This is a genomic window from Pseudarthrobacter xylosi, assembly GCF_055412765.1.
Window position 1 is genome coordinate 114,860 of the sequence record NZ_JBVAYT010000006.1, and the last position, 57,671, is coordinate 172,530.

Consider the following 57,671-nt stretch of genomic DNA (forward strand, 5'->3'; position numbering starts at 1 on the left):
AGAACAACGCGGGGTCACTTAGCGCCCATCCCGATGCGGTTAATGGGCGCTAAGTGACCCCGCGTTGTGGTGGTCGGGTGCGACTGTGGTGCTTACGCGAGCCGGGTCAGCCAGCCGTGGGTATCCGGTACGGTTCCGGTCTGGATGCCCAGAAGCTGTGCACGGATGGCCATGGTGGTCTCCCCCGCTTTCGCGTCCTCGGAGCCGATGAATTCGGTAGTGTCCTTCAGGACTCCGATCGGGGTGATCACGGCTGCTGTGCCGCAGGCGAAGACCTCCGTGATCTCGCCGGAGGTAACGCCGTCGCGCCATTCATCAAGGGTGATCTTGCGCTCAGTCACTTCACGGCCCATGTCCTTGGCCACCTGCATGACGGACATGCGGGTCACGCCTTCCAGGATGGTCCCGCTCAGCGCTGGAGTGACCAGCGAGCCGTCCTTCATCACGAAGAAAACGTTCATGCCGCCGAGCTCTTCTACGGCGTTGTCGTTGAACTGGTCCAGGAAGAGGACCTGCTTGCAGCCGTTGGCTTCAGCCTCCTGCTGGGCGATGAGGGAGGCGGCGTAGTTGCCGCCGCACTTGGCGGCACCGGTGCCGCCGCGGCCTGCGCGGGCGTACTCGCGGGAGATCCAGATGGACACGGGCTTGAGCTCGCCGCCGAAGTAGTTGCCGGCGGGCGATGCGATCACCCGGAAGGACACCTCACGCGCTGCGCGGACACCCAGGAACGCCTCCGTGGCGATCATGAACGGGCGCAGGTACAGGGCCTCGCCGTCACCGGCGGGAACCCATTCCTTGTCCGCTTGCACCAGTTCCCGGATCGCGCCCAGGAAGTATTCCTCGGGCAGTTCCGGAAGTGCAAGGCGTCGCGCCGACTTGTTCAGGCGGGCCGCGTTGGCTTCCGGACGGAAGGTCCAAATGGAGCCGTCAGCGTGGCGGTATGCCTTGAGGCCTTCGAAGATCTCCTGGCCGTAGTGCAGCACTGCGGCGGACGGGTCCAGGGAAATGGGTCCGTAGGCCTCAACGCGCGCGTTATGCCAGCCGCCTTCGCCTTGCTCGTCGACGCTGTAGTCAACGACCGCGGTGTGGTCGGTGAAGTAGTTGCCAAATCCCGGGTTCGCCAGGATGGCTGCACGCTCCTCAGCTGACTTCGGGGTTGCCGAGAGCTGATGGTTAAATTCGACGCCATGGGCGGTCTGAGTCATGGTTCCTCCACGATCGGCTGCCTTCAGAATGCGGTTCAGCACTGAACCGCAGGGCAGCATTTGGTGATTCGAAACTAGCTTACGCCGGTTAACCGAGTCTCAAGAGCGCACGGTCTAAAGCGCTGCTGCGATGGCGTCCCCGACGGCGCTGGTACTGCGGGCGCCGCCGTCGCGGGTTTCGACGTCGGCGATCACCGCAGCTTCGATCCTGCGGGCCGCGGCGTTGTAACCGAGGTGGTCCAGCAGGAGCACTGCGGACAGGATGGCCGCAGTGGGATCGGCCTTCTGCTGGCCGGCGATATCCGGGGCCGAGCCGTGGACCGGTTCAAACATGGACGGGGCGGTGCGGTCCATGTTGATGTTTCCGGACGCCGCCAGCCCGATGCCGCCGGTAATGGCTGCAGCGAGGTCAGTGAGGATGTCGCCGAAGAGGTTGTCGGTGACAATGACATCGAAGCGGGAGGGGTCCGTGACCATAAAGATGGTGGCCGCATCAACGTGCAGGTAGTCGTGGGTGACCTCGGGGAATTCCGGGGCCACCGCCTCGACGGTGCGCTTCCACAGGTGGCCGGCGTAGACCAGGACGTTGTGCTTGTGCACCAGGGTGACATGCTTGCGTTCGCGGGCGCTGGCGCGGCGGAAGGCGTCGCGGACTACGCGCTCCACGCCGTAGGCCGTGTTCAGTGAGACCTCGGTGGCCACCTCGTGCGGTGTGCCGCTGCGAAGGGAGCCGCCGTTGCCCACGTACGGGCCCTCGGTCCCCTCGCGGACGACGATGAAATCGATAACGCCGGGGTTCGCCAGCGGGCTGCCCACCGTTCCGTACAGCCGCGACGGCCGCAGGTTCACGTAGTGGTCCAGGCTGAAGCGGAGCTTGAGCAGCATCTCCCGCTCGATGATGCCGGACGGAATCCGGGTGTCGCCGGGGGCTGCACCCACCGCACCGAAGAGGATCGCGTCCCTCGTGCGCAGGTCGGCGAGGACTTCATCCGGAAGGGTCTCGCCGGTGGCCAGCCAGTGCTCGGCGCCTAGCTTGTAGTGGGTCTGCTCGAGGACAACGCCTTGGGCGGCGACAGCCTTTTCGAGGACTTTCAGTGCCTCGGCAATGACCTCTGGGCCAATGCCGTCACCGGGAATGACAGCGAGATTGATCGTGGATGCGCTCATGCTCCAAGAATATTAAGATCATCCGCATGCCGGACAATCAGTCTCATTTGTTGAGACGAAGGGCTGGGTCCTCCGGCGAGGCCACCACCACTACGTTGGTGCCCCAGAAATCACCCGCGTAACAGGAAATGAGGACCAGCCTGTTCGGTGCCACTTGCCAGATGGGGCTGTCCTTGAGGCCGGACTTGACGTACGTGGTTACCGCATCCACCAGGTAGGCCACTTCGCCCGTGGCTGTGGCCACTGTCAGCCTGTCACCTGGCGCCGCCTTGGCGCTCAGGTGGTTGAAGGGCGCGTCCCTGTCCGTCCAGCTGTGGCCGGCGATATAGGTGGTGTTGACCGAGCCGGCCCCGGGCACACCGTAGGGCGTGAGCCAGTAGCCGTCCATGGTGGGCGGCGGCACGATGGTCTGGGTGGCCTGGTCCTCGCCGGTGGGCTCGAGCGGATGGATCACCACATCGATGTCTGCAGCCGGGTACACCAGTCTCTCGGGCGGCGACGCTGCCGGACCGACCGGGACCGGGGCGCTCGTGGCCACCGAGGGTGTGGGTGTAGGTGTGGATGATGCTTGAGTCGGGGCCGTCTGCTGCACAGCAATCCCGGTTTCCGCTGGCGATGGCGTCGGCCCGGCCAGGAACGGAAGAAATGCGAACGCCAGGTAGGCCAGAGCGCCAGAGAGCACCACAAAAACGATACTCTTGGCGGTGAAGAGCCTTCCTTCGATGTCCATGGTGACCCCGCATTTCATTCGGATTTACCTGGTTTGCCGGCAGGCGCCGTGCCCTTGCGGCCACGGCGGCTGCCGGTGATTCAAACAGCGCCCCTGCGGGCGCCAGTAGCCGGCGTCATTCCTTCCGGGGACCGGCCACGGTACCGTTTGCTGCCAGGGACTTGCGGGCAACCACTCCCGCTGCAGCGAGCAACATTACGACGATGCCGGCGGCCCAGGGGGCGATGCCAACATCAGCGGAACCTGCCACTGCAGTCTGGACATTGAAGCCAGGGTTGTTGGCAACAACGGCACCTGCACCCGTCGGCGTTCCGACTACTGCCCCTCTGGGAGTTTCGACCGGCGTCTCCGGAGTGACTACCGGGGGAACAACCGGGGTGACTACCGGCGGTTCTTCTGGGGTGACTACCGGCGGTACCTCCCCGGAGCAGGTGCAGGGCTCGCAACCGTTGTTGTAGATCTCTTGCCCTGCCTCGCCCCAGTTCTGGCCGCCCGGCAAACTGTCACTTGGAGGAATGATGTCTTCGCCGTTCTGGTGCCCCGCGTGGGCCTCCACCGCATGCACGTCAACCGTGATGGACACGTAGGGGTTGGTTGCCGAGCCAGTGGCGTGGCAGATGGTGATCTTGTGATCGCCATGGCCGTTGCCGTCCGGCTCGTTTGGTGCCGCGCAGCCGGCATTCCAGATATCTAGCTTGTCAACGTTCTGGCCCTCGGGAAGTACTTTCCCGTCGTTAGCCGGAATGATGTCCTCATCGTACTGGTGTCCCACGTGGCCGTTGAGCCCGTTGAGGTTGATGGTCACCGACACGTAGGGGTTGGTTGCCGAGCCTGTGGCGTGGCAGATGGTGATCTTTTTCTCATCCTCGGAAGGCGACGCGGTGGCCGGCGCTGTGGCACCCAATAGCGCAAGACCCGCGACACCAAAAGCGGCAAGGATCCGTTTCATTTCCGTCTCCATCCATTGTCTGATCCAAACAGATCCGACAAACGGGAGAACGGCGCCATCCCCGATACGGAGGACAAAAGGCAAACACACAGCATCGGGGGTTGACGGTTCTCCCAGATGCGAATCATCAGTTTTGCTAACCGGACAAGGCTAGACAGGCGGCTAGTAACAAGTCGCCAGTACTCACTACCCGCCTTCCGGGCCAGGTCCTACTGCCGGCCCCGGAACCGTACTCAGTACCCGCCTGTCACGGCAGGCCCTGCTTACGGGCCCCGGAAGCGCTACTCAGACCGCGTACAAACAAGTAGCCAACCCAGAGTGGCCTAGGCTTCGGCCGGCTCCTCGTACTTGGGGAAGACGGGAGCCGGAGCGGGCAACGGAGTACCCGCGGCAATCGGCGTGGTGAGCGCGGCGAACTGGCGGGATCCGCCGTCGGGCTGTCCCAGGGTGTCCAACAGTGCGGCGGTGGCGGCGGGCATCACGGGCTGGGCCAGGATGGCGACGATGCGCAGCACTTCCAGCGTCACGTACAGGACAGTGTTCATGCGTTCGACGTCGGTCTTCCGCAGCACCCAGGGGGCCTGTTCGGCGAAGTAGGCGTTGGTGTCCCCCAGGACGCCCCAGATTGCCTCCAGCGCGCGGCTGAATTCCTGCTTTTCGAAGGCCGCGCGGGCCGTTTCGAGGAGGCCGTTGGCCTGCTGCAGGATCGCGGTGTCTTCAGCCGTGAAGGAACCCGGAACCGGGACCCGGCCCTCGCAGTTCTTGGCCACCATGGACAGCGAACGCTGCGCCAGGTTGCCGAAGTTGTTGGCCAGGTCCGAGTTCATGCGGCCCACGATGGCCTCATGGTTGTAGCTGCCGTCGGCACCGAACGGGACCTCGCGGAGGAAAAAGAAGCGTACCTGGTCCAGGCCGTACTGCGCCACGAAGTCCGCCGGCGCCACCACGTTGCCGAGGGACTTGGACATCTTCACGCCGTTGTTGTGCAGGAAGCCGTGGATCATCACGCGCTTGGGCAGTTCAATGCCTGCGCTCATCAGGAACGCCGGCCAGTAGATGGCGTGGAACCGTGAGATGTCCTTGCCGATCACGTGTACGTCGGCGGGCCAGAACTTCTTGAACGATTCCGACTCGACGTCCGGGTAGCCGACGCCGGTCAGGTAGTTGGTGAGCGCGTCAACCCAGACATACATCACGTGCTTGTCGTTGCCGGGGACGGGGACGCCCCAGTCGAAGGTGGTGCGGCTGATCGACAGGTCTTCGAGGCCGCGCTTGACGAAGCTGATGACCTCGTTGAAGCGGGACTGCGGTGCACCGAATTCCGGCTGGGCCTCGTACAGCGCCAGCAGGCGGTCCTGGTAGGAGGACAGCCGGAAGAAGTAGCTCTCCTCAGCCGTCCACGTCACCTCGGTGTCCGTCTCCTTCGAGTACCGCGCGCCGTCGTCCTTGACCACGGTGTCGTCCTCGACGTAGAAGGCCTCGTCCCGGACCGAGTACCAGCCCTCGTACTTGGAGAGGTAGATATCGCCGTTGGCTTCCATCTTCTTCCAGATAGCCTGCGACGCAGCGTAGTGGTCAGCGTCCGTGGTCCGGATGAAGCGGTCGTAGGTGATCCCCAGCGCGGCGTGCGCAGACTTGTAGACTTCCGCGTTGCGGTCCACCAGCTCCTTGGGCGTGAGGCCTTCCTTCTCGGCCGCCTGCGCAATCTTCATGCCGTGCTCATCCGTGCCCGTCAGGAACATCACGTCAAAACCGTCAAGCCGCTTGAAGCGCGCCATGGCGTCGGTGGCGATGTACTCATAGGCATGCCCGATGTGCGGAACACCGTTCGGGTAGGTGATGGCCGTGGTGATGTAGAACGGGGTTTTGGCTGTTGCGCTCACGTGCGGACGTTACCTTTGGTGCGAAGGGGTAGGGCTAGATCAGTTCAGTCAGCGTATCGCTCAGGCGGACCAGCTCGTGGTCGTGTGAAGCGACCAGTACTGCGATTCCGTCCGAGGTGGTGTCCTTAAGGATGCTGATGATGCGGTTGGCGGAGGCCCGGTCCAGGCTTGCCGTGGGCTCATCGACCACCAGCACACGCGTGCCCAGGATCAGGGCGCGGGCAATCGCCACACGCTGGCGTTCACCACCGGACAGCTGGGCCGGGCGGTGCCGCATGCGCCGGCCCAGGCCTACCAGGTCCAGGAGGTCCTTGGCCATGTCGCGGCGCTGGTCCACCTCGCCGTCGGGCACGGCCGGCAGGAGGACGTTTTCGAGGGCGCTCATCCCGTCGATCAGGGCACCGCCCTGGTCCACGTAGCCGATCAGGGCCCGACGGCGGTCGGCGATTTCGTCGTCGCCCATGCTTTCGAGGGAATCGCCTTCCCAGAAGACGCGGCCCGACGTCGGCAGGGTCAGGCCCGCGCCGACGGTCAGGATGCTGGTCTTGCCCGATCCGCTTCGGCCGGCCACGCAGTGCATCTCGCCGGCGTGCAGCGTGAGGTCGAAACCCTCCACAACGCTGACTGCTTCGGCACCGCCCTTGCCGCCGCCGTAGCGGATGGTGATGCCGCTCAGTTCCAGCGGGGTCCCGTGGTCCGCGGCCTTGACGATGGTGTTGGCTCGGGTCTGCAGGTGCGGCTCAGCCAGGCCGGACCTCCGGCTCCGGTGAACATTCGTCTCGTTTGTCATTGGACCACTTTCGTTGCAATCGGTATCCAGCAAAGTACAGCCACCAGGCCGGCGACTCCGGCCCACAGCGCGGCATACGGGGCAAGAAGCAGCCCGATGCCCAGCGCGCCCAGGACGCCCAGCGGCAGTGCCACCGTGCCCACCAGCGCGTTTTCGAAGAGACGGACCTGGCGCAGCATGTCCGGGTTCCAGCCCATGGCCTCAAGGATGCCCAGGTACTGGCGTTTGGCGTTCAGCTCAAACCTGCCGGTAACCAACGTCAGGGTGAGGCCCACTGCGACGCCGGCGAGGGCCAGGAGCATGCTGGGCAGCGCCACGCTTGCTGCGGCCAGCCCGCTGAGCGCACTCGCGCCCGCTGCACGGGGGATGTCTATAAGCAAGGCAACCAGCCCGCCCACTGCGGCTCCGAAAACGCCCACCGCGACGGCCAAGGACAGGGTATTGAACTTGTTTGTGCTGAGCTGCCGGTTGGCAAACGTCAGTGGAGAGTCCACCGGGATCAGCCGCTCGTCGTGCTGCGGTTCCTGGTCCACCTCATCGCGGTGACGCAGCTGTTGCGCGGCGAAGAAGGCTGCTGCCGCATACAGGACCAGGACGGAGGCCGAGACGATGGCTGTGGTCACGCTCCAGCTCACCAGGCTCAGGACGATCCCGGCTACCGCGAGCAGCGCAGCGCCGACACCGAATTCCTCGAGCACCCAGTTCCTGATGCGCACCTGGGTCCAGCCCATGGCGCGGAGGGTTCCTGCTTCACGTTTGCGTTTCCGGATGTAGCTGACGGTGGAAGCGCCGGTCAGCAGCGCGGCTCCGCAGAGGGTGAGGAAGAGCAGCGTGATGTTTGTCCCGGTCAGCGAACCGGAGACGGCGTCGGCAGCGTTCTTCCGGACCCAGGACTGCTGGACGGTGCCCAGCGCTGACTCCTTGCCGGCGTCGTCCTTTGAGTATCCGGGGACAAAAATGCTGGCGTCTTCACGGGCCGAGCCGGCCACGACAGTAGCCTCAAGACCCATCTCGCGGATCTCGCTGGCAAGCTTTTCGACGTCCGGCTGGGCTTCCTTCCAGCTGCCGGGGGCCTTGGCTCGGACACGCACCGCATCGATCACGGAGGCGTTGTCCTTGTAGCCGCGGGCTGCGGCCAGGCCGTAGAAGTCGGTGATGGCGCCGGCGGACTGGCTTGCCAGTCCGGTGGCACTGAGTGAAGGCTTGAGTCCGGTGTCGGTGACCGTCTTACCGTCGGCGTCCTTGGTGAGGGTAAACGGGGTGGGGTCGTAGCCACCCAGCGGGAGGCGGTTGACGTCGCCGGCAGCCTTCTCCACGGCGGCGGGGTCAAAGGTCCCGTAAACCATGGCCAGCGGAGCCGCGAGCTTCTCCCCCGTGGCCAGGTCTTCCCGGTAGGAACGTTCATCCACGGGCTCGCGCTGCGTCTGGTCCACCGGGGCGCCGTTGGCACCCTTCTCCGGCAGCCGGTTCACGGTGACCCAGTCGCTGGGGACGGCGGTCTTCTGGACTGCGCCATTGGCCGCGGCTTCGCCGTCGGTGTATTTCGGCGCGGCAGCGAAGTCAGTGCTCCAGGTGGCCGGGGTGTAGAGCCCCTGGTTGAAGTTGCCGCCACCGCCGAGGAGGCCCGAGTGGTCGGTGGAGCCAGGCCAGGACAAAGCGAACGGGTCCTTGGACACAAACGGCAGGTAGTCCTTGCCGAGGGAACGCGTGGCGGTGCCGAGGTCCTTGACCACCTTGCCCGCGGCGTCGATCTCCTCGATCTTGACGTTGTACTTGAGGTCGAGCGAGGTGCCGGAACGGACAATCAGGGGAATGGCCTGCGAGTCCGCGGTCAGCTGTCCGCTGCGCTTGGCCTGCTGGTACTGCGTCATCAGCGGTGCCCAATATTTGAGCTTGACTCCGAGGAAGTCGGGGCCCTCGTTGAGCTCTTCCGTGCTGATGCCGTTGGTGAAGAGGCTTTCGAAGTGCCGGCCAATCGCACCCGCGTTCCGCGCGTCAGCGGGCGGAGCCTTCTCCAGCGGGGCCAGGAAGTCGCCGGCCGAGCCAAGGAGTGCGCGCTCGGAAACGGGGTCCACGGCGACCACGGACTCGGTCACTTCGGGAGACAGCGGCAGCGACACTGAAAGGTTGAACAGGTTGTGTTCGGAGCCACCGGAAGGAGCGGGGAACTTGATGCCCGTCTCGCCCGCGGGAGGTGCGATCCGGATGCTTGTGCCCCCGGCCGTCTGCTCTTCGATCAGGCGGGCCTTGCCCAGGCTGCCCTCGGCGGTGGACTTGAACAGGGTCTGCTCAGAGACGCCGTCGGAGCTGACTGCGCTGGCGGTCAGGCGGTAATTCTTGGCTTTGTCGCCAAGCACGGACTCGGCGGCGGGCCACTTGCTGGGCTCTGTGGCGCCGGCGGCCTGGTCTGTGGTGGCCGTGCCAGCCAGTCCGGAGTTGTAGCCAAGGTAGTCCATGGCGTCCAGCCGCGGAGCCTCCAGGTTCTGTGTCACGCGGGACACCAGGCTGATGGGGGCCGCCACGGACGTTCCGGAAAGCTTCCGGATGTTCTCGAGCTGGTCAAAGCTGATGCCGCCGCCGCCGTTGGCGATCTCCGGCTGCATCAGCGCCCCGGAGCCCGCCTTGGCCTGGACGAGGACGTCGTAGAGACCCCGCGAGTTCTCATCCACCGTTCGGTTTAGCGCGGCCTGAGACTGGCCTTGGACGAGGACCGACAAGCACATGGCTGCGATCAAGATGGCCGCGGTCAGCAGCAGCACTTTGCTTCTGATGAATCGCTGGACGGCGTTCATTGGGCTCCCTGAAACCTGGATTGCGTGCGCACACCGAGATCCGCAGGCGGCGGATATGAAGGATTTCCTGCCTGGTGTGCAAAAAGTATTGGCCGGTCTGCCAGCCTGGTCCCGAAACGGGACCCAGCCATTGTATGCAGACCGGCCAATCATACGTGGCCGACGTTAAGCTTCGGTCACGCGTAGTTGATGGCGGTGCGGTTCTTAGTCCTCGAGGTCCACTTCGCGGACCATCTCCGCGCCGATGCCTGCCTTGATGGCGTCAAGCACCTGCTGCGGAACGGAGCTGTCGATGGTGAGCAATGCCAGTACCTGGCCGCCTTCGGCCTGCCGTGCCACCTGCATGCCGGCAATGTTGATGTTGTTCATGCCCAGGATGTGTCCGATGGTTCCGATCACACCGGGCCGGTCTGCGTAGGCCACCACCACGAGGTGCTCGCTGATGGGGATCTCCACGTCGTAGCCGTTGACGCCGACGAGCTTCTCCACCTGCTTCGGGCCCGTGAGCGTACCTGCCACGGAGATCTGGCTGCCGTCGCTCAAAGCACCCCGGATAGTCAGGACGTTGCGGTAGTCCTCTGCTTCGGCCGTCGTGATGAGGCGGACGTTGATGCCGCGCTGTTCGGCGATGACGGGGGCGTTGACGTAGGAAACCTGTTCGGTCACCACATCGGCGAAGATGCCCTTGAGCGCGGCAAGTTCCAGGACCTTGACGTCAAGGGCCGCGATCTCGCCGGCCACCTCGACGTCAATCTGGGTCAGCGAGGCGTGGGTCAGGGCAGTGAAGATCCGGCCCAGCTTTTCGATCAGCGGGATGCCCGGGCGGACGTCGGGGGCGATCACGCCGCCGGCCACGTTTACGGCATCCGGTACGAGCTCGCCGGCCAGCGCCAAACGCACGGACTTGGCAACGGAGACGCCTGCCTTCTCCTGGGCTTCGTCGGTGGATGCGCCCAGGTGCGGGGTGACCACCACGTTGTCCAGGGCGAAGAACGGCAGGTCTGTGCTGGGCTCCTTGACGAACACGTCAACGGCCGCGCCGGCGATCTGGCGGTCCTGCAGGGCTGCGTAGAGTGCCTCTTCGTCCACGAGGCCGCCACGGGCCACGTTGACCACGTAGGCGGTGGACTTCATCTTGGTGAACGCGTCAGCGCCAAGCATGCCGACGGTTTCCGGCGTCTTGGGCATGTGGATGGTGACGAAGTCCGACTGGCTCAGGAGCTCATCCAAAGTGACGAGCCTGACGCCGAGCTGCGCGGCACGGGCCGAGGTGATGTACGGATCGTAGGCGAGGATTTCGGTGTCGAAGCCCTGGAGGCGGGCAGCAACGAGGGCGCCGATGCGGCCAAGGCCGATGATGCCGACCTTCTTCTCGAAGAGTTCAATGCCGGTGTACTTGGAGCGCTTCCATTCACCGTTTTTCAGCGCGGAGCTGGCCTGCGGGATGTGGCGTGCCAGGCTCAGGATGTGGCCAACCGTCAGTTCGGCTGCCGAAATGATGTTCGACGTCGGGGCGTTGACCACCATCACGCCGGCCTGTGTGGCGGCTTTGATGTCAACGTTGTCCAGGCCAACACCGGCGCGGGCAATGATCTTGAGATTCTTCGCGGCGGCAATGGCTTCTGCATCCACCTGCGTGGCGGAGCGGACCAGGATGGCGTCCACGTCTGCGATGGCGGCGAGCAGCTGGGTCCGGTCGGCGCCATCGGTGTGGCGGATCTCGAAGTCCGGGCCGAGGGCCTCGATGGTGGCGGGCGAAAGTTCTTCGGCGAGCAGTACTACGGGTTTTGACACGGCTGATCCTCTGCGTTGCAGTCCTGGGGATGGGAACAAGTCTAGGCTGACAGAAAGGCCGGGCTCACATTGTTAAGTGTGAGCCCGGCCTCACTGTTGCACGGTGAATGGCGCCGGAAGGGCAGACTTAGCGGGCTGCGGAGCCGTCTACGTAGTCCTCGTCCGTCTGCTGCCAGGCGAACAGGGAACGCAGCTCGCGGCCAACGGCCTCGATCGGGTGCTGCTCAGCCTTGGCACGCAGTGCCATGAACTCGGCACCGCCGTTGTCCTGGTCGTCAATGAAGCGCTTGGCGAAGGCACCACTCTGGATGTCGCCGAGGACAGCCTGCATGTTTTCCTTCACCGCGGGGGTGATGACGCGCGGGCCGGAGACGTAGTCGCCGTACTCTGCGGTGTCGGAAACGCTCCAGCGCTGCTTGGCGATGCCGCCTTCCCACATGAGGTCAACGATGAGCTTGAGCTCGTGGAGCACCTCGAAGTAGGCGATCTCCGGCTGGTAGCCGGCCTCGGTCAGGGTCTCGAAGCCGTACTGGACCAGCTGGGACACGCCGCCGCACAGCACAGCCTGCTCGCCGAAGAGGTCGGTTTCGGTCTCTTCGGTGAAGGTGGTCTTGATGACACCGGCGCGGGTGCCGCCGATGGCTTTTGCGTAGGACTTGGCCAGGTCCCAGGCTGCGCCGGAGGCGTCCTGCTCCACGGCGATGATGTCCGGGATGCCACGGCCGGCTTCGAATTCGCGGCGCACGGTGTGGCCAGGGGCCTTCGGAGCGATCAGGATGACGTCAACGCCCTCAGGCGCTTCGATGTAGCCGAAGCGGATGTTGAAGCCATGGGCGAAGGCCAGTGCCTTGCCGGGGGTCAGCTTGTCCTTGATGGACTCGTTGTAGATCGAGCGCTGGTGCTGGTCCGGTGCCAGGATCATGATGACGTCGGCCCATTCGGCGGCGTCGGAAACGGTCAGGGCCTTGAAGCCGGCTTCTTCGGCCTTGGCGATCGACTTCGAGCCCTCCTTGAGGGCAATGACAACCTCGACGCCGGAGTCGCGCAGGTTCAGCGCGTGGGCGTGGCCCTGGGAGCCATAGCCAACAATGGCAACCTTGCGACCCTGGATGATCGACAGGTCGGCGTCGTCGTCGTAGAACATTTCAGTCACTTGAGTAACTCCTCTTGAGTGTTTTCACTGGGTAAATAGTCTGGGGTGTTGCGGTACTGCACGGGCAATGCGCCGCAGGTGGGGACGGGCCCCGCCTTACTAAGCGCTGCGCAAAGCCCTGTCACTCATGGAGCGGGATCCCCGTCCAACGGCCAGGGTGCCGGACTGCACAATTTCGCGGATGCCGAAGGGCTCGAGCACTGAGAGCAGCGCAGTGAGCTTTTCGGGGTGGCCTGTTGCTTCAATGACCACGGAGTCTGTGGAGACGTCAACCACTGAAGCACGGAACAGGTCTGCAGCCTGGGTCACCTGCAGACGAGTTGCGGCATCCGCACGTACCTTGACCAGGATGTGGTCTCGCTGTACGGAAGATTCGGAGGTCAGCTCAACAATCTTGATCACGTTGACCAGCTTGTTGAGCTGCTTGGTGACCTGTTCAATGAGGTCACCGTCGGCGTCGACGACGACGGTCATCCGGGACATGCCCGGAACTTCCGTCGGGCCGACGGCCAGGGAGTTGATGTTAAAGGCGCGTCGGGCGAACAGGCTCGCGACGCGGGTCAGTACACCGGGCTTGTCTTCAACCAGAACGGACAATGTGTGGCGGGTCATGTTCAGTCCTCCTCTTCCCATTCCGGGGTCATGTTGCGGGCAACCTGGATCTGGTCGTTGCTCACGCCGGCGGGCACCATTGGCCACACCATGGAGTCGGGGCTCACCACGAAGTCGATGACTACGGGGCGGTCATTAATTTCGAGGGCTTTCTGGATGGTGGCATCAATGTCCTCGTCCCGCTCGCAGCGGAAGGAAGCGCAGCCGTAGGCCTCCCCCAGCTTGACGAAGTCCGGGATCCGGACAGTCTGGTGGCCGGTGTTAAGGTCCGTGTTGGAGTAGCGGCCCTCGTAGAACAGGGTCTGCCACTGACGGACCATGCCCAGCGAGGAGTTGTTGATGATGGCAACCTTGATGGGGATCTTATTAATGGCGCAGGTGGCCAGTTCCTGGTTGGTCATCTGGAAGCAACCGTCACCGTCGATGGCCCAGACCACACGGTCCGGCTCCCCCACCTTGGCGCCCATGGCAGCCGGTACGGCATAGCCCATGGTGCCGGCGCCGCCGGAGTTCAGCCAGGCGTGCGGGCGCTCGTACTTGATGAACTGCGCCGCCCACATCTGGTGCTGGCCAACGCCGGCGACGTAGATGCCTTCGGGGCCGGTCAGCGCGCCGATGCGTTCGATGACCCGCTGCGGAGCACTGAGCCCGTCCTCCGGCTCGGTCCAGCCCAGCGGGTACGTTTCCTTAAGGTTATTAAGGAACGCCCACCAGGTGGTGAGGTCCGGCGTGCCGACGGATTCGAACTGTGAGCGGACCGCCTCGATGAGTTCGGGGATGATCTCCCTGACGGATCCCACGATTGGCACGTCAGCCGTGCGGTTCTTGGAGATTTCGGCGGGATCAATATCCGCGTGGATCACCTTGGCGTTCGGCGCGAAGGACTTCAGGATGCCCGTCACCCGGTCATCGAAGCGGGCTCCGAGGGTGATGAGCAGATCGGACTGCTGCAACGCGGTGACGGCGGAAACGGTGCCGTGCATGCCCGGCATGCCCACGTGCTGCGGGTGGGAATCTGGGAACACACCGCGCGCCATCAAGGTGGTGACAACGGGCGCGCCGGTCAGCTCAGCCAGTTCACGGAGTTCCGCGGAGGCGTGCGCCTTGACCACACCGCCGCCCACGTAGAGCACCGGCTTGGTCGCCGCAGCGATCAGCTTGGCTGCTTCGCGGACCTGCTTATTGTGGCCGCGCGTCACCGGGCGGTAACCGGGGAGGTCGATCTTCGGCGGCCAGGAAAAGGTCATCTGACCCTGCTGGGCGTCCTTGGCGACGTCCACGAGGACCGGGCCGGGACGTCCGGACGAAGCCAGGTGGAAGGCCTCCGCCATAACGTGCGGGATGTCGTTGGGGTCAGTCACCAGGAACGAATGCTTGGTGATCGGCATGGTGATGCCAACAATGTCGGCTTCCTGGAACGCGTCGGTGCCGATCACACCGCTGGATACCTGGCCGGTAATGGCTACTATCGGCACGGAATCCATGTGGGCATCCATGATGGCGGTAACGAGGTTGGTGGCACCGGGGCCGGAGGTGGCGATACAAACGCCCACCCGGCCGGTAACCATGGCGTAGCCTTGCGCGGCGTGGCCGGCTCCCTGTTCGTGACGGACCAGTACGTGATTCATGCTGGAGGCCATCAAGGGGTCATAGGTAGGCAGGATCGCGCCACCAGGCAAACCAAAAATATCGTCGACGCCGAGTTCTTCGAGCGAGCGGACAATAGCTTGCGAGCCGGTCATCACCGTTGGGGGTACAACGTTGTTCGGCCCAAGGACAGGAGAGACAGCGGCAAGATCAGCGACGACGGCGGCCTGATCGGCCGTTCGGTCGGCGCGTTCCGGAGCTTTGGGGGCTCCAGCGGACTTAGTAGCCATCAGCGAGGGGCTGATCGGCGATCCTTTGCTCATCGGACTCTTCCTTGTGGATCATCTGTGTACTTGGAAAATGCGGAAATAAAAAAACCCCTCAGCCTGGTGGCTTTTCGAGGGGTTGCGCGTGACGGTTCGTTACCAGTCGGGCTAGTCAGCCACGCGCTTGGTAAGGACGACGGATACACCCAAAGCGGTGCCGACAGTAACGAATGCGATCATGCGTTCAGTTTTCCCTCTGCGTGAGATGCCTGTCAACGAGGACTGTGCGCATCTCACCATGTGGACCCCATTGTCCACTGGTTGGCCACGTTCCCCCAACTGGGTCGCAGTAAGTGTCGTTATGAACGCTTATAACGACACTTACTGCTACCTAGTTGGGGTATTGGCCGGTGACCCGACTACCCGAGGCGGAAGGTATCACCCGCAGTATGCACCCGTGCTCGCGCTGTGCACCAGCTTGGCGTACTTGGCGAGCACACCCTTGGTGAACTTGGCCGGGAGGGGCGCCCAGCCAATCTTGCGGGATTCGAGCTCCGCCTCGTCGACCAGCAGGTCGAAGCTGCGGGCGGCGATGTCCACGCGGATCCGGTCCCCGTCCTGGACGAAGGCGATGGGGCCGCCGTCGACGGCTTCCGGTGCCACGTGGCCGATGCACAGGCCGGTGGTTCCACCGGAGAACCGGCCGTCGGTGAGGAGCAGGACGTCCTTGCCGAGGCCGGCGCCCTTGATGGCGCCGGTGATGGCGAGCATTTCGCGCATGCCGGGGCCGCCCTTGGGGCCTTCGTAACGAATGACCACAACGTCGCCGGCCTTGATCAGGCCCTGGTCCAGCGCGGCCAGGGCGCCCTGCTCACGCTCGAACACACGGGCGGTGCCTTCGAAGACGTCGGCGTCGAAGCCGGCGCTCTTCACCACGGCACCTTCAGGCGCCATGGTGCCGTGCAGGATGGTGATGCCGCCGGTCTTGTGGATCGGGTTGTCCATGGCACGGAGGATCTTGCCGTCCAGGTCCGGCGGGTTGATCGCGGCGAGGTTCTCGGCCACGGTCTTGCCGGTGACGGTGAGGCAGTCGCCGTGCAGCAGGCCGGCGTCGAGCAGTGCGCGCATGATGACCGGCACACCGCCGATCTTGTCAACGTCCGTCATGACGTAGCGGCCGAACGGCTTGAGGTCACCCAGGTGCGGAATTTTGTCGCCGATGCGGTTGAAGTCCTCCAGGTTCAGCTCGACCTCTGCTTCGCGGGCGATGGCCAGCAGGTGCAGAACGGCGTTGGTGGAGCCACCGAAGGCCATGGTGACGGCGATGGCGTTTTCGAACGCCTTCTTGGTCATGATGTCCCGGGCGGTGATGCCAAGGCGGAGCAGGTTCACCACTGCTTCGCCGGACTTGCGGGCAAATTCATCACGACGGCGGTCTGCCGAGGGCGGGGCAGCGGAGCCGGGAAGGGACATGCCGAGTGCTTCGCCGATGCAGGCCATGGTGTTGGCGGTATACATACCACCGCAGGCGCCTTCGCCGGGGCAGATGGCCTTTTCGATGCGGGTCAGGTCTTCGAGGCTCATCTTGCCGGCGGCGCAGGCACCGACGGCTTCGAACGCGTCAATCAGGGTGACTTCTTTTTCGGAGCCGTCCTCGAGCTTGACCCAGCCCGGCATGATGGAGCCCGCATACAGGAAGACGCTGGCGAGGTCCAGGCGGGCGGCAGCCATCAGCATGCCCGGCAGGGACTTGTCACAACCGGCGAGCAGGACGGAACCGTCGATGCGCTCGGCCTGCATCACTGTTTCCACGGAGTCGGCAATGACTTCACGGGAAACGAGCGAGAAGTGCATGCCTTCGTGGCCCATGGAGATACCGTCCGAGACGGAGATGGTGCCGAACTGCATGGGGAAACCGCCGCCTGCGTGAACGCCTTCCTTGGCGCCCTGCGCCAGCCGGTTCAGGGAGAGGTTGCAGGGAGTGATTTCATTCCATGAACTGGCAACGCCGATCTGGGGCTTCGCGAAGTCGTCGTCGCCCATGCCGACTGCGCGGAACATACCGCGTGCGGGGGCGGCATGAATCCCGTCGGTGACGACCCGGCTTCGGGGCTTGATGTCGATCTTGTTCTCGGTTGCTGTTTGGGTGTCCTCACTCATGGGTCAAAGTCTATGACTCCGATCGGGACGCCAACGACTCGAACGGCCCCTTTGGCCCATTTTCAGGATTATTTCGATCAAATAGTGGACGCTCGTCTCAAATTCTGAGACGGCCCCTGGTGGGCCTGCCGGAACCTAGACAGCCCTGTTCGCGCCGACGTACCGTCAGGGAACGGCAACCATGCCATTCGGACTGAAGGGCCCTGCTATGGATTTTGTCTTCTGGATTATCTTGATTGTGCTGATCGTGGGCGTTGTGTGGTGGCTGCTGAACCGCAGCAACTCCTCCGGCACCGGCGACTCCACGCCCGTTAGGACGGACGGGGGCCTCTCCGGCGGAAGTGCGGCTGCCTCGGCGGAAGCCGCTGGCACAACGGGCATTCCCAGCGCTGCGGGCTTCGGCACTGCTGAGCCGGCACCACCGACGACGGCCGACGACGCGCCCGAGCGGTCCAGCACGGCAGAACACCAGGATGCCGGCGCCGGGCCCCAAACCGGCCTTGAAGACGTCCACGTTGAAAAGGACACCAGCGTTGGGCAGGACACCGGCGTTCAACCCATCGCTGCCGGTTCCCCAGATGCTCCTGGTACCGCATATACCCCCACAACTGACCAATCGGAACGCCGGCCCGGCGAGGAACTGTCATCCCCTGAAGAGCCGGCCGGCTCTGCGGAGTTTTCCTCCCCTGAGAGACAGGCCCTTCCTGGAGAGCCGGCACGCACTGAGGACGTATCAACGCAGGAACCTGAAATCCAAGACCCCGGCAACCTGGAGGGCGGCAACCAGGAGGGCGTGAGCCGGCAGGCAGACGAAGCTGAGTGGGAAACCCAGTGGTCAGAGGCAAGTGCGTCAACCCAGCCCGCGGCCAGCCACAGGCCACCAGACGAAGCAGCCACCGCTATTGCAGAAACCCCGCTCTCCGAAGCGCCACCGGCCCAGGGCACCGGACCTGTGCATCACCCGGAGTACACGGAGCCCCACTCACCCACGCTGCCCGGCGCCGAAACGGCCGCTGCCGAAGCCGTTGAAGCCGAATCCGCGATCATCATGGAGCCCTCAACGGCGGCGGATTCCGACGCCGCGCCGGAACCGACAGGGCATCTGGCCGCGGACCAGCCCTACGGTGCCGGTTCGTCGTCGCCCGGCCCGGACGGCAGCGGACCGGCGGATTTCGACGTCAAGGCCGACGCCGGAACCATGGTCTATTACGAGGAGGGGCATCCTGACTATGAGCAGACGACAGCCGACGTCTGGTTTGAGTCGGCGGCCCACGCCGAAGCTGCCGGTTTCCGGGCTCCCCGGCGCACCCGCATCTGACCAGTCGGGGGAGCTCTTCCGTACCTTCGCGGCGGCCAAGGCTCCTGCGGGCGCCTTTGCAGTGATCCTGGCCCTGCTCCTGTCGGGCTGCACCGGGGACGCCGCCGATGCTCCCACCGGCAACATCACAGGACCCGGGACCGAAATCGTGACGGGCACTGGAATCACCATGCCACCGCAGATTGTGGCGCGGCTCGATCTTCAGCTCGACATTCCCTGGGCCGCGGTATTCCTGCCGAACGGAACCGGCGTCGTCTCCGAGCGTGACTCTGCGCTGCTGAAAGCTGTCCGTGATGGCAACGCCACCACCATCGGCCAGGTCCCCGGCGTTGTCCCAGGCGGTGAAGGGGGACTGCTGGGCCTCGCCCTATCCCCCGATTTCCCGGCCGACAGCTACCTCTACCTGTACTTCACGTCCGAGCAGGACAACCGCATCGCCCGGTTGAAGCTGACGGAACAGCCTGACGGAACCTTGGATCTTGGCGATCCCGAGGTGGTCTTTTCCGGAATCCCGAAGGCGTCCACCCACAACGGCGGCCGGATCCGGTTCGGCCCGGATGGGTTCCTATACGTAGGAACCGGAGACTCCCAGCGGAGGGAACAGCCGCAGGACCCGAACGCCCTGGGCGGGAAGATCCTGCGGCTGACTCCGGAAGGGGACTCCGCCCCGGGTAACCCTTTTGGCAATGCCGTTTACAGCCTGGGGCACCGAAACGTCCAGGGTTTGGCGTGGGACAGTTCCGGCCGGCTCTGGGCCAGCGAGTTCGGACCGGACGTCAACGACGAGCTCAACCTCATTGAGCCGGGTGCCAACTACGGGTGGCCAACAGTGACGGGGGCGCCACAGCGGGAGGAGTACCGCGACGCGAAGGTGGTGTGGCCTTCGACGGCGGACTCCTCACCCAGCGGCCTGGAAATTGTCGGGTCGACCGCGTACCTCGGTGCCCTGCGCGGCCAACGCCTCTGGTCGGTGGCCCTGTCCGGCGCGGAGGCAGGGGCACCTGTGGCCTATTTCACACGTGAATACGGCAGGATCCGTGACGTCATCCGGACCCCCGACGGCGGCTTCTGGCTGCTCACCAACAACGAAAACCCTGATTTTGTGCTGGTTCTTGCCCCTCCCGGCTGAGCCTGCCAGCCCCAGCGGCTTCGATTTCACATGGTCCGAAAGTTCGTGTAGAGTTTCATGTCGTTGCGGAGATCAACCGGGAAAGAAAAAGCCCGGATGGTCATCACATAAGAGATGCACCTCTAGCTCAATTGGCAGAGCAATTGACTCTTAATCAATGGGTTCCGGGTTCAAGTCCCGGGGGGTGCACAACAGAAACCCCGTCTTCATAGGCCTCAAGCCTGAAGGCGGGGTTTCGCTTTGCCCTGAAATCACTACAGGGGCTATGTCCTTCAGCCAAGGTGCACCTGATACTGGGCGGTCCGAACCGGCCGTCCGAGTGGCTCGCTGACCGTGCAGCCACGATGCGGGCCATTCCCGTAGTAACGCTGCGAAGCAGAGAAGACCCCGCCGTCGACAACGGCGGGGTCTTCTGCGGTCGGTTCTGGCTGTCTAGAGCCCGGTGGGCTGATCGAAGCGCTGACCTGCCGGGTTGGACGGGAGGATCATCATGACCAGGACGGCGATGCTGCCCAGAATGGGAACCAGGTGCAATAGGAGCAGCCAGCCGCTGAAGTTCCCGTCATGCAGTCGGCGGACCGACACTGCCAGGGAAGGCACAAGGGTGGCCAGCCCCCAGATGACGCCGAGGATGATTCCGACGATGGCGACCGGCCCGTACGACGGGGTTGCACCCAGGGCGGCGGACGTCGGTGCGGTCGTGCCGGCTCCGATGATGATGTTCAGGACGATGCCGATGATGGCGGAGACGAGCGTCCACCACCAGTATTCACTCCGGCTTGCACGGCCCGAGAACGCAGCGTACTTCTTGAAGAATCGCTTCACGGCGACCGGCAAAGGGGCGCCGTAATACGGTGCCCAGAGCGGCGGTTCACCGCCCTGGAAGTTTTGCTGCTGCGCCGGTGATTGTGAGTATTGCGGATAGCTCAAGGTTTCCCCCAATAGTTTGGTGTGTTGAGACGGGCTTATCGTACGTCGAAACGGACCTAAGACACAGTGTCGGTGACGACATAACCGTTAATCGCACCCGCCGAGAGAGGACACGCAAAGAGGCGGCACCACACGATGCCGCCCCTCAGATGTTCATGCGCGTCCGGCCGTGCAGGCCGTCGCCTCCTGCGAACTCGGATTCGGTCGCGGCGGCGCTCTCACTGCAAAACCTCGCAGCGGCGATACCAGCGGGGTCTTTTCCGGATTCCGGGGATTGCTAGCCGAGCGGGGACCCGTCCACCAGGGCGCGCGTTGACGGCGAGGCGAACTGGCTGGCCAACTCCCGGACCACTGCCTGGAGCTCCTGCCGCAGGGCGTCAGGGTCAATCGTCGCCGCGGCGAGTACCGAGCGTTCCATCTCAACCGCTGCCGCCGCGGCTTCCCGGCCGCTGTCGGTGAGGGACACCACCTGGCTGCGGCGGTCCGAGGTGCTGCGGACGCGGGCAATGTGGCCGTGGGACTCCAACCGACTCAACGTCTTACCCATTGTCTGGGCCTGAACGCGCACATATTGGGCGAGTTGGGCCTGTGTCATTGACCCCTGTGCTGAGAGGACTTCGATAGCGATCACGCCGGCGTGCGTCAGTCCGATGGCGCTTAGCTTTTCGTTCCACGAGTGTTCAACGAGGCGTGCCGCAGTGGACAATAGGCGCCCAGTGGGCCAGCGATCCATGTCAGGCATACCAGCAAGTATAGCTACGGCTGGTTAGCACCGGCCCTGGATGCTTACTAAACTGGTGTGTTCCGCCTGCAACGAGGAGATTAATAGTGGCTGACAGACTCTTGACCGGCGACGTGGCGCCCGGCTTCACCCTGAAGGATTCGTCGGGTAAGGACGTCAGCCTGGCTTCGCGTCACGGCGGCAGCACCATCGTCTATTTCTACCCGGCCGCAGCCACCCCCGGCTGCACCAAGCAGGCCTGCGACTTCCGCGACAGCCTGGCGTCCTTCACATCCGCCGGCTACCGGGTCCTGGGCGTCTCTCCAGATTCTGTGGACAAACTTGCCGCCTTTGCCGCCAATGAGGACCTTAGCTTTCCGTTGCTTTCGGACGGGGACCACGCCGTGGCCGAGGCCTATGGCGCCTGGGGCGAGAAGAAGAACTACGGACGGACCTATGAGGGACTCATCCGCAGCACCGTGGTGATCGATCCCGACGGCAAGGTGGCATTGGCGCAGTACAACGTCCGGGCCACCGGCCACGTGGCAAAACTGCGCCGCGACCTCAAGCTGGACGCATAACGCCTTAGGTGTAAAGGGGCACCGGTACGTGCGGCAGGAACCGGCTGACCGGAACCCCGCCGGCCGAGGCTACAATGGAAACTGGCATCCGCCGTCGTACGTTTTTTCCTAGGCCATCCGGCCAAGGTTGAGGACAACGGCGGCAACTGCCAAGCGCGAGTGGTGAAATTGGCAGACACGCAGGATTTAGGTTCCTGTGCCTTCGGGCGTGGGGGTTCAAGTCCCCCCTTGCGCACACTTATACAGAGATCCCGGGCCCGCAGGCCCGGGATCTCTGTCATTTAACTGCAGCCAGCTACGGCACACTCCCTGGTTGGGGGGAATCTAAAAAACTTTTTGGCGATCCACCCATCCGCTTCCGCACACCGGCCGAATACCCATTGAGACACCAGCCAAGGGCAGGTGCCCAACAGTCGGAAAAGGCCACGCAGCAGGCACAACGTCTGCAGCAGGCAAGTAAACGGCAGAAACCAAATAACAAGGAGAACCGAAATGCAGTCATTCAAGCGCACATCCTTCACCGTCGCAGGCGTTGCAGCTGCAGCCCTGTTGAGCCTCACCGCCTGCGGTGGAAGCACGACGACGGCCCCGAGCTCCTCGGCTCCGGCCGCCGCACCGTCAGCAACGAAGATGGCCCCGTCACCCTCCGCCAGCGCCAGCGCCAAGGCCATGGATCCGGCCGCAAACCTCGTGGGCGCAGGCTGCGCCGGCTACGCGGAGAAGGTCCCCACCGGTGCAGGCTCGGTTGCCGGGATGGCCCTTGACCCGGTAGCGGTCGCGGCATCCAACAACCCCATCCTGACCACCCTCACGGCAGCTGTGTCCGGCAAGCTGAACCCGAAGGTTGACCTGGTTGACACCCTTAACGGCGGCGAGTTCACAGTCTTCGCTCCGGTGGATGACGCCTTCGCCAAGATCGATGCCGCCACCATCGAAACGCTCAAGACGGACGACGCCCTGCTGAGCAAGATCCTGACCTACCACGTGGTCCCCGGCCAGATCACCCCGGACAAGATCGCCGGCACCCACGCCACGGTCCAGGGCGGATCCGTTACCGTGACCGGCAGCAAGGATGCCCTCATGGTTGATGGCGCCAGCGTGATCTGCGGCGGCGTCCAGACCAAGAACGCCACCGTTTACCTGATCGACTCGGTGCTGATGCCCAAGTAGTCCCTTCTCAAACCCAGAGGCCTGTTCCCACCGGAACAGGCCTCTGGCGTGTGCCCAGGGAGCACGGAGGTCTGTCAACTAGACTGTGTCCTTGGCCCGCAGTCGGCGGCGCCGCCCAGTTGCAGCCAGAGGTGATAGACGAGTGCCCAGCAGTACTTCGCGGCGGACGGTCATCAAGACCGGCGCCGTTCTTATGGCGTTAAGCCTGACATCCTGTACCGGCATCCCGTCGCCGTCACCAACACCCACGTCACCCTCGGGGGAACCCGCCGGCGTTGAGCCCAGCGAAACCTTCACGTTCGGCACGGCGTCCCAGCCCCTGGGCCTGGACCCTGCGCTCTCAAGCGATGTGGAAAGCTACCGGATCACGCGGCAGATCCTCGAAGGCCTGGTGGGCGTGGACCAGACCACCGGGAAACCCACGCCGCTGCTGGCAACGGAATGGTCCGAAGAAGACGAAGGCCGCTCTTACACGTTCAAACTCCGCAGCGGCGTCACGTTCCAGGACGGCACGCCGTTCAACGCCGACGCCGTCTGCGCCAACTTCAACCGCTGGTTCGCTTTCTCCCCGGAACTGCGGCGGCAAGCGCCGGGAAGCTCATTCAAGAGCGTGTTCAAGGCACACTCCGACGATGCTGCGCTTTCCATCTTCAAGAGCTGCACGGCCCTTTCCGCCGAAACTGTCCGGATCGACCTGACCCAGCGCTTCACCGCGTTTCTCCAGGCGCTCACCCTGCCGGCGTTCGCTATCGCGTCCCCGGCCGCCCTGGCCGCGGGCACGGCGGATGTCCTGGACCAGACCCGCGGCGGAAACCCGGTCTCCCGGTTCGCCACCAACCCTGTCGGAACCGGGCCGTTCAGCCTGGCCGCCTGGGAAGAGACGAGTGTCCGGCTGGACAGCCACAAAAACTACTGGGGTGACCGCGGGCAGATCTCCACCATCAATTTCGTCACGTACGACCACCCCCAGACGAGGCTCCAGGCACTCCTGGACGGCAAGATCGACGGCTACGACGCCGTCACGGTGGGCAATTTCGACCAGCTGGTCAAGCGGGGCATGCAGATCGTCCAGCGGGATCCGTTCTCGGTGATGTACCTGGGCATCAACCAGGAAATTCCGGTACTCCAGAACGAAAAGATCCGGCAGGCCATTGAGCTGGCCATCGACAAGGAAACCCTGATCCGCAAGTTCTTCATCGACAACACGGCCAAGGCCTCACAGTTCGTCCCGCCCAAGATCAGCGGTTTCAATAACGATGCTCCCGCGCTGGGCCACGATCCGGTCAAAGCCAAGGCCTACCTTGCCGAGGCCGGCTACCTCGGGGAAGAGATCAGGTTCTACTACCCGCTCAATGCCACCCGCCCCTATCTTCCCACGCCGGAGAAAATCTACGCCGAAATCAGCAGGCAACTTACCGCCGTCGGGCTCAACATCAAACCTGTCCCGGTGGACTGGTCCGAGGGCTATCTCCAGAAAGTGCAGTCTCCAGGGGACCACGGGCTCCACCTGCTGGGCTGGAACGGCGCGTACGCCGATGCCGACAACTTTGTGGGCCCGCTGTTCGGCGAAAAGAACGGCGAATTCGGTTACCAGGACCCGCAGGTCTTTTCCAAGATCAACCGCGCCCGCGGCCTCCCCGCAGGCAAGGAACGCGACGAGCAGTACCACACCATCAACGCCCAGATCGCGGCCACGGTGCCGGCCGTTCCCATCGCCTTCCCCATCTCGGCCCTGGCACTCTCGGACCGCGTCAGCAGCTACCCGGCGTCCCCGGTCCTGAATGAAGTTTTCACAAAGGTACAGCTAAAGCCTTGACGGTCCGGCCCAATTTCAGTATGCGGGCTGCCCGGGGATATTCTTTGACAGCCAGAGCCGCTGCTATCGGAGACTGATTGTGACCTTCATATCCAAGACCCAACATGCCGACGTCGTACTGATTGGCGGCGGCATCATGAGCGCCACGCTCGGGGCGTTCATCAAGCAGCTTGAACCGAACTGGACCATTTCCCTGTTCGAACGCCTGGATCAGCCCGGGCTGGAAAGCTCCGACCCCTGGAACAACGCCGGAACCGGCCACGCCGCCCTGTGCGAGCTCAACTACTCCCCCGCAGCCAAAGACGGCTCGGTGGACCCTGCCAAGGCACTGCTCATCAACGAACAGTTCCAGCTGTCCCGCCAGTTCTGGTCCCATCTTGTGGACGAATCCCTGATCGGCTCGCCCAAGGGCTTCATTAACACTGTCCCGCACATGAGCTTTGTGATCGGCGAGAACAACACCAAGTTCCTCAAGACCCGCTACGAGGCGCTCAAGCCCCACACGCTGTTCCGCAGCATGGAGTACTCCGAGGACCACGCTCAGATCGCCAAATGGGCGCCGCTGATCGTCAAGGGCCGGGACCCTAAACAGAACATCGCCGCCACGCGCGCAACCGAGGGGACCGACGTCGACTTCGGGGCACTGACCCGCGAACTCACCACGTACCTCGGGAACAACGGCGTCGAAATCAATTACGGCCATGACGTCAGTGGCATTTCCAAGGCGGCCGACGGCGGCTGGGACCTTTCGATCAAGCACCCGGCTTCCGGGGAACACGGCAAGATCCACGCCAAGTTTGTGTTCGTGGGCGCCGGCGGCGGCGCACTGCACCTCCTCCAGGCCTCCGGCATACCGGAGAGCAAGGGCTTCGGCGGTTTCCCCGTGTCCGGCCAGTTCTTCCGCTGCACCGACGAGAAACTCGCCGCCCAGCACAGCGCCAAGGTCTATGGCCAGGCGTCGGTGGGTGCCCCGCCCATGTCAGTCCCGCACCTGGACACCCGCTACGTGGACGGGAAGCGTTCACTGCTGTTCGGCCCGTACGCCGGCTTCTCCACGAACTTCCTGAAAAACGGCTCGTACCTTGACCTGCCGCTGTCCATCCGGCCCAGCAACATCATCCCGATGCTTGCCGTGGCCAAGGACAACATGGATCTCACCGCCTACCTCGTCAAGGAGGTGGCCAAGCGCCACGGCGACAAGGTCGAGGCACTGCGCGAGTACTACCCCGAGGCCAAGGACGGCGACTGGGAGCTGATTACCGCAGGCCAGCGTGTACAGATCATCAAGAAGGACCCGAAGCGGGGCGGCGTGCTGCAGTTCGGTACCGAGGTCATCGCCGGCCGCGACGGCACCATCGGCGCGCTGCTGGGTGCGTCGCCCGGCGCGTCCACAGCGGTGCCCATCATGATTGAGCTGTTGCAGAAGTCCTTCCCCAAGAACTTCAAGGGCTGGCAGGGCAAGCTCAAGGACATGATGCCGGGCTACGGCGTGAAGCTGGATGAGAATCCGGATCTGGCCGCAGAGCTCGAGGTGGCAACGGCCAAGGCATTGCAGCTGGAAAGCGTTTCCGCCAACCACTGACTCAGGCTGTCCGGCGGGCGTGAAGACCCTGCTGGACCGTCTGGTCCTCAGGAGTCCGTCAACCCCACAGGAGAGACCCGCGATGTTCCGGCTGGCACAACTTTCATTGGCAAACCGGGCGCTGATCGCGCTTATCACCGTCTTCGCGACGGTGTTCGGCGTGATCACCATGTCATCGCTGAAACAGGAACTCATCCCCTCCATTGAGTTCCCGCAGATCACCGTCCTCTCCGCCATGCCCGGCGCGTCACCCGAAGTCGTGGACAAGCAGGTCAGCGCACCTCTCGAAACTGCCTTGAACGGCGTCGAAGGCCTGGAATCCACGTCCTCGACGTCGCGCAACGGCGTCTCGCAGATCTCCATGGTGTTCACCTACGGGACAAACCTCGACCGCGCCCGGAACCAGATCGACCGGGCCATCTCCAACGCGAAGCGCTCCCTGCCGGAGGACGTGCAGCCGCAGGCCATCGCGGGCAGCATCAGCGACTTCCCCATCGTGTTCCTGGCAGTGTCTTCGGACAAGCCGCTGAGCGAACTGAACGCCGACCTGGCACGCCTGACCGTTCCCCGGCTCCAGAAGATCGACGGCGTCCGCGGGGCCGACGTGACCGGCGGCGCCACCCAGCACATCGAGATCCTCCCCCGGCCCGAGGTGATGGCCGCCAAGGGCGCCACGATCGAGTCCATCCGGAGCGCCCTCTCCAACAACGGCGCGCTGATCCCGGCGGGGACCATCCAGGAGCAGGGCAAGACGCTTTCCCTCCAGATCGGCAGCCCGGTGGATTCCCTGGACGCCATCAAGGCATTGCCCCTGGGCGGAGCCAAGGATGCCGCGACGATCGGCACGGTGGCCGACGTCAGCCTGCAGGACAACGAACGGACCTCCATCACCCGGACCAACGGCCAGGAAACGCTGGCGGTGTCCGTGACCAAGAAGCCCGAGGGCGACACCGTGGGAATCTCCCACGCCGTGAACGACTCGCTGGCCGCCCTTGAGGCCGAACTGGGGTCCAACGCAAAATTCACGGCCGTGTTCGACCAGGCCCCGTTCATCGAGAAGTCCATCAAGGACCTCACCACCGAGGGCCTGCTCGGGCTGGGCTTCGCCGTCGCCGTGATCCTTGTTTTCCTGATGTCGGCCCGCTCCACCCTTGTTACCGCGGTGTCCATTCCGCTCTCGCTGCTGATCACGTTTATTGGCCTGTCCGCCACCGGCTATTCACTGAACATCCTGACGTTGGGCGCGCTCACCATCGCGATCGGCCGGGTGGTGGATGACTCGATTGTGGTGATCGAAAACATCAAACGCCACCTCAGCTACGGCGAGGAGAAAGTCTCGGCGATCCTCACCGCTATCCGTGAGGTGGCCGGCGCCATCACCGCCTCCACCTTGACCACGGTGGCGGTCTTCCTGCCCATTGCCTTTGTGGGTGAGCTCGCCGGCGAACTCTTCCGGCCCTTCGCCCTGACAGTCACTATGGCGCTGCTGGCATCCCTGCTGGTATCGCTGACCATCGTGCCGGTACTTGCCTACTGGTTCCTCAAGACCCCCGCCGGTTCCGCAACAGGTTCGCCTGCTGGCCGCGAAGCTGCTGCCCGCGCTGCCGGTGCCGCCCGTGCCCAGGCCCAGGAGGCCGAACAGAAGAGCCGGCTGCAGCGCGCCTACCTGCCCGTCCTCAGCAAGACCCAAAAGCATCCCGTGGTAACCCTGGTCGCCGCCGTCCTGGTCCTCGGCGCCACAGCAGCCATGACGCCGTTGCTTTCCACCAACCTCCTCGGCAATTCCGGCCAAAACAGCATGACCGTCCGACAGGTTATGCCGGCGGGCACCAGCCTGGCCGCCACCAGCACTGCCGCCGTTAAGGTCGAGGAAGTACTCCGGGGCATCGAGGGTGTGAAGAATGTCCAGGTTACCTCCGGCAACGCGCAGGCGGGTTTTGCCGCCCTGACATCCTCCGGCTCGGCCAACTCCTCGTTCACCGTGGTGACGGATGAGAAGGCGAACCAGGCAAAGCTCCAGGAAACCGTCCGGGCTGAGGTTGGTAAAGTCGCGGGTTCAGGAAAGATTACGGTCGGCTCCCAGCAGGGTGGCTTCGGGACGTCCTCCACGGTGGACATCACTATCAAGGCTGCAACGTCCGAGGATCTCCGTAGGGCCAGCGAGGCCATGGTGGAAGCCATGACCGGCGTGCCGGAAACCAGCGAGGTGGCAACCAACCTCGCGGCCAGCCAGCCGGTGGTCCAGGTCAAGGTTGACCGGGCCAAGACCGCGGCGGCCGGACTGAACGAGGACCAGGTGGCCGGCGTCCTGGCTGCCACCATCAGCCCCATCCCCGCCGGGACGGTCCGGATCGACACCAACGATTTTCCGGTCCAGATCGGCAAGGGCACCAGGTTCGCCAGCATCGATGCCGTGCGCAACATCGCACTGCCCGCCGCTGGCGCGCCGGTGACCCTAGGCAGCATCGCGTCCGTGGAACAGGTGGATGTGCCGGTCTCCATTACCGCCAGCAACGGCCAGCGGACCGCCAAAGTGTCAGTCACGCCGTCGGGCTCCAACCTTGGCGCCGTGAATGCGGAGGTGCAGAAGCGACTCACTGAGGTCAGTCTCCCAGCGGGGGTCACCGCCGAACTCGGCGGCGCCACCACCCAGCAGGCTGAGTCCTTCCAGCAGCTGGGCCTGGCGCTCCTCGCGGCGATCGCGATCGTCTACGTCATCATGGTGGCCACCTTCAAGTCGCTGATCCAGCCCCTGATCCTGCTGGTTTCCGTTCCATTTGCCGCCACCGGCGCTGTGGCCCTGCTGCTGGCCACGGGTGTTCCCCTGGGCCTGCCGTCGCTGATCGGCATGCTGATGCTGGTAGGCATTGTGGTCACTAACGCCATTGTGCTTATCGACCTCATCAACCAGTACCGGCAGCCACGGGACGGTCGCGGCGGGATGAGCGTGGCTGACGCCATCACCCATGGCGCCCGGCAGCGCCTCCGCCCCATCCTGATGACCGCGCTGGCCACCGTTTTCGCCCTGACGCCCATGGCGCTCGGCCTGACCGGCGGCGGCGGCTTCATCTCCCAGCCGCTGGCAGTGGTGGTGATCGGCGGACTGGTGTCTTCCACCGCCCTCACCCTGGTGCTGGTCCCCGTGCTGTACCGGCTTGTGGAGGGCCGGCGCGAAACAAAAGCCCTGCGGCGCGCCATGCACGAGCGCCCGGAGTTTGCGGCAGCGGACGACGTCGACGCCGAGTTCAGCGACTGGACCACCGGCACGGTGCCCCGCGTCAGCGGCCGCCGGGCCGCCGCGGGCGACCCCCAGTAACGTCTGGAATATTCTCGCCGTGGATGCGTTATATCCGTCGATACATGCAAACGCATGAAAATTGGGTATAGTGGAAGCAAGCCCAGAGAAGTCCAGGAAACGGAAGGCACACCATGCAGATCGGCGTATTCAGCGTTAGTGACATCACTACTGACCCCACCACCGGCCGGACGCCCACGGAGAACGAACGCATCAAAGCGGCTGTGGCGATCGCCAAAAAGGTCGAGGAAATCGGCATGGACGTCTTCGCCCTTGGCGAGCACCACAACCGCCCGTTCTTCTCCTCCTCGCCCACCACCACCCTCGCCTTCATTGCCGCGCAGACCGAGCGGATCACCCTCTCCACTGCCACCACGCTGATCACCACCAACGATCCGGTGAAGATCGCCGAAGACTTCGCCATGCTGCAACACCTGGCCGACGGCCGCGTGGATCTGGTCCTGGGCCGTGGCAACACGGCTCCGGTGTACCCGTGGTTCGGCAAGAACATCCAGGACGGCGTGGAACTGGCCATCGAGAACTACAGCCTGCTGCGCCGGCTGTGGGATGAGGACACGGTGAACTGGTCCGGCAAGTTCCGCACCCCGCTGCAGAACTTCACCTCCACCCCCCGCCCGCTCGACGGTGTGGCCCCCTTTGTGTGGCACGGCTCCATCCGCACGCCGCAGATCGCCGAAGTGGCCGCCTACTACGGCGACGGTTTCTTCGCGAACAACATCTTCTGGCCCAAGGAGCACTACCAGCAGCTGATCAGCCTCTACCGTGAGCGCTACGAGCACTACGGCCACGGCAAGGCGGACCAGGCCATCGTAGGCCTCGGCGGCCAGTTCTTTATGCGCAAGAACTCCCAGGACGCCGTGAAGGAGTTCCGGCCCTACTTCGACAATGCGCCCGTCTACGGCCACGGCCCGTCGCTGGAGGACTTCACCTCGCAGACGCCGCTTACTGTGGGAAGCCCGCAGGAAGTGATTGAGAAGACCCTGACGTTCCGTGAGTACTTCGGCGACTACCAGCGCCAGCTGTTCCTGATCGACCACGCGGGCCTGCCCTTGAAGACGGTGCTGGAGCAGCTTGACCTGTTCGGCGAGGAAGTCCTCCCGGTCCTCCGCAAGGAATACGCGGCCCTCAAGCCAGCGCACGTCCCGGACCCGCCCACCCACGCCGGCCGGGTGGCCGCGCTGATGGCTGCGCAGGCGTCTGACACTGCCCCTTCGGAGGCCTGATGGCTGCCAGCGGCAACGAATCACCCATCCGTTTGGCAGCGGAAACTTGGGAATCCCTGTTCCGGGCGCAGGTCGCCGTGATGCGCAGGCTGCAGGCCGGGCCCGCCTTCCGGAAAGTGGCCCTGAACGAATACGACGTGCTGTTCACGCTCTCCCGGTGTCCATCCGGCTGGCTCCGGCTCAACGAACTCAATGACCATGTCCTGCTGAGCCAGTCGAGCCTCAGCAGGCTGGTTGAGAGGCTGGAGAAGCGCGGGCTCGTGGTCCGGATGGCGGCCCCCGACGACGGCCGCGGCGTGCTGCTGAAGCTCACCGAGGAGGGGTCTGCCCTCCAGAAGGAAATCGGCCGGGAGCACGTCCGGGACATCTCCAGCCTGGTAGGGCCGGCCCTGACGGCTGCCGAGCAGAGGGAACTTCAGCGGCTGACGGAGAAACTCCGGCATTCGGTGGGAGCGCGGCCGGGGAAGTAACTGCCCGGCAGTAACCGGACCGTACGGGAACTTAGCCCAGCATAACCAGCCTGGCCGGATCTTCCATCGGCAGCTGGCCGTTGACAACAGCGCCGACGCGAAGCTCGTTCAGCGTCAGGCTCCCGCCCACGGTGGACAGGAATGCGGTGTCGGACGAGTCCCGGCCGGCTGTGATCCGCAGCATCGACTCCCGTGGGGCTAGCCCCGTGGGGTCGATGACGTGCCAGGCGCCATCGACATGCGCCTCGGCTACCGCGTGGAAATCCATGGGGCTCAGCCCCGGTGCGTAAACGGCCGCGAGCCGGGCCGGGACGTCCTTGGAACGCAGCAGGGCGATGGCCAGGTGCGCGAAGTCCCGGCACACTCCCCTGCGGTGCAGGAGGGTTTCCACGGCCCCGTCAGTTCCCCTGGAGGAACCGCTGATGTACCGCAATTCCCCGAAGACCCAACTCCGCACGGCCTGGAGCAGTTCAGTACCGTGCAGGCCGCCAAATTCGGCATAGGCCGTGGGCAGGAGCCGGTCCGACTCCGCGTAGCGGCTTGGCCGCACGTAGCGGATGCGCTCAGCCAGGGTGGCCTCTTCCGGGACAGCATGCCCTGCCACCGTCGCCGAGTACTCGACAGTGACCTCTGCGGGTTCAGCGAATTCCATATAGTGCAGGCGGCCGCCATGATGATCCTCGAGTTCCTGCAAAGGAACCGGCCGGCCGCGGGCCGTGACCGTGAGGAATTCATCAAACGAGGTGTAGCCGGGGTTCCTGGCCACAGCGATGGCCAGGGCTGCCTTCGTGTCGGCGATGGTCCTGAAAACCATACGTGCTGAAACGGTGCGTTCCATGTATCTCCGGGTGTGAGGTAGTGGCAGTACTTCCCGCTCTGGCCCGGGGATGAAGGGGCCGGCGGCGGGACTAGTTTTTGATCTCCAGAGACATTAGCATCCGCTGGACGTTCGCGAATTCCGAGCTCTCGTCCACGTACTTTTCGGCCTGGCCCAGGGTGTCGAACGCCTTGGCCGGGGCCACCTTCTCATCCGCGGCGAAGGCCTTCAGGACGCCGAGGTCGCCGAACGAGTAGTCCCCTTTCCCGGCCGGGCCACGGACCACGTTGCGCAGTTCGCATGCTTGGCCGTCTGCCCCGCCCACAATATTGGTGATGCCGTAGGAGCCGAAGTAGCGGTAGCCCTGGATCACGCGGAACACCGCGTGCGGCGCAATGGTGCCTTCCCCCGTCAGGCCGGGAATATCCAGCGGCACGCTGCTGATCACCACATAGGGTTTCCGGGCCGCTTCGGGGCACTCGGACGACGCCGGCGGCAGCCCTGTCCGCAGGGCAGCCACCACCGCGCCGTCCTGCTTTTTCACCTCGATCTTCAGGGCACCCGGCAGCGTACCGTCCTCGGGAGTGACGGACTGGGCGATCCATTCCTCCGGCAGGTCGAAGCTGACGGTCTTCGCCGGGTCGGTAAAGGACTTCCAGGCAGTTGCCGTTGCGGCCGGGCCAGGCGTTGCGGACGTCGAGGCGCCCGCTGTGGCAGACGGATCCGACGACGCGGACCCGCTGGCGCCAGCGGTAGGGCTCGTACTGGCGCCAGGACCGGCCGATGTGTCCGGCTGCGCCGTCCACCCCGAATCACTGTTACCAGGCGCGCTGCAGCCGGCCGCCAGGGCACCGGCCATCAGCAGCGCCGCCGTTCGCGCTCCCCACATTGTCGCCTTGTGTGTCATCCAGCCAGCCTATCGGCGGACCACGGCGGCCAGGAGCCGGAGCCCCGTGTCGCCGTCGGACATTCCCCGCACGCAAGGGACTAGGCTGGTGCCTATGGCGGAAGAGCAGTATGGCACGGACCTTGAGAGCCTGGCGGACATCTCTGCCATCGACATTGCGGACTGGCGGCTGCGGACGTTTGCCCTGTATGACACGGTGCGGAAAGTAGCCGCTGAAGATCCGGCAGAGGCACATTCCCTGTGGCGGCATGAACGCGACCGCATGTTCGCAACGCATCCGGCCTCAGCCCTCAGCGCCAAGGACAAGTCGCAGTTCTCCGGCCTGAAGACGGCCGACTACGATCCGATCTACCGCTTCTACGTGCCGCTGACCCTGGAGGGGGCCGGCCGGGAAATGACCGTGGAAACCGCCACGGACGGCGTGGTCCGTTTCGTCCGGCTGGGCACGTTCGATCTACCGGAACTGGGCCAGCTTGGTGTGTGGAAGCTGCACGGTTACGGCGGCGGGATTTTCGTTCCGTTCCGGGATGCCACAGCTGGCCAGCCCGGCGGAACGTACGGCGCCGGCAGGTACCTCCTGGACACCATCAAGGGCGCATTCCACGGAGTCCACGGTTCCGGGGCGGGCGCCGAATTTGTCCTGGACTTCAACTTTGCCTACAACCCGTCCTGCGCGTACAACGAGGCCTGGGCCTGCCCGCTGCCCGGCCCGTCAAACCGGCTGGCCGTGGAGATCCCGGTGGGCGAGCTGTACTGAGCCTGCCGCCCAGTGATCGGGCCCGTGGCAATCCGGTTGCGGCTTGCCCGAGGACGTAGGATGTCATCATGACTGCCAGCGCTCCCCGCCGCCTTGCCCGTGTCCGCCCCCTGTCCCCGGCTGTTGCCGACGAGCATTTCTTCGTGGCCAATGACGCCCCGGATTTCGGCTCCGCCGCCGGCCGGTCCTGGACAGTAGTCGATTCCCCCTTCGAGGCGTCCCGCCCAAACGCCAACCACCCCGCCCGACCGGGCTGGGAGACCGGCGCCGTTGTAGAGCAGGACTCATTCACTTTCCTGGCACCCTCCGTCCCCGCCAACGTCTTCGGCATGGCGCATAACACCGGCCTGGCCGGCCGGGACCTCCCGCCGCAGGCCTTCCACAAGGCCGCATCCAGCGTGATCGGCCCCGGCGACACGATTGAACTGAGCTCAACGGTGGGCTACGTGGACCCGGAAGCGGAGCTGACCGTCGTCGTCGGCCGCACCGTCCGTGGCCTGACTCTTGAGACTGCCCGGAGCGCCATCCTTGGCTTCACCATCGGCAACGATGTCTCGGCCCGCGATCTGCAGAAATCGGACGAACTGTGGATCAGCGCCAAGAGCCAGGACACTTTCACTCCCGTGGGTCCCTGGATTGTGACGGACCTCGACGACTCTGACTTGGCCATCAGCATCGTCCACAACGGCGCCGAACTGAAAGCCGCCAGCAGCGCCGATCTCGGCTGGAAGGTGGACGAAATCCTCGTGTACCTCAGCTCGTTTATGACCCTGCACGCCGGCGATCTGGTCCTTACCGGATTCCCGGCGGAGTGTGCCCGCATCCAGCCAGGTGACACAGTCGTGTGCCGCGTGGAGAGCATTGGCGAGCTCAGCAACCCGGTCAAAGCTGCGTCCTGGGAGGAAAGTCCCGCCTGATATGTCAGGCTTAAGCCATGGAATCCTCTGCTGCGCCCAGCGCCCAGCTGACGCAGCAGCCCACCCGTAGCGCGCCTGCCACCAAGCACTACCGTGGAATCTTCAGGTTTCCACTGGTGCGGCAGCTCCTCCGCTTCTCCGGCGTCGGCATCATCTGCACCGCCACGTCCCTGGCGTTGTATGCGTTGCTGCGCCCCTGGCTGGGACCGCAGCTGGCCAACGCGGCGGCCCTGGTGTTGACGTCGTTGATGAACACGGCGCTGAACCGCAGGCTGACTTTCAAGATCTCCGGGCAGCGCCGGATGGCCCGCGACCACCTCAACGGCATGATCGTCATCGCCGTCGCACTGGTTATCACCGGCGGCAGCCTGGGTGTGCTCCATTGGCTGCACCCGGATGCCACCGTGTCCGACGAACTGTGGACCACCACGCTGTCGGGCTTCGTGGCCACCGCCGTGCGGTTCACTATGCTGCGGCACTGGATCTTCCGCCGCGCCCGCCATATCTAGCGGCCGAGGGTCCTGACGCTTCCGACGGCGGTGCCCACGGCTGCCGCCGCCTGTTCCAGTTCGTCCGCGGTCACGGCCGAAGTGAAGCTGAACCGCACAGCCGTCTGCGCCACTTCGGCGTCGTAGCCCAGCGCGGTCAGCACCGGCGACGGCGCATCCGAGCCGGCGGCGCAGGCCGAACCGCTCGAGCACACCACACCCTGCCGCTCCAGCTCGAGCAGCACGGATTCGCCGCTGGTGCCGGGGAAGCAGAACGAGGCCACTGACGGCAGCCGTTCCGTCCGGTGCCCGGTGAGCAGGGCGCCTGGAACGGTGTCCAGGATGGTGGCGGTAAAGCGTTCGCGGAGCCCTGCCACCCGGGCGGCGAGTTCCGGCCGCTCGGCGTGGGCGAGCGTCAGGGCGGTGGCCAGCGCCACGGCACCGGACACGTTTTCGGTCCCGGACCGCCGGCCGCGTTCCTGGCCGCCGCCATGCACCAGGGGCTCCACGCGGGTCCGGCCTCGGACGTACAGCACGCCGCACCCCTTGGGTGCACCGAGCTTGTGGCCGGAAATGCTCAGGGCGTCCACGCCCAGCGCCTTGATGTCCAGGGGCAGCCATCCTGCGGCCTGGACGGCGTCGGTGTGGAACGGGATGCCTTGCGCCCGGGCCAGCGCCGCCAGTTCGGCGATGCGCTGGATGGTGCCCACTTCATTGTTCGCGTACATCACGCTGACCATGGCGGTTTCCGGCCGGAGCATGGCGGCGAGCGCCTCCGGCGTCACCCGGCCGGTTCCGTCCACGGGAACCACGTCCACGGCGAACCCGTGGAACCGCTCCAGGTAGCGCGCAGACTCCCCTACGGCGGGATGTTCGACGGCGCTGATCACCACGCGGTTGAGCGCCGGGTCCGCAGCCTGCCGGGCCAGGGCAATGCCCTTGACCGCGAGGTTGTCCGCCTCCGTCCCTCCCGAGGTGAAGGTGACCTCGCCCGGGCGGCAGCCGAGCACCTTGGCCACGGCCGCGCGGGCGCCTGCGAGCGCGGACGCCGCGGCCTCGCCAAGCGTGTGGTGGCTGGATGGGTTGCCGAACTCACCGCTCAGGTAGGGCCACATGGCCTCGAGGACTTCGCGGCGGACGGGTGTGGTGGCGGCGGCGTCGAGGAAGATCATGGCTGCTTCAGCCGACGCTCAGTTCGACGTCCAGGCCGAGGTCCAGGGCAGCCACGCTGTGGGTGAGACCGCCGATCGAAATGACGTCCACGCCCGCCGCGGCGATATCCGCGACGGTGCGCAGGTTGACGTTGCCGCTGGCTTCCACGATGGCGCGCCCGTCCACCTGTTTGACGCCGGCACGGAGCCCGTCGAGGCTGAAGTTGTCCAGCATGATGGTGTCCACGCCGGCGGCCAGGACGGGTTCGATCTGCTCGGAGCTGTCCACCTCCACTTCGAAGTGCGTGGTGTGCCCCAGCTGTGCCTTTGCCGCGGCGAGCAGGGCGGTGAGCTTGGCGGGGTCTCCCCCGGTCATCACGGCCAGGTGGTTGTCCTTGGCCAGCACGGCGTCGGACAGGCTGTAGCGGTGGTTGGCTCCCCCGCCGCAGCGGACGGCGTAGCGCTCCAGGACGCGGAGGCCGGGCGTGGTCTTGCGGGTGTCCGTGATGCGCGCTTTGGTGCCTTCGACGAGCCGGACAAATTCCGCGGTTTTGGTGGCGATGGCACTCATCCGCTGCACGAGGTTCAGCCCGACGCGTTCGGCAAGCAGAACCGAACGTGCGTTGCCGGTGACACGCGCGAGGTGCGTGCCGGCGTCGAACGCTGTGCCCTCGCCGAGCAGCAGTTCCACGTCAGTGTCCGGGTCCACGACCTTCATGGCGTCGCGGAACACCGTTCCACCACTGAACACCCCCGGCACGCGCGCGTTCAGCACCGCGGTGGCGCGGGCGTCGGCCGGGATCAGCAGCTGCGAGGTGATGTCCCCGTTGGGCGCGTCCTCGGCAAAAGCCCGCTCCAGGATGTCCCGGACGGGTGCTGCGGGGAGGGTCAGGCTAGTCATTTACGAGGCTCGCTTTCCGGCTCATGGTGTATCGCTTGTCAAAATGTTCGACGGCGGCATCTGCGGGCACACTGTCGCTGCGGTAATGCGCCCCCAAGGATTCCCGCCGCTCCCGCGCGGAATGAACCAGCAGCTGCGCAGCCAACAAAAGATTGGCATCCTCATGCTCCCGAGGGTCCGGGGAATCAGGCACGTTGATGGGAAAAACATCGGCCGCCCACGCAGCCAACTCCACCGCAGTCTCCCGCAGCAAGCCGCCATTGCGAAGCACCCCCGCGTTAGCAGTCATCAACCGCCGCAAAGCCGCCCTGGAAAACGGCCCAGCGGCCGGGGCCTCTACAGCTGCCGGCTCCGGATCAAGCTGGAACGACCAATCGGGCGTGTCATCGGCTCCCAAGGCGACCGTTCCGTCGTCGTCCGAGGGTGTTCCGGAAGCGAGCGTCAAGGGGAGGCCGTTAGCGGCCGAGACAGCGAGCGGAGGAACAGCGTCGGGCGACACCCCACCCCAGGCCGAGGGACTTGCGGAACTGCCAGCCAGGAAACCCTCAACGGCCCGCCGCCCAAAGACAAGCCCTTCAAGAAGGGAGTTGCTGGCAAGCCGGTTAGCCCCCTGGACGCCGGTGCAAGCAACCTCGCCGGCTGCCAGCAATCCGGGTACCGATGTCCGTCCGTAGAGGTCGGTAAGGACGCCGCCCATCCAGTAGTGCGCGGCCGGAGCCACGGGGACGAGTTCCCGGGTCCAGTCGACGCCGGCTTGGCGGGTGCGGGCGCTGATGGTGGGGAAGCGCTTTTCGAGGTAGCCCTTGCCGTGCAGGGCCTCGACCGCCATGGCGTCGAGGAACACGTGCCCGTTGGGATCCCCCAGGGTGGCCAGGTGCAGGGCGATGCTGCGGGAGACAACGTCGCGCGGGGCAAGTTCCGCGTCGGCGTGATAGGCGGGCATAAAGCGTTCGCCGTGGGCGTCCAGCAGGATGGCGCCTTCGCCGCGGACGGCTTCGGAAATCAGGAGCGGTTCAGCTCCGTTGCCGGCTGCCTCGAGGGCATCGGCCGGGAGCACCATGCAGGTGGGGTGGAACTGGAAGAACTCCAGGTCCGCCACAGCGGCTCCGGCCCGCCAGGCTAGCGCCAGCCCGTCCGCGGTTGCCACGGCAGGATTGGTGGTCTGGGCAAACAGCTGGCCCGCTCCCCCGGTGGCCAGGAGCACGGCATCACCGTGGACGCCGAGTTCCCGCCCGTCGTGCAGGAAGTTCACGCCTGCCACGTGTCCGTCGCTCTGCGACAGGGACGTGACCTGGGCGTGCCCGATGACCTGGATCCGGCCAGCTGCCTGCGCATCCAGAACCGTCTTGATGAGTGCCCGGGCTACGCCGGCACCGGTTGCGTCGCCGCCGGCGTGCAGGATCCGGGGCGCGGAGTGGGCGGCTTCGAGACCCAGCGAGGGGTCGCCGTCGTCGTCCATATCAAAACGCACGCCGAAGCGTTCCAAGCCGGCGATATCCAGGCGGGCCTCCGTGCAGAGCACGCGGACGGCCTCTTCGTCGCAATGCCCGGCCCCGGCCTTCAGCGTGTCTGCGATGTGCGCGGCCACAGTGTCTCCGGGCGCGGGCTCGTCGAGCACGGCGGAGATGCCGCCTTGGGCGTAGTAGGTGTTGCTGTCCGCGAGCGCGCCTTTGGTCAGCAGCACCACTTCGGCGCCGGCATCGGCAGCAAGCAACGCGGCGTACAGTCCCGCAATGCCGCTCCCGACGACGATCAGCCGCCGGGGTGCCGGACCACCGGCTGGGCTCTCTGCGCTCATGTGGGGCTCGTTTCGGTTTCCAGGGTCACTGGGGGCGGGACTGCAGCTGCGGGCTACAGCGGACGCGCCGCGAGCATACGCTCGAGCGCGGTTTTGGCGTTGTCCTGGACGGAACCGTCCACGCTGATGCGGTTGACGATGCGGCCTTCGACGAGTTCCTCCAGGACCCAGGCGAGGTAGCCGGGGTGGATGCGGTACATCGTGGAGCAGGGGCAGATCACCGGGTCCAGGCAGAAGATGGTGTGCTGCGGGTACTCGGCGGCGAGCCGGTTCACCATGTTGACTTCCGTGCCGATCGCGAAGGTGGTCGGCTCGTTGGCGGCTGCGATGGCCTTCTTGATGAAGTCGGTGGAACCGGCGGAATCGGCCGCGTCAACCACCTCCATGGGGCACTCGGGGTGGACAATCACGTTGACGCCGGGGAACTCGGCACGGGCCTTTTCGATCTGGCCGACGTTGAAGCGCTTGTGGACAGAGCAGAAGCCGTGCCACAGGATGACGCGGGAATCGAGCAGGGCCTGTTCGTCGTTGCCGCCCAGTTCCTTGCGCGGGTTCCACATGGGCATCTGCTCCAGCGGCACACCCATGGCTTTGGCGGTGTTGCGCCCCAGGTGCTGGTCCGGGAAGAACAGGACCCGCTGGCCGCGTTCGAACGCCCATTCCAGGACCACCTTGGCGTTGGAGGAGGTGCAGACGATGCCGCCGTTGCGGCCGCAGAAAGCCTTCAGCGCGGCGGAGGAATTCATGTAGGTGACCGGAATGACCGGAACCCGCCCATCGGCGTCGGCCTCGGTACCGAAGATCTCCTCGAGCTGTTCCCAGCACTCCTCCACAGAGTCGGTGTCCGCCATGTCCGCCATGGAGCAGCCGGCGGCGAGGTTGGGCAGGATGACGGCCTGTTCCGGGGTGGAGAGGATGTCCGCGGTCTCGGCCATGAAGTGCACACCGCAGAAAATGATGGCCTCGGCGTCAGGCCGGGTGAGGGCGGCGTTGGCCAGCTGGAAGGAGTCGCCCACGAAGTCGGCGTACTGGATGACCTCGTCGCGCTGGTAGAAGTGGCCCAGGATCACAGCGCGATCACCGAGCGTGGCCTTGGCGGCCCGGATGCGCACATCGAGCTCTGCATCGTTGGCGAGCTTGTATTCTTCCGGCAGCTGGCCCTGGCGCGGCGTTGCCGCCGGGGCGACGTCCGCGCTGGAGGCACCGGGTCCGTAGGCAGGGGCACCCGCGAGGGCCTCGGCAAGGTCGTATTCCCACGGGCCCCTGGCGAGCGCCGGGCTGCAGGTGGCAGCTGTTTTGCCTGCCGCAGCGTTCCGGGACGCGCTTTCGGCTTGTTCGCGCGTGATCAGCTGGATGGCTGTGTTGACGCTACTCATGGTGTGCTCCTGTTATCGAGGTCAAGGCCAGGACGGCCGGTGAAGCGGTAAAGACGAGGCGGACGGTGTTTGCCACCCTGGAGGTATTCGCCGGTTTCTTCGATCTCCGGCGTGGATGTGAGCTGGCGGCGGAAGTTGGCCGGGTCCAGCCGGGTGTCCAGGACTGCTTCATAAACTTCCCGGACCTGGGCCAGGGTGAAGTACTCGCCCAGGAAGTGGTAGGCCACCGACCCGTAGGCCAGCTTGTTCCGCAGGCGCCGGAGTGCGTAGTCAACAATGGAGTTGTGGTCGAAGGCCAGGTCCCCCACCTTGTCTGCCCTGAACCACTTCACGTTCTCCGATTCGTCGGCCAGGGCGGCCTCGGTGGGCTGGACCAGCGCCCAGTAGACGATCGACACCACACGCTGCGTGGGTGAGCGGTGCAGCCCACCGAACGCGTAGAGCTGCTCCAGGTAGCTCGGCGTGAGTCCGGTGGTTTCCCGGAGGTTCCGGGAGGCAGCGTCCTGCAGGGATTCAACATGCGTCAGTGGTCCGCCGGGAAGGGCCCAAAGGTCCTTGTACGGCTCACGAATCCTACGGACCAGGGGAAGCCAGAGGGTAGGCCGGCCCGAGGATTCGCTGGGCCGTAGGGCGAAGATGACCGTGGAGATAGCGAGCGAGGGTGCGGCGGTAGCGCGTTCGGAGACGTTCGCTGAGCTGCTGTACACGGTCACTCACCCGCTCCCTGCTTCTGGGCTTCATTGCCACCGTTAGTTATAGTCACTTTGACTAGAACTGATTCTACGGCCACATTCCTTGAATCAAAATGTTTCGCAATGCCACGGCCACAGACCCGCCGGGAGTAAGCGGTGCCGCACTCAACGCCGGCCTCGTGGAATTCACGCTGCCACCCGTCGTCGGCCCGCCACCGCCCGCGGGCCGGCTTCAAAGCGGGTAGATTCAAATGGTCCCCGCGCGGACACCCCCTCCACCCCAAGAAGGTTCACAGGCATGACATCGAAGTCCACGGCAGTGCGGCCGGAATCCCAGCTCGGCCACACCATGAAGCCCCGGCAGCTCACCATGATGGGACTGGGCAGCGCCATCGGCGCCGGCCTGTTCCTCGGTTCAGGGGCCGGCATCCAGGCCGCGGGGCCTGCCGTGCTGATCTCGTATCTGGTCGCCGGGACGCTTATCATCCTGGTGATGTGGGCGCTGGGCGAGATGGCCGCTGCGAATCCAACGAGCGGCGCGTTCTCCGTGTACGCCGAACGGGCGCTCGGAAAAACCGCCGGCGCTACGGTGGGCTGGCTGTGGTGGCTCCAGCTGGTGGTGGTCATCGCCGCGGAAGCGCTGGGCGCAGCGGGACTGCTGTTTTCCGTCTGGCCGGTTATCCCCGTGTGGGCCCTGGCCCTGACTTTTATGGTCGTATTTACGGCCATCAACCTGACGGGCGTGAAGAACTTCGGAGAGTTCGAATTCTGGTTCGCCATCCTGAAGGTTGCCGCCATTGTGGCGTTCCTGGCCGTGGGGGCCGCCCTGCTGCTGGGCCTTCTGCCCGAGGTTGCATCGCCCGGACTCGCTAACATCACCACTGACTTTGCCCCCGCCGGGCTGGGCGGAATCGCCACGGCATTGTTCGTAGTGATCTTTGCCTTTGGCGGAACCGAGATCGTGGCCGTGGCCGCCGCGGAAACCGCGGACCCGGAACACAGTGTGGGCAAGGCAATACGGACTGTGTTGTGGCGCATCCTGGTCTTCTACATCGGGTCGGTCTTTGTCATCGCGGCCGTCCTGCCGGTCTCCTCCGAAGGACTCGCCTCGCCCTTTGCCGGCGTGCTCGACGCGGCCCGGATCCCGGGCGCCGGCACGGCAATCACCCTGGTAGCCGTCGTCGCGCTTCTCTCCGCACTGAACGCCAATCTCTACGGCGCGTCCCGCATGGTGTACTCGCTCGCCGAACGCGGCGAGGCGCCCCGGATCCTGGCCAGGCTCAGCGGCGCCAGCGTGCCGGTGATCGCCGTAGGCGTGTCCGTGGCGTTCGGATTCTTCGCCACAGTTCTTGAGCTGCTTTTCCCGGACCGGATCCTGCCCGCCCTGTTCCAGCTGGTCGGATCCACTTGCCTGGTGGTGTGGGGCACGGCCCTCGTTTCGCAGCTGATCCTCCGGCGCCGCGCGGACCGGGCCAGTACCGCCCTTCCGCTGCGGATGAAGGGATTCCCGGGCCTGACTATCTTCGGACTCATCCTCCTGGGCCTGATTTTCGCGGTCGGCTTCAGCGCGGAAAGCAGTCGTGTTCAGCTGCTGAGCACGTTCGTTCTGGTTGCCTGCCTCGCGGCCGCCTGCTGGATCGGCGCCCGGCTCACTACCCGCGACCGCCAGGCCAGCTAAGTACATCGGGTTCTTCTTTCGCCCGGTGATCGGGTGGAACGGAACCAGCCGCTGGTGGAGGTGGAAACCAGCAAATCCGCTGTTGAACAGCCCAGTCCGCAGGCAGGTAAAGTGGTGCGTACCTTCGGTGGGGCAGGCGACAGGATCAATGTCGGCGAACCCCTGATCGTTTTCGAGGTGCCGGACATCACTGCCGGAATCGTGGGTACGGTCCCGAAGGATGAGGCACCGACGCGCCGGGTCCGCCTGAGCGCCGTACTTGATGAGGACTGACACCATGAGCGGCAGGCACACCGGCGAGATGCATTCCCACACCGTTGAGGGCACGGACCCCGAGCTGTACGTGGAGGTGCACGATCCGCAGGACGACGCCGGGCTACGGCCCGTGCTGCTGCTGCACGGCTTCTCCTCGTCCAGCAAGCTCAACTGGCATGACACCGGCTGGGTGGCGGCCCTGCTGGACGCTGGCCGCCGCGTCATCACCGTGGACCTGCCCGGACATGGCCGCAGCGGCGCACCCGAGGACATGGATTCCTACTCCCCCAGCCGGATCCGCGCGGACCTGCTGCAGATAGCGTTCGACGCCGGCGTGCGGCCCTTGCACAATGGTGACCCCACCAGCGGCGTTGACGTGCTGGGATATTCCTTAGGCGCCCGGCTCGCCTGGGAATTCGGCGCCACCCAGCCCGAGATCGTCCACCGCCTGGTCCTGGGCGGACCGAACATCGCCGATCCGCTGGCGGCCTTTGACCTCATTGCCGCCCAGAACTACCTCGCCGACGGAACCCCCATCGCCGACCCGTCCACAGCCGGCCTGCTCAAGATGGCCATGCTCCTGCCGAGCAACAACATCTTCGCGCTGCTGTCCCTGGTGGATGCCATCAAGGCCGAACCCTTCGATCCTGCCGAAGCCGTGCCCCACATGCCGATGCTCCTTGTGGCCGGCGATCAGGATGAACGGGCGGCCACCATGCCGCAGCTCGCCGCACTCGGAATCCGGGCGGGGTCCATGGCTGAACAGCTGACGTTGCCTGGCCGCAACCACACGAACGCCATCACCAGCCGGGCTTTCAAACAAGGCGCCATCGCTTTCCTGGGAGTCTGATCCTGATCGCTGCCGCCTGCATAATGGCGCCTGCCCGGCCGGGGAAATATCCCGCTCCCCGCCACGGCGGCAGAAGGTAGGCTGGAATCGGGCGGAGACAGCCGGAGAGGGAACAATGGGCACGCGTTTTGAAGACCGCACCGATGCCGGTGAACGGCTGGCGGCGGTGCTCACCCAGTTCCGGGAACGCCCCGACAGCATCGTCCTGGGGCTGGCCCGCGGCGGTATTCCCGTCGCCGCCGCGGCCGCCAAGGCCCTGTACCTGCCGCTCGGCGCCATTCTGGTCCGGAAACTCGGCATCCCCGGCCACGACGAAACAGCGTTTGGCGCGCTGGCGTGGTCCGGAGGCCGCGTAGTCCGCCTGCTCAACCGTCCCCTGATCACCCGCATACTGGACCACGGCGTCCGCCAGGAGTGGCTGGACGAGGTCGAGAAACGCGAGACGGCCGAGCTGCTCCGCCGGGCCGCAACTTACCCGGGGATCAGCAGCAATCTCACCGGCAAGACAGTCCTACTGCTCGACGACGGCCTGGCCACCGGAGCCACCATGCGCGCCGCCGTCGAGGCCGCCCGTTCCGGTGGCGCGGCACGCGTCGTCGCCGCAGCACCGGTGGGTTCGGTGGAAGCCTACGCGGCAGTGTCCAGGGTGTGCGATGCCGTGCTGTGCCTGCATCTGCCGGGGAAGTTCCGCGCCGTGGGCAGCTTCTACCGGCATTTCGAGCAGTTAGCCGATGAGGACGCCATCAGCCTGCTGAAACAGTAGGCGCCCCGCGGCAGCACCGGGACCGCACGGCGCTACCGGACTCGCGGCAAAACGGCGGGCCCAGGCCGGATAGCCGGAACCCGCCGTTCTGCGCTTCGGACAACCTTAGTGGTGGCTGCTGACGCCGAGCGGGTTGCCCTTTGTCTCCTTGGCAAGCAGAACCCCGGCCGCCGAAATTACGCACAGGATCATGATGTAGATGCCGATGGATCCGGTCCATTTGGTGCTCTGAAGCAACGCCTCGGCAATGGTCGCAGCGAACGCACCACCGAGGATCGCCCCGAAGGCGTACCCGATGGAGATGCCCGAGTAGCGGACATTGGCCGGGAACATCTCGGCGTACATGGCCGACATGGGGCCGTAGGAGAGGCCCAGGCCGATGGTCAGGACGAAGAGCGCCAGACCGTAAAGCAAGATGTTCCTGGTGTCGATCAGGGCAAACATCGGGATCATCCAGACGAAGATGATGGCATATCCGATCAGGAACGTCTTGACCCGGCCGATCCGGTCCGAGAGCCAGCCGCCTGCGAGCGTGAAGATCAGCCAGCCGAAGGATGCAAGCGTGGTGGCCAGCAGGATTTCCGGGACGGGCATCTTCAACGTCCTGGTGGCGTAGGAGATGAAGAAGGCGATCAACAGGTAGCCAGCGGCGTTGTTGCCGATGAAGATCATGGTCGAGTAGAGCACGGGCCTCTTATGGCTACGAATGAGCTCGCCGAGGGGGGCCCTGCTTTCGGCCTTCCGAGAGGCCATCTCCTGGAAGACGGGGCTCTCGGCCACAGCCCGGCGGATCAGGTATCCCACCACAATCAGCACGATGGACAGGAGGAAGGGCACCCGCCAGCCCCAGGCCGCGAAGTCTTCCTTGGACATGTTCGAGTTGAGGACAAACAGCAGGCCGGTGGCCAGGATCATGCCGACCGGAACCCCGATCTGCGGGTACGCACCGAACACGCCGCGGCGGCTCTTGGGGGCGTGCTCCACAGCCATCAGGGCAGCACCGCCCCATTCGCCGCCGGCGGAGAAGCCCTGGGCAATGCGGAGAAGGATCAGCAGGATGGGGGCCCAGACGCCGATCTGAGCATAAGTCGGAAGCATGCCGATCAGCGAAGTGGCTGCGCCCATCATCAGGAGGGTGAAGACCAACATGGCCTTGCGGCCTAGCCGGTCGCCGAGGTGGCCGGCAACCACCGCACCCAGCGGGCGGAACAGGAAGCTGATGCCGATGAGCGCGAAGGACAGGATCTGTGCCAGGCCCGGGTTGGATTCGTTCAGCGGGGCCAGGAACAACGGGGACAGCAGCGTGCCCGTCAGTTGGGCGAAGATGAAGAAGTCGTACCACTCGATGGTGGTGCCGACCAGCGTTGCTGCGAGGACCTTGCGTTCCTCGTGCTTGCTGCTCGGGCCCGCCTCGGAATCGACGCGTGAAGTTTCGGTCATTGGAACTCCGTGGCTTGGGGCAGCCTGGTTGAAGATTACGGCTGCCGACGGTGGATGCATACCGTCCGAATTACTGATCGAACGGTCAGTTAGTATAACGTTACGCGAAGATGTGATGAAACGCACTATATTTCCTGATTCTGCACACGGATCAGTTCCGCGGTTGAACGGCTTTTTCGAGAATCAGCACCGAGCGTTTCGAAATCAGCGCACAGTCCGAGTGTGGGAAGCACCGTCACGGCACACGGTCTGGGCCCGTGCAGCCGCCTAGGATGGAATCCATGACCCCCACCGCAGTCCCCTCCGGAGCAGCTCAGGCTTCGCCGTCCCAGACCCTGTCGCGCGGAATCCGGGCACTGGAAATCCTGGCCGCGGCGCCGGCGGCGTTGACCATTGCGGAACTTGCCGATGCCATGGGAGTTCACCGTTCTGTGGCCTACCGGATCCTGCGGACCCTGGAAGACCATTCCTTACTGGTGCGCGATGACGCGGGCAAGGTCCAGCCGGGGCCCGGGCTGGCTGTCCTGGCCCGTGGGGTTGCCCGCAACCTGCAGACGGCGGCCCTGCCGGAGCTGACACAGCTCGCCAATGCCCTGAACATGAGTGCGTTTGTGGCCGTCTGGGATCGCGATGACTGCGTCACCCTGGTCACCGTTGACCCGCGGCACACGGGCGCCGCCGTCGTCCAACATCCCGGCTCCCGGCATCCCATCAGCGCCGGCGCCCCCGGGCTTGCGATCCAGTCCGCCTATTCAGAAGCTGACTGGCAGGTGGCCGGACAGGGAATCCCCTACCGGCCCGAGGCCGGAACCGCTCGGCAGTTGGGCTTTGCCGCAAGCCACGATGAAGTCATCGCGGGCGTCTCCTCGTTGGCAGTTCCGGTCAAGGTCCCTGGAGGCCGGCCGGCCGCGCTGGCCGTCGTCTACATCCGGGCAGACCAGAATCCGGATGAAATCGCCGCTGCGCTGATGGCTGGTGCCGGGCGCATTGAGGCCCAGCTGGGCTGACCACCGCACGCACCGTCTGGCTGTGACCAGCGCCCAGCGGCCAGCGTCCAGCGGCCAGCGCCGGTCAGTCGCGTTTGCGGAGAATGACCGCCGCGGCGGCACCAAGAACCAGCAGTCCGCCTGCGGCAACCACAGGCACAATGAATGCCGTGTGGTAGCCGTGGGCCTGCGCGAGCTGGCCACCAACGGCGGCCCCTAACGCGGTGCCCGCCACGATCCCGCTCGCCAGGGCCGTCATCACGGTTCCCAGCCGTTCTGCAGGCGCCACCAGGCCTCCGATCGTGAAGACCGTGACCATCACGGGACCCACCGGCAATCCCAGGACCAGCAGCACCACGACCATGCCACCCAACGATCCCGGCACCAGAAGCAGCAACGCGAGCACCGTCATCAGTGCTGCGCTGACCAGCCACCGGACCGCCGGAGTGATGCGCTGGGGCCAGTACGCCACGGACAGGGCTGCAGCGGCAGAACTCAATCCCATGACTGCATACAACAGTCCGGCGATTTCGGAGGTGGCGAAACTCGCGGAGAAGGAGCTCAAGGCCGTCTGGGCGGACCCGAAGAAGGTGCCCATGGCCACCATTGCCAGGACGGGCAGTGCGACGACGGCGGGAATCCTGGCTGCCTTAGGCGAGGCTGCGGGGCCCCGGTTTACGGGAACCGCCTTGTGGGTGGAGTGCATGGCAAAAGCGGGCACCAGCGTAATAGTCATGGCTGCAGCCAGGGCCAACGGCAGCCAAGGGGCCACCAGGCTGGCCAGGATTCCCACAAGGGCCGGTCCCAGCACAAACGTCAGTTCATCGGCTGTGCCCTCGTAGGACAGGGCCGTGTCCAGGTCCCTGCCGGCCTTCGCTCCCTTGCCCCGCGATGTGAGCGCCATCCAGCGCACCCTGGCCAACGGACCTACCTGCGGGCAGCTGGCACCGGCAAGAAAGGCGGCGGCGATCACGGCCATGGGAAAGGACCCGGTTTCGGGAGCGGCCCAGGCCGTGCCGATCAGTGCCAGGACCGCCAAGGTGTTGAGCACCGCCGCAACCAGCAGAACGGGCCGCTGCCCCCTGCGGTCGGCGAGGGCACCAAAGACCGGAGCGCCAAGGGCCGAGCCGATCCCCACAGCACCAGCGGCAGTGCCGCCCAGAGCATAGGAGCCGGTCACGGACGTGACGAGGGTCAGGGCACCGACGGTCAGCATGGCCAGGGGCAGCCGGGCGAACAGACCCAGGGGGATAAAACTGCGGCCAGCGAGGTGCGGGAGCCTGGCGAACCGCCCGGTGGGCGGAGCCAGCGCAGCGGACGCCGGCGGTTCAGGAGAGAAAGTGTCGGGGGAAAGCGGCGCTTTCTGGGAAGCGGGCAGGGGGGACATCGTTGAAGATTTCAAGGTTCCGGGCTCGTTCAGTAATGCGCATCGTCCCTCCTCCCGATGCGCGCGACCCGGTAACTGTTCAATTGTATCGGCCTCTCAGGCCCAGTCCAGCCCTGTATGGCCGCAGTCACACCAGCGCCTCGGCGGCGTCGGAAATGCGCAGCGTGGAACCGTTCCGGCCCTTGAGCACCTGAAGTTGGGTGCCGATGCGCTGTTTCATCTCCCCAACGTGGCTGACCAGACCCACAACGCGCCCGCCGTCCCGAAGCCCTTCGAGGGCATCCATGACCTGTTCCAGGGATTCTTCGTCCAGGCTGCCGAAACCCTCGTCCACAAAAAGTGTCTCAATCTGGATGCCACCGGATTCCTGCTGGACAACGTCTGCCAGCCCCAGGGCAAGGGACAGGGACGCCATAAAGGATTCGCCACCGGAAAGCGTAGAAGTGTCCCGGCGGTGCCCGGTCCACTGGTCCACCACCTCCAGCCCCAACCCGGATTTTGCGCCGCGCGCGGCCTTGGCGTCTGAGTGCTGGAGCAGGTAGCGGCCATCGCTCATGGCGACCAGCCGTTCGGAAGCAGCCAACGCCACCTGTTCGAGCCGTGCTGCGAGGACGTAGCTGTTCAGGCTCATGCGGTAGTTGTTGTCTCCACGGCCGGCAGCGGTGTCAGCCAGGGCTGTCAGCATCTGGGCGCGTTCCCTGGGAACCCGCCCGGAACCGGCCAGCTGTTGGTAGTCGTTGCGGACAGCGGCCAGCGATTCCACACAGCGCGCGGCCACGCCGGCTGCTAGATCGGCGGCCCGTGCTTCCAGCCCGGCCTGCTCCACGGCAGCCTGCAGTTCCGCCAGGAGGGCTTCGTCCACCAAGGGATCTGCTGCCTCTTCAGTCAAAGCCAGCAGCAGATCCTCGGACGCGAACAGCTCGGCAATCCGCGCCTGTTCGTCCTGGCCGGCCCGGATCTCGGCCTGCAGGGCAGCAGCATCAGCATTCGAAAGCAGCTGTGCGCGGGCCGCCTCGCCCGAACTGAAGCCGGCGTCCGGCAACGCCAGTTCAAGCTGGGTCCGTGCTTCCTCGGCCCTGGCTTTGGCTCTGCTGAGCAAGGCCTGGGCCTCTACGGCCTTCTCCAACGTGGCGGCGGCGTCCTGCAGCGAGCGCAGCCTGTGTGTGAGGCTGCGGTGCCCGCCGCGCAGCGCAGAGAGGGCGCTGTCAAGGGACGCCAGCTGGTCCGCCAGTCCCGACAATTCAGCGGTGACCTGCGCGAGTTCGGCTGCCGCGCTGTGCATGGCGGAATCCGCTGCCGCAATGCGGGCCTCAGCGGCTTCAAGCTGCTGCCGGAGGTCCGCGAGGTTTTTCACCGCCAGCTGCGACTCGGCTGCGGCGGTGCGGGCGGACGCGAAGGCCGCCAGCGCATCCGCCTCGGGCATGTCCCCGCCCTGGCTGTCAAGGACAGCCACCAGCTGGTCCGCGTCGCCCAGCTCACGGGCCCGCGCTGCCAGTTTGGTCTCTGCGGCCTCATGGTCCTGCTGGGCAGCTTCCTCGGCCTGGCTGAGGCCCAGCGCAGATGCCGCAGCCTCCGCGGGAGCCGGGTGGTCCGCACTGCCGCAAACGGGGCAGGCCTCTCCCACGGCCAGCTGGGCGGCGAGTTCGGCGGCGGCGTTGGCGAGTCTTTCCTCGCGCAGGTCCAGCCAGCGGAGTTTCTTCTCGAGCTGGATCTCCCGGGACGCCGAGTGGCGCTCCGTGGCGAGTGCCTGCGCCGAGCGTGCAGCCGCGTAGCGCCGGACGACGTCAAGAAGTTCCCCGGCCGCAGCGGCTTCCTTGGCATGCAGGGTGGCGGCTGAGGCCAGTTCCACCAGGGGCTCCAGGCCTGCCGTCAGGGTTTCCTGCTCAGCGCGGAGGCCCTGCAGCGAAATGCCCAGGTCAATGTCCTTTTGTGTAAGTTCTTGCTGCTTCGCGGTGAGCGAGGCGCGCTTGGCAACCAGTGAATGAAGGCGTACCTCATCCGGCAACCTGGCTTCCACAACGGCCAACAGGGACCTGAGGCGGCTGAGCTCACCCTCAACGTCCAGCGCCCCGGCGGCGGAGAGCCCGGCACCGCCGTGTTCAGCATCCAGGGCGCCAAGGTCCAACTGGCCCAGTTCGGGGTCTTCATCCGCGGCCATCCGCAGCAGTGTGATGGCGGATTCCATGGCTCCCGCCGCGTGCCGGACCTGGGTCTGGCTGGACTGCACACCCTGCAGTTGGCCCGTGAGCACCTCGGCGCGGCGGTGTTGTTCGAGCCGGGCGCCATTGAGCTCCAGGGACGGCGAGATTGCCTCAGCGGCTGCTTTCCGGGACTCGGCAGCTGCCAGCTTGCGGTGGCGCTCCCGCCGCGCGGACTCGTTCTCCAGCCGGCCTGATGTGTGCCTCCTGACGGCCGCTGCGGCATCCGCCGCGACAGCCAGTTCCCCGGCGCGGTGGGCCACGGCTTCCTGCAGCCATTCGATCCGGGCCGCGGATTCCTCCTTGGCAGGAGCTGCAGAATCATCAATGGTGAGGGAGGCGGCCTCGGCTTCGGCCCGCGCCGCCAGCAGCTCGAGCTCTCCGTTCAGCCGGGCAATATGGTTCCGCGCGGCCTGTGCCTGCGCCGACAACTCCTGTTCCAGAGCTTCGAACCGCTGGGTGCCGAAGAGCTTCTGCAGCAGTTCCAGGCGATCGGCTGCCTTGGACCGCAGGAAGGCGGCAAAATCTCCCTGCGGCAGCATCACCACGCGGGTAAACTGTTCCCGGTCCATTCCCAGCAGGGCAGTGATTTCGGCGCCGGCTTCATCATTGCGTCCGGATCTCTCCGTCCACGTGCCGCTGATGCGTTCCCGGAGGAGCGTTTTGGCCTGCTGTGTGGTGAAACCGTTCTTTCCCCGGGCACTGGGTTTATCCCAGGCCGGCGACCTGGTGACTTCGAAGTGGCGGCCCTGGGCCGAAAACTCGCAGGTGACCGCCGGCTCCAGCGAAGGCTCGGCATGATCGCTGCGTAGCCGCTTGCCTTCCTGGCGTGCCCCCGGCACGGATCCGTACAGCGCGAAGCAGACAGCGTCCAGCACGCTGGTCTTCCCCGCTCCGGTAGGTCCGTTGAGGAGGAAGAGTCCGTGGGCGCTCAGCCGGTCGAAGTCGATTTCCTCGGTGCCCGCAAAGGGCCCGAAGGCGGAGATGACAAGGCGGTGGATCCTCATAGCGATGACTCCCTCAGGCGTACGTTATCCAGCGCCGCGGCAATGGCCGACTGCTCGGCGTCGTCCGCGTTCCGCCCCCGCACGTGATCGAGGAATCCACAGCAGAGCGAGAGATCATCCTGGGCTTCAGCGAGCCGGCTGCTGTAGCTTTTGGACGCCTTGACGGCGCCGCCCTGCGGATCAAACCCCAGGACCAGCGTGTCCGGAAAACGGGCCCGCAGCCGTTCCATGGCCTGCGCCGGCCGCTGCTCGTCCGTCAGTGTGATCTGGCAGTATGCCCCTTCGGCCCAGGAATGCTCTGCGGAGTCCAGGAGTTCCGAAATTTCGCCGCGGAGCACGGCCAGCTTCCGCGGCGCTTCCCACGACAGTTCCGATACGCCGGTCACGCCGTCCGGGCCGACGTCGATCAGCCAGCTTCCCTTGGTGTGCTTGGCTTCGGAGAACGAGTAGGCCAGCGGCGATCCCGAGTACCTGACCTGTGGCGACAGGGTCTGCCGGCCGTGCAGGTGCCCCAGTGCGGTGTAGCTGAATCCGTCGAACAGGTCCAGGGGCACGGCTCCGACTCCCCCGATGCTGAGGTCCCGCTCGCTGTCGGAGCTGATCCCGCCGCTGGCGAACGTGTGGGCGAGGACCACCGAGTGGACAGTTCCCGCAGCGCTGCGCTCCTCGAGATCCGCCCGGATGCGGTCCGTGGCGGCGCGGGTGACTTCGAAGTGGCTGGCGGTCTCCACGCCGAGTTGTTCGGCGACGAGGCGCGGTTCCAGCCAGGGGATTCCGTAGATGGCCAGAACGGCGCCGGACGCAGCACCGGCACACGCGCCCAGCGGCAGGACGACCGGCTGGTCCAGGTCCGCCAGCCTGGTCCGCAGGTGGACGCCGCCACGTTCCAACAGCCGGGAGGCAAATCCGAGCCGGATGGCGGAGTCGTGGTTGCCGGATGTCAGCACCACCGTGGCACCGGCTGCTGTCAGCCGCACCAAGGCATCGTCCAACAGCCCCACAACGTCGACGCCGGGCAGGGCGCGGTCGTAGACGTCGCCGGCGATCAGGACGACGTCGACGGCGTTTTCAGTGACGGCGCTGACGAGCTGATCAACGAATGACCGTTGGGCGTCCAGCATCCCGACGCCGTGGAAGGACCTGCCCAAGTGCCAGTCCGATGTGTGCAATAACCGCATATTCTTACGCTAGCGGCTGCCACCGACAGTTTAGGACACCGCCGCAACAGGCCGTGGCCCGGTCAGGCCAGCTAGCCGCGCTTTCCGTCGAAGAATTCCTGGGCCTCGTCGCGGCTGTTCGGCTGGTCCGCGGTGCCATGAACCGCGGACTTGGCCGAGGCGGTTGTCTTGGCAGGCGCGGCGGCCTCGTCAGCGACGTCAGCCTCGTAGGGATCGCCGTCAGCATCCTCGTCGTCAAAGTCCTCAACGTCGTCGGCGCTGTCGTCCAGCACTGACCCGTCAGCAGCCGAGGCCGTACTTGCAGCAACAGGGCCGGCGAACCCACGGAAGGCCAGCCCGGCGATGGCCGCGCCCGCCAAGGGAGCCACCCAGAAGAGCCACAGCTGCTCAAGGGACCAGCTGGAGCTGAAGAGGGCCGAGGCCGTGGCTCGGGCGGGGTTGAACGGCGCGTTGCCTACGGACAGGCCCAGCTGCAGCAGGACGGCGAAGGCGAGGCCCACGGAAGCGGCAGCTGCCGTTTTGTTGATGTTGTTGCGTGCCGTGGTGCCCAGGAAGACGGCGACCAGAATCGCAGCCCCGAGTACTTCCAATAGGAGCACACCGGCGAGGGGCGCCTGGATGATGGAATGTTCGCCGAAGCCGGCGGTCACGGTGTCGAACGCCGTTCGGCTGTCCTGGATGCCGGGCAGCGTCCGCAGGATGCCAAAGAGTGCGAGGGCGCCCAGGAGCGCGCCCACCAACTGCGCGCCGACGTACGCGGCGGCGTCACCGAGCCGGATCCGGCCGGCGACGGCGTGGCCGACGGTTACCGCCGGGTTGAAGTGTCCGCCGGAAACGTAGCCGAAGGCCAGCATCGCCGCGGTCACTGCCAGGCCTGCTGCGAGCGCGGCCGGCAGCGGGCTGGACTGCGGGATGGAGAACAGCGGGACGCCCAGCCCTGCCACCACGATGAAAAGGCTGCCAAAGGCTTCCGCAGACAGTCTGGACACCAGCCCGTGCCGGATTTCGCCACCGCTGCCGGCAGTCAGCCCGGAGGCGGGATCACGGTGGACGGGCACAGGCGTGGTCATGGTGGGGCAATCCTTATCGTTGGGGTTTGGTGCCTTTGCATTCTGCCAAGGGATTCTGGGCGTTGGCTGAGTCCGAGGTTAGTGGACGGACGGCGTGGCACCCCAGGCGAGTTCCATCGCCCCCCCGCGGTAAATTTACTGTCATGAGCATCGAACCGGGCGCCGTTGCCGCGCCTCCGCTGAAGTCCCGCATCCACGGCTGCCTCCTGGGCGGCGCTTTAGGAGACTCGCTGGGCTACGCAGTGGAGTCCGACTCGATCGAGGCCATCCGCCGGCGCTTCGGCACGGCGGGCCTGACGGACCTGGCGGCCCTCGACGGCGGCAGCCACTTTTCGGACGACACGCAGCTGACGCTGTACACCGTGGACGGGCTGGTGGAGGTGCTCGAATGGGCCAATGACGGCGTGGGCGCCGATGCGAACGCCTGCGTGTGGCTGGCTTATCTCCGCTGGCTGGACACCCAGGGTGAGTCTGTGCCGCCGCAGGCCCCGGCACAGCCGCCACGGTGGATCGATGGCAACGAGGTGCTGAGGCACCGCCGCGCCCCGGCAGAAACGTGCATCAGCGGCCTGGCCACCGGTGAAATGGGAACGGTCTACCGGCCGGTGAACCCTGACTCGAAGGATCGCGGAACGGTGATGCGGTCGGCCCCGTTCGGCCTGATTCCCTACATCTCGTCCGACGCCGTCTATAAGTTGAGTGCCGACGCCGCCTCCCTGACGCACGGCCATCCGTCCGCCCGGCAAAGTGCCGGCAGCTTCAGCCTCCTGATCCACCGCCTGGTGGCCGGTATCACGTTGGCGGACGCCGCCACGGCGCTCCTGGAGGAGGTACGTGGCCTGAAGGATGTGGCGGCGGAACTTCCCGAGCGGCTTGAAGCGGCCATCCGCTGCGCGGGAACAGGCATCCTGTCACCGGAGGAACTGGTCCGGCAGCTGGGCGACGGGTGGGTCGCGGAGGAGGCGTTCGCCGTCGGGCTTTACGCGGTCCTGGCCACAGCGCCTGATGCAGACTCCACCCTGTCGCCGCAAGACCATTTCCGGGCGGCCATTGCGCTGGCCGTCAACCACAGCGGAGGCAGTGGTTCCACGGGATCCATCGCGGGAAACATCCTGGGCGCTTACTACGGCGAAGAGTGCCTTCCCCCGGAATGGCTCGACGCCCTCGAAGCGACGGACGTCATCCGCGGCATGGCCGATCTGCTGGTGGGGGTTACGACCGCTTAAGCGCCACGTTGTTGCAGGCCTCGCAGATGTCCTCCGGGATCAGGCCCCGGCGCTGCAGCACTCCGAAGATGACGCAGCCCAGGCAGAATCCGGCGAAAGCCTCCAGCGAGGCAGCTGCAATAAGAACAGCCAGCAAGATCCAGGCGGCGGGGGCGGCTCCGGCAAGGAACAGGAGCAGTGCCGTAGTGGACACCACCGTTCCCATGCCCTGGGCGAAACGTTTGGGCGGTCCGGGAACCAGGCGTGCGCTGCCCAGCCGCGGCGCCAGGACCTTGACGGAGAGCAATGCCAGTGGCGAGATCCGTGGTCCGAAGAGCACCCGCAGCCAGAAGCCCGCGGCGATCAGCACCAGTCCCCACACGGACCCGCTCAGCAGTGTGGCGCCGGCCAGCAGCACCACCAGGCCCGCGGTGATCCGGGCCGCGTATTCATTGACGGGGTTGGGAAAGGCGAACACGGCGGACCAGTTAATTCCGGTTGTTGGGCCGTCCGTTGGTTTGCTCATCCTGCAAGGCTAGGAGCCGGGTCTGCCGCAGGGAAGATTTGTTGCGCCGGATGAACCATGCACCCTGTCAATGCAGCCGGATCCCTGCAGCTGGACAAGCAGCGGCTCAGCCGCCCATCATCTGCAGGAACTCGCCTTCGGAGAGCACTTCGATGGGCTGGCCGCGGTCGTGGAGCTCCAGGACGCGCCGGGCCTTGCCGGTCAGCCTGCCGGACCGCAGGTCCGCGGCCACAAAGCCGTCGCCCACCACCAGCACCGTGGTGCGGGCTGTCACGCGGCTTTCCGGCCGGGCACCCAGCTCGGCGGAACGCACCTTTGCTTCCGGCCGGGCCATGGAGAGCTCGCCGGTGAAGACAACGGTCTGGCCGTACAGCGGGTGGGAGGGTTCGGCGTCGGCATTGGGGACGGGGTTCTCCCCCTCCTCCGGCCACCCGGACTGGAACGGGCGCAGCAGCGCGGCGCTGTTTCCGCCGGCGGCGGCGCCGGCCAGGGCGGTCAGGCTGGCCTTGGACAGGACATCGCGTGCCGGGTCAAACGCCTCCTGATGCGGCAGGACCAGGCCCAGAGACAGGTAGAGCTCGGCGATGCTGTTGGCGTTGTTCCGAGCAGCGATATCGATCAGGATGCCGGCGCAGGCCCTGGCGTCCTCTGCTGCATCGTGATGGTTGACCAGCGGCACGCCGGCTTCCTCCGCCGCGAACGGCAAAGAATTGGAGACCAGGGAGTAGCAGCGCCGGGCCAGCATCACCGTACAGACGTAGTCGTAGGCAGGGCCCGGCAGGCCGGAGACCTCAAGCCCGGAACGGATCACGCCCAGGTCAAAGGCCGCGTTGTGTGCCGCCAGGATGTCGCCCCCGATAAAGGCGCCAATCTCCGGGAACAGCTCACCGAAGCGGGGACGGCCGGCCACGTCTGTGGCCTTGATGCCGTGGACCCGGACGTTGTGGTACTCGAAGTGGTCATGGTTGACCGGCGGCCGCATCAGCCATGATGCCTCGTCCACCACACGCCCGCCCCGGACTTTCGTCAGGCCAACCGCGCACGGTGAACCCCGGAAGCCATTGGCCGTCTCGAAGTCGATCGCCGTAAAGTCCAAACCCACGGCCCATACATTACCGCCGGACAGAGCCGTTCCCGTGTCACCGGGGCGGCCCTGTCGCGCATGTCACGCGTTCGACGCCGGGCGGCGCGGGTGCGTCAAGTACCCTGAGAAGGTGAACATTCTTGCGATCAGCGACGTTGCCGCGCCCATGCTGGGAGGTGCAGGACCGGTCCAGCCGCAGCTGGCTTCCTTCCTGCCCGACTGGCTGAACCCCCAGATTTTCCTGGCCGATCCAGCACTTGCGCCCTGGGTGGTGCTGCTGGTCTGCGGAATTGTCTTTGCCGAAACCGGCCTGCTGGTCGGATTTTTCCTTCCCGGCGACTCAATGCTGTTCACCGCCGGACTGCTGGTGGCAACGGACACCATCCAGTTCAATGTCTGGCTCCTGGCGCTCCTGATCACCGTTTCCGCCATCATCGGCAACCAGGCCGGCTACCTGATCGGTTCCAAGGCCGGTCCCGCCATCTTCAACAAGCCGAACTCCCGCCTCTTCAAGCGCGAAAACGTGGAGAACGCCCACGCCTTTTTCGAAAAGCACGGCGGCAAGGCACTGATCCTGGCCCGCTTCGTGCCGATCATCCGGACGTTCGTGCCCGTGATCGTCGGCGTGGCCCAGATGGACAAAAAGAAGTTCTTCCTGTTCAACGTGATCGGCGCGGTCCTATGGGGCAGCGGCGTCACCCTGTTGGGCTACCTGCTCGGCGACAGGGTCCCGTGGGTCCGGGAGAACCTGGACATCATCTTCATCGTCATCGTGCTGATCTCAGTGATTCCGATCGGCATCGAAGTACTCCGCGGGCTCTCGGCCAAGCGCCAGGCTTCCACGTTCGGCACTGACGCCGTCGACGAATTCATTGAGGAACATGCTCCCGTCGAAG

At 65.4% G+C, this 57,671-nt stretch carries 46 protein-coding genes, 2 tRNA genes and 1 pseudogene (1 of these 49 cut by a window edge); 21 read left to right on the forward strand and 28 right to left on the reverse strand.

Features of this window, described 5'->3' with window-relative positions; translation table 11 throughout:
* Positions 1–92: 92 nt before the first annotated feature.
* The 12 genes from ACZY1F_RS14250 to ilvD all read right to left on the reverse strand — a co-directional run bounded on the left by ACZY1F_RS14250 (position 93) and on the right by ilvD (position 17,088).
* A complete protein-coding gene (locus ACZY1F_RS14250) occupies positions 93–1,205 on the reverse strand; it encodes a branched-chain amino acid aminotransferase (protein ID WP_463942410.1) in 1,113 nt (370 codons plus the stop codon).
* Positions 1,206–1,319: 114 nt separating this feature from the next.
* The gene (locus tag ACZY1F_RS14255; protein WP_463942412.1) at positions 1,320–2,372 is read right to left on the reverse strand and encodes a 3-isopropylmalate dehydrogenase; all 1,053 of its coding nucleotides are present in this window, start codon (positions 2,370–2,372) and stop codon (positions 1,320–1,322) included.
* 43 nt (positions 2,373–2,415) lie between these two features.
* Positions 2,416–3,102, reverse strand: coding sequence for a class F sortase (locus ACZY1F_RS14260; protein WP_463942413.1), 687 nt, complete (start codon positions 3,100–3,102; stop codon positions 2,416–2,418).
* 115 nt (positions 3,103–3,217) lie between these two features.
* Positions 3,218–4,051, reverse strand: coding sequence for a hypothetical protein (locus tag ACZY1F_RS14265; protein WP_463942415.1), 834 nt, complete (start codon positions 4,049–4,051; stop codon positions 3,218–3,220).
* A gap of 323 nt (positions 4,052–4,374) precedes the next feature.
* Positions 4,375–5,934, reverse strand: coding sequence for a methionine--tRNA ligase (gene metG / locus ACZY1F_RS14270; RefSeq protein ID WP_463942416.1), 1,560 nt, complete (start codon positions 5,932–5,934; stop codon positions 4,375–4,377).
* Positions 5,935–5,968: 34 nt separating this feature from the next.
* Entirely contained in the window at positions 5,969–6,724 is a 756-nt protein-coding gene (locus ACZY1F_RS14275) for an ABC transporter ATP-binding protein (protein ID WP_463942418.1), read from the reverse strand.
* Positions 6,721–9,516 carry an ABC transporter permease gene (locus ACZY1F_RS14280; protein ID WP_463942419.1) on the reverse strand — a complete coding sequence of 932 codons (2,796 nt, stop codon included), beginning with the start codon at positions 9,514–9,516 and terminating at the stop codon, positions 6,721–6,723. Before ACZY1F_RS14280 ends, ACZY1F_RS14275 begins: the two co-directional genes overlap by 4 nt.
* A 204-nt stretch (positions 9,517–9,720) precedes the next feature.
* Positions 9,721–11,310: a phosphoglycerate dehydrogenase gene (gene serA, locus ACZY1F_RS14285; RefSeq protein ID WP_463942421.1), complete on the reverse strand. Its 1,590-nt coding sequence runs from the start codon at positions 11,308–11,310 to the stop codon at positions 9,721–9,723.
* Positions 11,311–11,437: 127 nt separating this feature from the next.
* On the reverse strand, positions 11,438–12,463 hold the full coding sequence (ilvC, locus tag ACZY1F_RS14290) for a ketol-acid reductoisomerase (protein ID WP_193342386.1): 1,026 nt from the start codon (positions 12,461–12,463) through the stop codon (positions 11,438–11,440).
* Between the two features lie 99 nt (positions 12,464–12,562).
* The gene (gene ilvN, locus ACZY1F_RS14295) at positions 12,563–13,075 is read right to left on the reverse strand and encodes an acetolactate synthase small subunit (RefSeq protein ID WP_028271611.1); all 513 of its coding nucleotides are present in this window, start codon (positions 13,073–13,075) and stop codon (positions 12,563–12,565) included.
* A gap of 2 nt (positions 13,076–13,077) precedes the next feature.
* Positions 13,078–14,985 (reverse strand): acetolactate synthase large subunit, encoded by a 1,908-nt coding sequence (locus ACZY1F_RS14300; RefSeq protein ID WP_463942423.1) that lies wholly within the window; start codon positions 14,983–14,985, stop codon positions 13,078–13,080.
* Between the two features lie 381 nt (positions 14,986–15,366).
* Positions 15,367–17,088 carry a dihydroxy-acid dehydratase gene (gene ilvD / locus ACZY1F_RS14305; RefSeq protein WP_463942425.1) on the reverse strand — a complete coding sequence of 574 codons (1,722 nt, stop codon included), beginning with the start codon at positions 17,086–17,088 and terminating at the stop codon, positions 15,367–15,369.
* A gap of 208 nt (positions 17,089–17,296) precedes the next feature.
* Here ilvD and ACZY1F_RS14310 point away from each other — a divergent pair, with 208 nt between their 5' ends.
* The 3 genes from ACZY1F_RS14310 to ACZY1F_RS14320 all read left to right on the forward strand — a co-directional run bounded on the left by ACZY1F_RS14310 (position 17,297) and on the right by ACZY1F_RS14320 (position 19,724).
* Complete coding sequence (locus ACZY1F_RS14310) at positions 17,297–18,406, forward strand: sunset domain-containing protein (protein ID WP_463942426.1); 1,110 nt, start codon at positions 17,297–17,299, stop codon at positions 18,404–18,406.
* On the forward strand, positions 18,318–19,535 hold the full coding sequence (locus ACZY1F_RS14315) for a PQQ-dependent sugar dehydrogenase (RefSeq protein WP_463942427.1): 1,218 nt from the start codon (positions 18,318–18,320) through the stop codon (positions 19,533–19,535). Before ACZY1F_RS14310 ends, ACZY1F_RS14315 begins: the two co-directional genes overlap by 89 nt.
* 116 nt (positions 19,536–19,651) lie before the next feature.
* Positions 19,652–19,724: transfer RNA gene (locus ACZY1F_RS14320), tRNA-Lys, on the forward strand.
* A gap of 243 nt (positions 19,725–19,967) precedes the next feature.
* Here ACZY1F_RS14320 and ACZY1F_RS14325 read toward each other — a convergent pair.
* Both ACZY1F_RS14325 and ACZY1F_RS14330 read right to left on the reverse strand, forming a co-directional pair.
* Complete coding sequence (locus ACZY1F_RS14325; protein ID WP_463942429.1) at positions 19,968–20,465, reverse strand: DUF805 domain-containing protein; 498 nt, start codon at positions 20,463–20,465, stop codon at positions 19,968–19,970.
* A gap of 277 nt (positions 20,466–20,742) precedes the next feature.
* A complete protein-coding gene (locus ACZY1F_RS14330; protein ID WP_463942604.1) occupies positions 20,743–21,198 on the reverse strand; it encodes a MarR family winged helix-turn-helix transcriptional regulator in 456 nt (151 codons plus the stop codon).
* 95 nt (positions 21,199–21,293) lie between these two features.
* On the opposite strand from ACZY1F_RS14330, the gene bcp reads away from it, so the two are divergent.
* From bcp to ACZY1F_RS14370, 8 genes are all read left to right on the forward strand, one after another.
* Positions 21,294–21,767 carry a thioredoxin-dependent thiol peroxidase gene (gene bcp / locus ACZY1F_RS14335; RefSeq protein WP_463942431.1) on the forward strand — a complete coding sequence of 158 codons (474 nt, stop codon included), beginning with the start codon at positions 21,294–21,296 and terminating at the stop codon, positions 21,765–21,767.
* Positions 21,768–21,920: 153 nt separating this feature from the next.
* Positions 21,921–22,002, forward strand: a tRNA-Leu gene (locus ACZY1F_RS14340).
* Positions 22,003–22,259: 257 nt separating this feature from the next.
* On the forward strand, positions 22,260–22,937 hold the full coding sequence (locus tag ACZY1F_RS14345) for a fasciclin domain-containing protein (RefSeq protein ID WP_463942433.1): 678 nt from the start codon (positions 22,260–22,262) through the stop codon (positions 22,935–22,937).
* Positions 22,938–23,079: 142 nt separating this feature from the next.
* The gene (locus ACZY1F_RS14350; protein WP_463942434.1) at positions 23,080–24,753 is read left to right on the forward strand and encodes an ABC transporter substrate-binding protein; all 1,674 of its coding nucleotides are present in this window, start codon (positions 23,080–23,082) and stop codon (positions 24,751–24,753) included.
* A 79-nt stretch (positions 24,754–24,832) separates the two neighbouring features.
* Positions 24,833–26,335, forward strand: a complete 1,503-nt coding sequence (locus ACZY1F_RS14355; RefSeq protein WP_463942436.1) for a malate:quinone oxidoreductase — start codon at positions 24,833–24,835, stop codon at positions 26,333–26,335.
* Positions 26,336–26,417: 82 nt separating this feature from the next.
* Entirely contained in the window at positions 26,418–29,651 is a 3,234-nt protein-coding gene (locus ACZY1F_RS14360; protein ID WP_463942437.1) for an efflux RND transporter permease subunit, read from the forward strand.
* Positions 29,652–29,764: 113 nt separating this feature from the next.
* Positions 29,765–30,874, forward strand: coding sequence for an LLM class flavin-dependent oxidoreductase (locus ACZY1F_RS14365; protein ID WP_463942438.1), 1,110 nt, complete (start codon positions 29,765–29,767; stop codon positions 30,872–30,874).
* Entirely contained in the window at positions 30,874–31,344 is a 471-nt protein-coding gene (locus ACZY1F_RS14370; protein WP_463915012.1) for a MarR family winged helix-turn-helix transcriptional regulator, read from the forward strand. Before ACZY1F_RS14365 ends, ACZY1F_RS14370 begins: the two co-directional genes overlap by 1 nt.
* A gap of 31 nt (positions 31,345–31,375) precedes the next feature.
* Here the strand turns inward: ACZY1F_RS14370 and ACZY1F_RS14375 are convergent, their stop codons facing one another.
* Positions 31,376–32,182, reverse strand: a complete 807-nt coding sequence (locus tag ACZY1F_RS14375; RefSeq protein ID WP_463942439.1) for a transglutaminase-like domain-containing protein — start codon at positions 32,180–32,182, stop codon at positions 31,376–31,378.
* A gap of 70 nt (positions 32,183–32,252) precedes the next feature.
* Positions 32,253–33,068, reverse strand: a complete 816-nt coding sequence (locus tag ACZY1F_RS14380) for a hypothetical protein (protein WP_463942440.1) — start codon at positions 33,066–33,068, stop codon at positions 32,253–32,255.
* A 94-nt stretch (positions 33,069–33,162) separates the two neighbouring features.
* On the opposite strand from ACZY1F_RS14380, the gene ACZY1F_RS14385 reads away from it, so the two are divergent.
* The 3 genes from ACZY1F_RS14385 to ACZY1F_RS14395 all read left to right on the forward strand — a co-directional run bounded on the left by ACZY1F_RS14385 (position 33,163) and on the right by ACZY1F_RS14395 (position 35,251).
* A complete protein-coding gene (locus ACZY1F_RS14385) occupies positions 33,163–33,825 on the forward strand; it encodes a DUF1684 domain-containing protein (protein ID WP_463942441.1) in 663 nt (220 codons plus the stop codon).
* 68 nt (positions 33,826–33,893) lie between these two features.
* On the forward strand, positions 33,894–34,742 hold the full coding sequence (locus ACZY1F_RS14390; RefSeq protein WP_463942443.1) for a fumarylacetoacetate hydrolase family protein: 849 nt from the start codon (positions 33,894–33,896) through the stop codon (positions 34,740–34,742).
* A gap of 17 nt (positions 34,743–34,759) precedes the next feature.
* The gene (locus ACZY1F_RS14395) at positions 34,760–35,251 is read left to right on the forward strand and encodes a GtrA family protein (RefSeq protein ID WP_463942445.1); all 492 of its coding nucleotides are present in this window, start codon (positions 34,760–34,762) and stop codon (positions 35,249–35,251) included.
* On the opposite strand, the gene ACZY1F_RS14400 is transcribed toward ACZY1F_RS14395, so the two are convergent.
* Genes ACZY1F_RS14400 through ACZY1F_RS14420 form a run of 5 tightly spaced genes read right to left on the reverse strand, consistent with a single transcriptional unit; the run spans position 35,248 to position 41,163 of the window.
* Positions 35,248–36,402, reverse strand: coding sequence for a cysteine desulfurase family protein (locus ACZY1F_RS14400; protein ID WP_463942447.1), 1,155 nt, complete (start codon positions 36,400–36,402; stop codon positions 35,248–35,250). The two genes, ACZY1F_RS14395 and ACZY1F_RS14400, sit on opposite strands and share 4 nt — an antisense overlap.
* A 7-nt stretch (positions 36,403–36,409) precedes the next feature.
* Entirely contained in the window at positions 36,410–37,282 is an 873-nt protein-coding gene (nadC, locus tag ACZY1F_RS14405; protein WP_463942449.1) for a carboxylating nicotinate-nucleotide diphosphorylase, read from the reverse strand.
* Positions 37,275–39,080 (reverse strand): L-aspartate oxidase, encoded by a 1,806-nt coding sequence (locus ACZY1F_RS14410; protein WP_463942451.1) that lies wholly within the window; start codon positions 39,078–39,080, stop codon positions 37,275–37,277. Before ACZY1F_RS14410 ends, nadC begins: the two co-directional genes overlap by 8 nt.
* Before the next feature lie 53 nt (positions 39,081–39,133).
* Positions 39,134–40,456, reverse strand: coding sequence for a quinolinate synthase NadA (gene nadA, locus ACZY1F_RS14415; RefSeq protein ID WP_463942452.1), 1,323 nt, complete (start codon positions 40,454–40,456; stop codon positions 39,134–39,136).
* Positions 40,453–41,163: an NUDIX hydrolase gene (locus ACZY1F_RS14420; protein WP_463942606.1), complete on the reverse strand. Its 711-nt coding sequence runs from the start codon at positions 41,161–41,163 to the stop codon at positions 40,453–40,455. The genes nadA and ACZY1F_RS14420 overlap by 4 nt, the downstream gene beginning before the upstream one ends.
* 283 nt (positions 41,164–41,446) lie before the next feature.
* Between ACZY1F_RS14420 and ACZY1F_RS14425 the strand changes: the two genes are divergently transcribed.
* From ACZY1F_RS14425 to ACZY1F_RS14440, 4 genes and pseudogenes are all read left to right on the forward strand, one after another.
* Positions 41,447–42,826: an amino acid permease gene (locus tag ACZY1F_RS14425; protein ID WP_463942453.1), complete on the forward strand. Its 1,380-nt coding sequence runs from the start codon at positions 41,447–41,449 to the stop codon at positions 42,824–42,826.
* Between the two features lie 12 nt (positions 42,827–42,838).
* Positions 42,839–43,099: pseudogene (locus ACZY1F_RS14430) on the forward strand (biotin/lipoyl-containing protein); the annotation flags it as partial.
* Positions 43,100–43,103: 4 nt separating this feature from the next.
* Positions 43,104–43,931: an alpha/beta fold hydrolase gene (locus ACZY1F_RS14435; RefSeq protein ID WP_463942455.1), complete on the forward strand. Its 828-nt coding sequence runs from the start codon at positions 43,104–43,106 to the stop codon at positions 43,929–43,931.
* 115 nt (positions 43,932–44,046) lie between these two features.
* A complete protein-coding gene (locus tag ACZY1F_RS14440) occupies positions 44,047–44,694 on the forward strand; it encodes a phosphoribosyltransferase (protein ID WP_463942456.1) in 648 nt (215 codons plus the stop codon).
* 105 nt (positions 44,695–44,799) lie between these two features.
* Here the strand turns inward: ACZY1F_RS14440 and ACZY1F_RS14445 are convergent, their stop codons facing one another.
* Positions 44,800–46,134 carry an MFS transporter gene (locus ACZY1F_RS14445; RefSeq protein ID WP_463942458.1) on the reverse strand — a complete coding sequence of 445 codons (1,335 nt, stop codon included), beginning with the start codon at positions 46,132–46,134 and terminating at the stop codon, positions 44,800–44,802.
* Positions 46,135–46,415: 281 nt separating this feature from the next.
* On the opposite strand from ACZY1F_RS14445, the gene ACZY1F_RS14450 reads away from it, so the two are divergent.
* Complete coding sequence (locus ACZY1F_RS14450; RefSeq protein ID WP_463942460.1) at positions 46,416–47,141, forward strand: IclR family transcriptional regulator; 726 nt, start codon at positions 46,416–46,418, stop codon at positions 47,139–47,141.
* 64 nt (positions 47,142–47,205) lie between these two features.
* Here ACZY1F_RS14450 and ACZY1F_RS14455 read toward each other — a convergent pair whose 3' ends face one another.
* The 4 genes from ACZY1F_RS14455 to ACZY1F_RS14470 form a co-directional block, all read right to left on the reverse strand.
* Positions 47,206–48,507, reverse strand: a complete 1,302-nt coding sequence (locus ACZY1F_RS14455) for an MFS transporter (RefSeq protein ID WP_463942462.1) — start codon at positions 48,505–48,507, stop codon at positions 47,206–47,208.
* Positions 48,508–48,634: 127 nt separating this feature from the next.
* Entirely contained in the window at positions 48,635–51,712 is a 3,078-nt protein-coding gene (locus tag ACZY1F_RS14460; RefSeq protein ID WP_463942464.1) for an AAA family ATPase, read from the reverse strand.
* The gene (locus tag ACZY1F_RS14465) at positions 51,709–52,890 is read right to left on the reverse strand and encodes an exonuclease SbcCD subunit D (RefSeq protein ID WP_463942466.1); all 1,182 of its coding nucleotides are present in this window, start codon (positions 52,888–52,890) and stop codon (positions 51,709–51,711) included. Before ACZY1F_RS14465 ends, ACZY1F_RS14460 begins: the two co-directional genes overlap by 4 nt.
* Before the next feature lie 71 nt (positions 52,891–52,961).
* A complete protein-coding gene (locus ACZY1F_RS14470; RefSeq protein ID WP_463942468.1) occupies positions 52,962–53,960 on the reverse strand; it encodes an MIP/aquaporin family protein in 999 nt (332 codons plus the stop codon).
* A 143-nt stretch (positions 53,961–54,103) separates the two neighbouring features.
* Here ACZY1F_RS14470 and ACZY1F_RS14475 point away from each other — a divergent pair, with 143 nt between their 5' ends.
* Complete coding sequence (locus ACZY1F_RS14475; RefSeq protein ID WP_463942469.1) at positions 54,104–55,186, forward strand: ADP-ribosylglycohydrolase family protein; 1,083 nt, start codon at positions 54,104–54,106, stop codon at positions 55,184–55,186.
* On the opposite strand, the gene ACZY1F_RS14480 is transcribed toward ACZY1F_RS14475, so the two are convergent.
* Together ACZY1F_RS14480 and ACZY1F_RS14485 are read right to left on the reverse strand one after the other, a co-directional pair.
* Entirely contained in the window at positions 55,173–55,691 is a 519-nt protein-coding gene (locus tag ACZY1F_RS14480) for a DUF4395 domain-containing protein (protein WP_463942470.1), read from the reverse strand. The genes ACZY1F_RS14475 and ACZY1F_RS14480 overlap by 14 nt on opposite strands.
* 106 nt (positions 55,692–55,797) lie before the next feature.
* A complete protein-coding gene (locus ACZY1F_RS14485) occupies positions 55,798–56,793 on the reverse strand; it encodes a 3'-5' exonuclease (RefSeq protein ID WP_463942472.1) in 996 nt (331 codons plus the stop codon).
* A 148-nt stretch (positions 56,794–56,941) separates the two neighbouring features.
* Between ACZY1F_RS14485 and ACZY1F_RS14490 the strand changes: the two genes are divergently transcribed.
* Positions 56,942–57,671, forward strand: the 5' portion of a protein-coding gene (locus ACZY1F_RS14490) for a DedA family protein (RefSeq protein ID WP_463942607.1). Its footprint extends 23 nt past the window's final position; 730 of the gene's 753 nt are visible here — the first part of the coding sequence; the start codon lies at positions 56,942–56,944; its stop codon lies beyond the right edge, outside the window.

Coding starts and splice junctions, on each gene's coding strand:
- ACZY1F_RS14250 (WP_463942410.1), bottom strand. CDS start 1,205: ATGACTCAGACCGCCCATGGCGTCGAATTTAACCATCAGCTCTCGGCA.
- ACZY1F_RS14255 (WP_463942412.1), bottom strand. CDS start 2,372: ATGAGCGCATCCACGATCAATCTCGCTGTCATTCCCGGTGACGGCATT.
- ACZY1F_RS14260 (WP_463942413.1), bottom strand. CDS start 3,102: ATGGACATCGAAGGAAGGCTCTTCACCGCCAAGAGTATCGTTTTTGTG.
- ACZY1F_RS14265 (WP_463942415.1), bottom strand. CDS start 4,051: ATGAAACGGATCCTTGCCGCTTTTGGTGTCGCGGGTCTTGCGCTATTG.
- ACZY1F_RS14275 (WP_463942418.1), bottom strand. CDS start 6,724: ATGACAAACGAGACGAATGTTCACCGGAGCCGGAGGTCCGGCCTGGCT.
- ACZY1F_RS14280 (WP_463942419.1), bottom strand. CDS start 9,516: ATGAACGCCGTCCAGCGATTCATCAGAAGCAAAGTGCTGCTGCTGACC.
- ilvN (WP_028271611.1), bottom strand. CDS start 13,075: ATGACCCGCCACACATTGTCCGTTCTGGTTGAAGACAAGCCCGGTGTA.
- ACZY1F_RS14300 (WP_463942423.1), bottom strand. CDS start 14,985: ATGAGCAAAGGATCGCCGATCAGCCCCTCGCTGATGGCTACTAAGTCC.
- ilvD (WP_463942425.1), bottom strand. CDS start 17,088: ATGAGTGAGGACACCCAAACAGCAACCGAGAACAAGATCGACATCAAG.
- ACZY1F_RS14310 (WP_463942426.1), top strand. CDS start 17,297: ATGGATTTTGTCTTCTGGATTATCTTGATTGTGCTGATCGTGGGCGTT.
- ACZY1F_RS14315 (WP_463942427.1), top strand. CDS start 18,318: ATGAGCAGACGACAGCCGACGTCTGGTTTGAGTCGGCGGCCCACGCCG.
- ACZY1F_RS14330 (WP_463942604.1), bottom strand. CDS start 21,198: ATGGATCGCTGGCCCACTGGGCGCCTATTGTCCACTGCGGCACGCCTC.
- ACZY1F_RS14345 (WP_463942433.1), top strand. CDS start 22,260: ATGCAGTCATTCAAGCGCACATCCTTCACCGTCGCAGGCGTTGCAGCT.
- ACZY1F_RS14360 (WP_463942437.1), top strand. CDS start 26,418: ATGTTCCGGCTGGCACAACTTTCATTGGCAAACCGGGCGCTGATCGCG.
- ACZY1F_RS14365 (WP_463942438.1), top strand. CDS start 29,765: ATGCAGATCGGCGTATTCAGCGTTAGTGACATCACTACTGACCCCACC.
- ACZY1F_RS14370 (WP_463915012.1), top strand. CDS start 30,874: ATGGCTGCCAGCGGCAACGAATCACCCATCCGTTTGGCAGCGGAAACT.
- ACZY1F_RS14375 (WP_463942439.1), bottom strand. CDS start 32,182: ATGGAACGCACCGTTTCAGCACGTATGGTTTTCAGGACCATCGCCGAC.
- ACZY1F_RS14380 (WP_463942440.1), bottom strand. CDS start 33,068: ATGACACACAAGGCGACAATGTGGGGAGCGCGAACGGCGGCGCTGCTG.
- ACZY1F_RS14385 (WP_463942441.1), top strand. CDS start 33,163: ATGGCGGAAGAGCAGTATGGCACGGACCTTGAGAGCCTGGCGGACATC.
- ACZY1F_RS14390 (WP_463942443.1), top strand. CDS start 33,894: ATGACTGCCAGCGCTCCCCGCCGCCTTGCCCGTGTCCGCCCCCTGTCC.
- ACZY1F_RS14395 (WP_463942445.1), top strand. CDS start 34,760: ATGGAATCCTCTGCTGCGCCCAGCGCCCAGCTGACGCAGCAGCCCACC.
- ACZY1F_RS14400 (WP_463942447.1), bottom strand. CDS start 36,402: ATGATCTTCCTCGACGCCGCCGCCACCACACCCGTCCGCCGCGAAGTC.
- nadC (WP_463942449.1), bottom strand. CDS start 37,282: ATGACTAGCCTGACCCTCCCCGCAGCACCCGTCCGGGACATCCTGGAG.
- ACZY1F_RS14410 (WP_463942451.1), bottom strand. CDS start 39,080: ATGAGCGCAGAGAGCCCAGCCGGTGGTCCGGCACCCCGGCGGCTGATC.
- nadA (WP_463942452.1), bottom strand. CDS start 40,456: ATGAGTAGCGTCAACACAGCCATCCAGCTGATCACGCGCGAACAAGCC.
- ACZY1F_RS14425 (WP_463942453.1), top strand. CDS start 41,447: ATGACATCGAAGTCCACGGCAGTGCGGCCGGAATCCCAGCTCGGCCAC.
- ACZY1F_RS14435 (WP_463942455.1), top strand. CDS start 43,104: ATGAGCGGCAGGCACACCGGCGAGATGCATTCCCACACCGTTGAGGGC.
- ACZY1F_RS14440 (WP_463942456.1), top strand. CDS start 44,047: ATGGGCACGCGTTTTGAAGACCGCACCGATGCCGGTGAACGGCTGGCG.
- ACZY1F_RS14445 (WP_463942458.1), bottom strand. CDS start 46,134: ATGACCGAAACTTCACGCGTCGATTCCGAGGCGGGCCCGAGCAGCAAG.
- ACZY1F_RS14450 (WP_463942460.1), top strand. CDS start 46,416: ATGACCCCCACCGCAGTCCCCTCCGGAGCAGCTCAGGCTTCGCCGTCC.
- ACZY1F_RS14455 (WP_463942462.1), bottom strand. CDS start 48,507: ATGTCCCCCCTGCCCGCTTCCCAGAAAGCGCCGCTTTCCCCCGACACT.
- ACZY1F_RS14460 (WP_463942464.1), bottom strand. CDS start 51,712: ATGAGGATCCACCGCCTTGTCATCTCCGCCTTCGGGCCCTTTGCGGGC.
- ACZY1F_RS14465 (WP_463942466.1), bottom strand. CDS start 52,890: ATGCGGTTATTGCACACATCGGACTGGCACTTGGGCAGGTCCTTCCAC.
- ACZY1F_RS14470 (WP_463942468.1), bottom strand. CDS start 53,960: ATGACCACGCCTGTGCCCGTCCACCGTGATCCCGCCTCCGGGCTGACT.
- ACZY1F_RS14475 (WP_463942469.1), top strand. CDS start 54,104: ATGAGCATCGAACCGGGCGCCGTTGCCGCGCCTCCGCTGAAGTCCCGC.
- ACZY1F_RS14480 (WP_463942470.1), bottom strand. CDS start 55,691: ATGAGCAAACCAACGGACGGCCCAACAACCGGAATTAACTGGTCCGCC.